The 55,672-nt window shown below is 64.8% G+C and carries 55 protein-coding genes (2 of these 55 running past the window's edge); 41 read left to right on the top strand and 14 right to left on the bottom strand.

Annotation, left to right across the window (positions count from 1 at the left end):
- On the bottom strand, window positions 1-330 hold the 5' portion of the coding sequence (olsB, locus tag GGI48_RS07940) for an L-ornithine N(alpha)-acyltransferase (RefSeq protein ID WP_016965047.1). Its footprint begins 426 nt before the window's first position; 330 of the gene's 756 nt are visible here — the first part of the coding sequence; the start codon lies at window positions 328-330; its stop codon lies beyond the left edge, outside the window.
- Between the two features lie 140 nt (window positions 331-470).
- On the opposite strand from olsB, the gene GGI48_RS07935 reads away from it, so the two are divergent.
- From GGI48_RS07935 to GGI48_RS07895, 9 genes are all read left to right on the top strand, one after another.
- Entirely contained in the window at window positions 471-1,370 is a 900-nt protein-coding gene (locus tag GGI48_RS07935; protein WP_047302266.1) for an acyl-CoA dehydrogenase, read from the top strand.
- Between the two features lie 136 nt (window positions 1,371-1,506).
- On the top strand, window positions 1,507-2,604 hold the full coding sequence (locus tag GGI48_RS07930) for a serine hydrolase domain-containing protein (RefSeq protein WP_179597779.1): 1,098 nt from the start codon (window positions 1,507-1,509) through the stop codon (window positions 2,602-2,604).
- On the top strand, window positions 2,601-2,930 hold the full coding sequence (locus GGI48_RS07925; RefSeq protein ID WP_016965046.1) for a hypothetical protein: 330 nt from the start codon (window positions 2,601-2,603) through the stop codon (window positions 2,928-2,930). Before GGI48_RS07930 ends, GGI48_RS07925 begins: the two co-directional genes overlap by 4 nt.
- Window positions 2,931-3,101: 171 nt before the next feature.
- On the top strand, window positions 3,102-4,277 hold the full coding sequence (locus tag GGI48_RS07920) for a M20 aminoacylase family protein (protein WP_016965045.1): 1,176 nt from the start codon (window positions 3,102-3,104) through the stop codon (window positions 4,275-4,277).
- Window positions 4,278-4,376: 99 nt separating this feature from the next.
- A complete protein-coding gene (locus GGI48_RS07915; protein WP_103739589.1) occupies window positions 4,377-5,687 on the top strand; it encodes an MFS transporter in 1,311 nt (436 codons plus the stop codon).
- Window positions 5,684-7,147: an amidase gene (locus tag GGI48_RS07910; RefSeq protein WP_181956949.1), complete on the top strand. Its 1,464-nt coding sequence runs from the start codon at window positions 5,684-5,686 to the stop codon at window positions 7,145-7,147. The genes GGI48_RS07915 and GGI48_RS07910 overlap by 4 nt, the downstream gene beginning before the upstream one ends.
- A gap of 90 nt (window positions 7,148-7,237) precedes the next feature.
- Window positions 7,238-8,008: an IclR family transcriptional regulator gene (locus GGI48_RS07905; RefSeq protein ID WP_047302277.1), complete on the top strand. Its 771-nt coding sequence runs from the start codon at window positions 7,238-7,240 to the stop codon at window positions 8,006-8,008.
- 139 nt (window positions 8,009-8,147) lie between these two features.
- Window positions 8,148-8,729: a YceI family protein gene (locus GGI48_RS07900; protein WP_016965467.1), complete on the top strand. Its 582-nt coding sequence runs from the start codon at window positions 8,148-8,150 to the stop codon at window positions 8,727-8,729.
- Between the two features lies 1 nt (window position 8,730).
- Window positions 8,731-9,888 carry a phospholipase D-like domain-containing protein gene (locus GGI48_RS07895; RefSeq protein ID WP_179597777.1) on the top strand — a complete coding sequence of 386 codons (1,158 nt, stop codon included), beginning with the start codon at window positions 8,731-8,733 and terminating at the stop codon, window positions 9,886-9,888.
- Between the two features lie 216 nt (window positions 9,889-10,104).
- On the opposite strand, the gene bglX is transcribed toward GGI48_RS07895, so the two are convergent.
- Window positions 10,105-12,396 (bottom strand): beta-glucosidase BglX, encoded by a 2,292-nt coding sequence (gene bglX / locus GGI48_RS07890; protein WP_047302283.1) that lies wholly within the window; start codon window positions 12,394-12,396, stop codon window positions 10,105-10,107.
- A 383-nt stretch (window positions 12,397-12,779) separates the two neighbouring features.
- Here bglX and GGI48_RS07885 point away from each other — a divergent pair, with 383 nt between their 5' ends.
- From GGI48_RS07885 to GGI48_RS07855, 7 genes are all read left to right on the top strand, one after another.
- Complete coding sequence (locus GGI48_RS07885; RefSeq protein ID WP_179597776.1) at window positions 12,780-13,388, top strand: LemA family protein; 609 nt, start codon at window positions 12,780-12,782, stop codon at window positions 13,386-13,388.
- Complete coding sequence (locus GGI48_RS31325) at window positions 13,388-14,308, top strand: TPM domain-containing protein (RefSeq protein WP_179597774.1); 921 nt, start codon at window positions 13,388-13,390, stop codon at window positions 14,306-14,308. Before GGI48_RS07885 ends, GGI48_RS31325 begins: the two co-directional genes overlap by 1 nt.
- 33 nt (window positions 14,309-14,341) lie before the next feature.
- The gene (locus tag GGI48_RS31320) at window positions 14,342-15,106 is read left to right on the top strand and encodes a TPM domain-containing protein (protein ID WP_016965471.1); all 765 of its coding nucleotides are present in this window, start codon (window positions 14,342-14,344) and stop codon (window positions 15,104-15,106) included.
- A gap of 29 nt (window positions 15,107-15,135) precedes the next feature.
- Window positions 15,136-15,753: a TPM domain-containing protein gene (locus GGI48_RS07870; protein ID WP_179597772.1), complete on the top strand. Its 618-nt coding sequence runs from the start codon at window positions 15,136-15,138 to the stop codon at window positions 15,751-15,753.
- Window positions 15,754-16,016: 263 nt separating this feature from the next.
- Window positions 16,017-17,231, top strand: coding sequence for a class I SAM-dependent methyltransferase (locus GGI48_RS07865; protein ID WP_103739592.1), 1,215 nt, complete (start codon window positions 16,017-16,019; stop codon window positions 17,229-17,231).
- Between the two features lie 169 nt (window positions 17,232-17,400).
- On the top strand, window positions 17,401-17,982 hold the full coding sequence (locus GGI48_RS07860; RefSeq protein ID WP_179597770.1) for a DJ-1/PfpI family protein: 582 nt from the start codon (window positions 17,401-17,403) through the stop codon (window positions 17,980-17,982).
- A gap of 14 nt (window positions 17,983-17,996) precedes the next feature.
- On the top strand, window positions 17,997-18,302 hold the full coding sequence (locus GGI48_RS07855) for a ribbon-helix-helix domain-containing protein (RefSeq protein WP_060837911.1): 306 nt from the start codon (window positions 17,997-17,999) through the stop codon (window positions 18,300-18,302).
- A 165-nt stretch (window positions 18,303-18,467) separates the two neighbouring features.
- On the opposite strand, the gene GGI48_RS07850 is transcribed toward GGI48_RS07855, so the two are convergent.
- From GGI48_RS07850 to GGI48_RS07820, 7 genes are all read right to left on the bottom strand, one after another.
- Entirely contained in the window at window positions 18,468-19,088 is a 621-nt protein-coding gene (locus tag GGI48_RS07850) for a hypothetical protein (protein ID WP_179597768.1), read from the bottom strand.
- Window positions 19,089-19,097: 9 nt separating this feature from the next.
- On the bottom strand, window positions 19,098-19,388 hold the full coding sequence (locus GGI48_RS07845) for a hypothetical protein (RefSeq protein ID WP_256596378.1): 291 nt from the start codon (window positions 19,386-19,388) through the stop codon (window positions 19,098-19,100).
- 210 nt (window positions 19,389-19,598) lie between these two features.
- The gene (locus tag GGI48_RS07840) at window positions 19,599-22,160 is read right to left on the bottom strand and encodes a TonB-dependent receptor (protein WP_103739602.1); all 2,562 of its coding nucleotides are present in this window, start codon (window positions 22,158-22,160) and stop codon (window positions 19,599-19,601) included.
- A 119-nt stretch (window positions 22,161-22,279) separates the two neighbouring features.
- Entirely contained in the window at window positions 22,280-23,242 is a 963-nt protein-coding gene (locus GGI48_RS07835; RefSeq protein WP_179597764.1) for a FecR family protein, read from the bottom strand.
- Window positions 23,239-23,787, bottom strand: a complete 549-nt coding sequence (locus GGI48_RS07830) for an RNA polymerase sigma factor (protein WP_016964586.1) — start codon at window positions 23,785-23,787, stop codon at window positions 23,239-23,241. Before GGI48_RS07830 ends, GGI48_RS07835 begins: the two co-directional genes overlap by 4 nt.
- Before the next feature lie 315 nt (window positions 23,788-24,102).
- Window positions 24,103-25,686, bottom strand: coding sequence for a rhodanese-related sulfurtransferase (locus GGI48_RS07825; protein ID WP_179597762.1), 1,584 nt, complete (start codon window positions 25,684-25,686; stop codon window positions 24,103-24,105).
- The gene (locus GGI48_RS07820) at window positions 25,683-26,312 is read right to left on the bottom strand and encodes a cysteine dioxygenase (protein WP_179597760.1); all 630 of its coding nucleotides are present in this window, start codon (window positions 26,310-26,312) and stop codon (window positions 25,683-25,685) included. Before GGI48_RS07820 ends, GGI48_RS07825 begins: the two co-directional genes overlap by 4 nt.
- Before the next feature lie 106 nt (window positions 26,313-26,418).
- On the opposite strand from GGI48_RS07820, the gene GGI48_RS07815 reads away from it, so the two are divergent.
- The 8 genes from GGI48_RS07815 (at window position 26,419) to GGI48_RS07780 (ending at window position 34,488) form a co-directional block, all read left to right on the top strand.
- Window positions 26,419-27,306 (top strand): LysR family transcriptional regulator, encoded by an 888-nt coding sequence (locus tag GGI48_RS07815; protein WP_016964584.1) that lies wholly within the window; start codon window positions 26,419-26,421, stop codon window positions 27,304-27,306.
- Between the two features lie 167 nt (window positions 27,307-27,473).
- Window positions 27,474-28,295, top strand: coding sequence for an ABC transporter permease (locus GGI48_RS07810; protein ID WP_179597758.1), 822 nt, complete (start codon window positions 27,474-27,476; stop codon window positions 28,293-28,295).
- 2 nt (window positions 28,296-28,297) lie between these two features.
- Entirely contained in the window at window positions 28,298-29,077 is a 780-nt protein-coding gene (locus GGI48_RS07805; RefSeq protein ID WP_179597756.1) for an ABC transporter ATP-binding protein, read from the top strand.
- Window positions 29,074-30,279, top strand: coding sequence for an acyl-CoA dehydrogenase family protein (locus tag GGI48_RS07800; protein ID WP_179597754.1), 1,206 nt, complete (start codon window positions 29,074-29,076; stop codon window positions 30,277-30,279). The genes GGI48_RS07805 and GGI48_RS07800 overlap by 4 nt, the downstream gene beginning before the upstream one ends.
- On the top strand, window positions 30,279-31,214 hold the full coding sequence (locus tag GGI48_RS07795; RefSeq protein WP_179597752.1) for a D-isomer specific 2-hydroxyacid dehydrogenase family protein: 936 nt from the start codon (window positions 30,279-30,281) through the stop codon (window positions 31,212-31,214). The genes GGI48_RS07800 and GGI48_RS07795 overlap by 1 nt, the downstream gene beginning before the upstream one ends.
- Window positions 31,215-31,381: 167 nt before the next feature.
- Complete coding sequence (locus tag GGI48_RS07790) at window positions 31,382-32,191, top strand: class II aldolase/adducin family protein (protein WP_016964580.1); 810 nt, start codon at window positions 31,382-31,384, stop codon at window positions 32,189-32,191.
- Between the two features lie 12 nt (window positions 32,192-32,203).
- On the top strand, window positions 32,204-33,166 hold the full coding sequence (locus GGI48_RS07785; RefSeq protein ID WP_179597750.1) for an ABC transporter substrate-binding protein: 963 nt from the start codon (window positions 32,204-32,206) through the stop codon (window positions 33,164-33,166).
- Between the two features lie 128 nt (window positions 33,167-33,294).
- Window positions 33,295-34,488: a dipeptidase gene (locus GGI48_RS07780; RefSeq protein WP_179597748.1), complete on the top strand. Its 1,194-nt coding sequence runs from the start codon at window positions 33,295-33,297 to the stop codon at window positions 34,486-34,488.
- Window positions 34,489-34,501: 13 nt separating this feature from the next.
- On the opposite strand, the gene GGI48_RS07775 is transcribed toward GGI48_RS07780, so the two are convergent.
- Together GGI48_RS07775 and GGI48_RS07770 are read right to left on the bottom strand one after the other, a co-directional pair.
- Entirely contained in the window at window positions 34,502-35,254 is a 753-nt protein-coding gene (locus GGI48_RS07775) for a hypothetical protein (protein WP_047302324.1), read from the bottom strand.
- On the bottom strand, window positions 35,248-36,267 hold the full coding sequence (locus GGI48_RS07770) for a hypothetical protein (protein WP_179597746.1): 1,020 nt from the start codon (window positions 36,265-36,267) through the stop codon (window positions 35,248-35,250). The genes GGI48_RS07775 and GGI48_RS07770 overlap by 7 nt, the downstream gene beginning before the upstream one ends.
- A 323-nt stretch (window positions 36,268-36,590) precedes the next feature.
- Here GGI48_RS07770 and GGI48_RS07765 point away from each other — a divergent pair, with 323 nt between their 5' ends.
- From GGI48_RS07765 to GGI48_RS07710, 12 genes are all read left to right on the top strand, one after another.
- Window positions 36,591-38,168 carry a flavin monoamine oxidase family protein gene (locus GGI48_RS07765; protein ID WP_103742264.1) on the top strand — a complete coding sequence of 526 codons (1,578 nt, stop codon included), beginning with the start codon at window positions 36,591-36,593 and terminating at the stop codon, window positions 38,166-38,168.
- An 88-nt stretch (window positions 38,169-38,256) separates the two neighbouring features.
- Window positions 38,257-38,754, top strand: coding sequence for a RidA family protein (locus GGI48_RS07760; RefSeq protein ID WP_016965350.1), 498 nt, complete (start codon window positions 38,257-38,259; stop codon window positions 38,752-38,754).
- 25 nt (window positions 38,755-38,779) lie between these two features.
- Window positions 38,780-41,248, top strand: coding sequence for a TonB-dependent siderophore receptor (locus GGI48_RS07755; RefSeq protein WP_179597744.1), 2,469 nt, complete (start codon window positions 38,780-38,782; stop codon window positions 41,246-41,248).
- A 3-nt stretch (window positions 41,249-41,251) separates the two neighbouring features.
- A complete protein-coding gene (locus GGI48_RS07750; RefSeq protein WP_260620633.1) occupies window positions 41,252-42,238 on the top strand; it encodes an aliphatic sulfonate ABC transporter substrate-binding protein in 987 nt (328 codons plus the stop codon).
- 292 nt (window positions 42,239-42,530) lie between these two features.
- Window positions 42,531-43,307, top strand: a complete 777-nt coding sequence (locus GGI48_RS07745; RefSeq protein WP_179597742.1) for a 2OG-Fe(II) oxygenase — start codon at window positions 42,531-42,533, stop codon at window positions 43,305-43,307.
- A 4-nt stretch (window positions 43,308-43,311) separates the two neighbouring features.
- Complete coding sequence (locus GGI48_RS07740) at window positions 43,312-43,725, top strand: hypothetical protein (RefSeq protein WP_179597740.1); 414 nt, start codon at window positions 43,312-43,314, stop codon at window positions 43,723-43,725.
- Window positions 43,726-43,746: 21 nt separating this feature from the next.
- Complete coding sequence (locus GGI48_RS07735; RefSeq protein WP_179597738.1) at window positions 43,747-44,061, top strand: hypothetical protein; 315 nt, start codon at window positions 43,747-43,749, stop codon at window positions 44,059-44,061.
- Between the two features lie 128 nt (window positions 44,062-44,189).
- On the top strand, window positions 44,190-45,617 hold the full coding sequence (locus tag GGI48_RS07730; protein WP_179597736.1) for an MFS transporter: 1,428 nt from the start codon (window positions 44,190-44,192) through the stop codon (window positions 45,615-45,617).
- Between the two features lie 13 nt (window positions 45,618-45,630).
- On the top strand, window positions 45,631-46,962 hold the full coding sequence (locus GGI48_RS07725) for an LLM class flavin-dependent oxidoreductase (RefSeq protein WP_179601946.1): 1,332 nt from the start codon (window positions 45,631-45,633) through the stop codon (window positions 46,960-46,962).
- A gap of 63 nt (window positions 46,963-47,025) precedes the next feature.
- A complete protein-coding gene (locus GGI48_RS07720) occupies window positions 47,026-47,364 on the top strand; it encodes a YegP family protein (protein WP_047302335.1) in 339 nt (112 codons plus the stop codon).
- A 252-nt stretch (window positions 47,365-47,616) separates the two neighbouring features.
- On the top strand, window positions 47,617-48,261 hold the full coding sequence (locus GGI48_RS07715) for a hypothetical protein (RefSeq protein WP_047302337.1): 645 nt from the start codon (window positions 47,617-47,619) through the stop codon (window positions 48,259-48,261).
- Window positions 48,261-48,794: a hypothetical protein gene (locus GGI48_RS07710; protein WP_047302339.1), complete on the top strand. Its 534-nt coding sequence runs from the start codon at window positions 48,261-48,263 to the stop codon at window positions 48,792-48,794. The genes GGI48_RS07715 and GGI48_RS07710 overlap by 1 nt, the downstream gene beginning before the upstream one ends.
- Before the next feature lie 69 nt (window positions 48,795-48,863).
- On the opposite strand, the gene GGI48_RS07705 is transcribed toward GGI48_RS07710, so the two are convergent.
- Together GGI48_RS07705 and GGI48_RS07700 are read right to left on the bottom strand one after the other, a co-directional pair.
- A complete protein-coding gene (locus GGI48_RS07705) occupies window positions 48,864-49,751 on the bottom strand; it encodes a dihydrodipicolinate synthase family protein (protein ID WP_179597734.1) in 888 nt (295 codons plus the stop codon).
- Window positions 49,752-49,782: 31 nt separating this feature from the next.
- Window positions 49,783-50,565 carry an aldolase gene (locus GGI48_RS07700; RefSeq protein ID WP_103742257.1) on the bottom strand — a complete coding sequence of 261 codons (783 nt, stop codon included), beginning with the start codon at window positions 50,563-50,565 and terminating at the stop codon, window positions 49,783-49,785.
- A gap of 161 nt (window positions 50,566-50,726) precedes the next feature.
- Here GGI48_RS07700 and GGI48_RS07695 point away from each other — a divergent pair, with 161 nt between their 5' ends.
- Window positions 50,727-51,269, top strand: a complete 543-nt coding sequence (locus tag GGI48_RS07695; RefSeq protein ID WP_179597732.1) for a helix-turn-helix domain-containing protein — start codon at window positions 50,727-50,729, stop codon at window positions 51,267-51,269.
- A gap of 77 nt (window positions 51,270-51,346) precedes the next feature.
- Here the strand turns inward: GGI48_RS07695 and GGI48_RS07690 are convergent, their stop codons facing one another.
- Complete coding sequence (locus GGI48_RS07690) at window positions 51,347-52,366, bottom strand: DUF4917 family protein (protein ID WP_179601944.1); 1,020 nt, start codon at window positions 52,364-52,366, stop codon at window positions 51,347-51,349.
- Window positions 52,367-52,523: 157 nt separating this feature from the next.
- Between GGI48_RS07690 and yiaY the strand changes: the two genes are divergently transcribed.
- From yiaY to fos, 4 genes are all read left to right on the top strand, one after another.
- Window positions 52,524-53,672, top strand: coding sequence for an L-threonine dehydrogenase (gene yiaY / locus GGI48_RS07685; RefSeq protein ID WP_047302347.1), 1,149 nt, complete (start codon window positions 52,524-52,526; stop codon window positions 53,670-53,672).
- Window positions 53,673-53,910: 238 nt separating this feature from the next.
- Window positions 53,911-54,648, top strand: coding sequence for a hypothetical protein (locus tag GGI48_RS07680; RefSeq protein ID WP_179597730.1), 738 nt, complete (start codon window positions 53,911-53,913; stop codon window positions 54,646-54,648).
- A gap of 10 nt (window positions 54,649-54,658) precedes the next feature.
- Window positions 54,659-55,390 (top strand): hypothetical protein, encoded by a 732-nt coding sequence (locus GGI48_RS07675; RefSeq protein ID WP_179597728.1) that lies wholly within the window; start codon window positions 54,659-54,661, stop codon window positions 55,388-55,390.
- 3 nt (window positions 55,391-55,393) lie between these two features.
- Window positions 55,394-55,672: the 5' portion of a fosfomycin resistance glutathione transferase gene (gene fos, locus GGI48_RS07670; protein WP_179597726.1), read on the top strand. Its footprint extends 138 nt past the window's final position; only the first 279 of its 417 coding nucleotides appear in the window; the start codon lies at window positions 55,394-55,396; its stop codon lies off the right edge, out of view.

The following is a 55,672-nucleotide window of genomic DNA, read 5'->3' as shown; positions in this document are numbered from 1 at the left end:
CGGGCCCTTGAGCTGCGTCAGGCCGTGCAGGCTGAATTCCTCTTCGCTGTAGAAACGCCCCAGGCTGCTGGCGGCCTGGTGGTCCAGCAGGCGGGTGGTGGCCACCAGGCGACCGGTGTTCAGGTCGCGCACACCGATGTGGCTGCAGTGAACGTCATAGTCATCCATGTCCAGACCCCATTCCGCGCCCTTGAGCTTGGCGTTGAACTCGCCGCTGAAGACGTTGAAGCGCAAGGCCTGGGCTTCCTGCAGGGCTTGGGCGCCGATCAGGCGTTCGGCCTGCAGGCGGCGTTCAATGCCGGTGTCGCTGATGCGGGCGATCTGAGTCATCGTGAATCTCCGTGCGGGCCACTGACCCGCCTTGGGTTGCAGCCAATCGACTTTGTTGTGCAAAGTCAGGCTATGTAGCCCCGGTGTCATCACCATGAAGCTTTGGTGATGCTTGTATGACAGCCCCTGAGGACCTTCGAATGCCCTGGCAAGCCCTGCTCGAGAGCCATGAACGACTGCCCGCCAACCCTGATCTGGCCGAGGGTTACGGGGCTTTGCTGACCCATCTGGGCGCGGTCACGCCCTTTGAGCTGGCGGTGCGCGGCGGGCGTCTGATGAGCGCCCCCGGGCTGGCCTTTCTGGTGGGTTACCAGGCGGCATTGCGCATGTTGTGGCCCAGCGCGCCGCTCAGCCTGGGGGCTTTGTGCGCGACCGAAGGTCACAGCCTGCGCCCGGCCGACATGCAGACCCGGCTTGAGGATTTGCGTCTGTGCGGACGCAAGGATTTTGTCACCGCCGGCGATGCGGCGGATTGGCTGCTGGTGGCGGCCCGCAGCGAGGCGCCGGGGGAGCGGGCGGCCTTGCGCCTGACCGTGGTCTACGCCGGGGAGCCTGGGGTCAAGGTCCAGACCCTGCCGGCCATCGGCCTGATGCCGGAGATCAGTCATGGCTGCCTGCTGCTGGACAACGCCGCTTGCGAACTGCTCGCCGGCGACGGCTGGGATGCCTATGTCAAACCCTTCCGCACCCTGGAAGACATCTATGTCCTGAGTGCCATGCTCGCCTGGCTGTATGGCGTGGGGCAGGACAGTGATTGGCCGCAGTCTTTGCAACTGCAGCTCCTGGCGCTGCTGGCAGGGTGTGCCGAAGCCAGTCGGCAAAACCCTTGCTTGAGCAGCGGGCACATTCTGTTGGGTGGTGTGTTCGCCCAGTTCCAGGCATTGCGGCCTGAGATCGACGCCGCATTCGCCAATGGCCCCGAGGGTTGGCGCAGCCAATGGTCCCGGGACCAGGCGCTGTTGGACCTGGCCGCCGGCGCCCGGGCACAACGCCTGGCCAAAGCCCTGGCCTCGTTTCAGCAACAACGCCCCCTTGCGTAGGAGCCGGCTCGCCGGCGAAAGGGCCCGAGAGTGTTGCACAGGGCTCGAAGCCAGCTTGAACAAACGAAGGCACTTGCAGTGAAACTGTCATCCGCCTGGACTAGGCTCGGCCACTGACGTCATTCGAGTGTCATCCATGGTCAAAGGTCCGATCCTGCTGGCGTTGCTGGTATGCCTGAACTGGCCGGCCCGGGCCGAGGAGTGGCCGGGGGCGCAATGGAGCCGGGGCCCGAGCGTCGCAGGTCCGGCGCTCCAGGCGCTGGAGGACTACGCCTTCGAGCCCAGGGACGATTCGTCCCGACAAGGTATTCGCACCGACGCCTTGCTGGTGATCCGCGATGGCCAGCTGCTTTACGAGCGCTATGCCGGCGCCACCGGACCGCAGACGCCCCATCTCATCTGGTCTGCCAGCAAGAGTCTGCTGGCGGTGGTGTTGGGCGTCGCCTTCGCTGAAGGTCGCTTTCAGCTGCAGGACCCTGCCGCGCAGTATTACCCGGCGCTGCAGCGGCATCCGCGCATTACCCTGGCCGACTTGCTGCACTGGGGCTCGGGCCTGGATTGGCAGGAAGACTACGAATACGCACCGCTCCACTCCTCGGTGGTGGCCATGCTCTACACCCGGGGCCATCGGGACATGGCCGCATTCGCCGCGCAGCAGGCGGCCGCCGCGCCGGCGGGGCAGGTGTTTCGCTACTCCAGTGGCGACAGCAACCTGCTGGCGGCCAGTCTGCGGGGGATGGTGGGGGCCGAGCAGTATGCGGACTACCCCTGGCACGCGCTGTTAGACCCCCTGGGAATCACCCAGGCGGTGTGGGAGCGCGACGCGGCCGGCACCTTCGTCGCTTCGTCCTACCTGTACCTGACCGCTCGGGATCTGGCGCGGGTCGGCCTGTTGATGCAGCGCGATGGCCGCTGGCGTGACCGGCAATTGTTGCCCCGGGCCTGGGTCGAGTTCTGCCGCACTCCCTTTGCCGGTTACCGGGCCAACCAGGACGTGGCCGTGGCGGGCGGGCACTGGTGGCTCAATCGCGCGGTGGACGGTGCGCCCCGGCCCTGGCCGGATGCACCGGCGGACACGTATGCGGCGCTGGGACACTGGGGCCAGGCGCTGTACATCCTGCCCGCCGAGCGCCTGGTGATCGTGCGCTATGGCGACGATCGCGATGGCAGCTATCGGCACAACGAGCTGCTCAAGCGGGTCCTGGCGGCTTTTCCCGAGTCGAGTCCGCCATGAAGCGCCAGACCTGGATGCGACGTCATCCGCTGCTCAGCCTGTTGCTGCTGGCGCTGCTCCTGCTGCTGGGCTGGGGCTGGCAGCAGCGGGTGGCCTTGCAGGCCTTTCCCGACATCCTCGGAGCCTACACCGCCAAGGAATACTGCTCCTGCCGTTACGTGATGCAACAACCTGCCGAAGACTGCCGCGCCTACGTGCGCCAGTACCTGCCCATCAGCGGCTTCAACGATGAGCCCCAGGCCCGGCGAGTCACCGCCAGCGCCCTGGGGCGGACCCACAGCGCTTCCTGGCTGGGGCCCCGCGAAGGCTGCCGCCTCGATCCCTGATCCTCGATCAAGCCGCACCGCCGATGATGTGTTCCATGCAGTGGAACCACATTTGATTGTCCTGTGCCGCGCCGCGCGGTTATCTGACGCAGCGCTTCGAGCAGGTCCGGCCCCTCGTGCAGCGCTCCGACAACAAGAACGGGAAGCCACCCGGCCCAGAGGAGATACGCCATGACCCGACACCAGCACATCCTTGCCTGGCTCAACGACATTGCCAGCGACCTGCGGGCCATCCGCCATGACATTCATGCCCACCCGGAACTGGGTTTCGAAGAACAGCGCACCTCGGCGCTGGTGGCGCGCTGCTTGGAAGAGTGGGGCTATGAAGTGCATACCGGTGTTGGCCGAACCGGTGTCGTGGGCGTCCTGCGCAACGGCACGGGCACGCGCACCCTGGGCCTGCGGGCCGACATGGACGCCTTGCCGATCATCGAGAACACCGGGGTTCCCTACAGCAGTCGCCATGGCGGTTGCATGCACGCCTGCGGGCATGACGGCCACACCACCATCCTGCTGGGGGCGGCGCGCTACCTGGCGGCGACCCGAGCGTTCGACGGCACCCTGAACCTGATCTTCCAACCCGCCGAAGAGGGCCAGGGCGGCGCCGAGGCGATGCTCGCCGATGGCCTGCTGGAGCGCTTCCCCTGCGATGCGCTGTTTGGCCTGCACAACATGCCGGGACTGCCGGCCGGGCACCTGGGCTTTCGCGAAGGGCCGATGATGGCCTCCCAGGATCTGCTTGAGGTGATAGTCGAAGGCGTCGGCGGCCATGGCTCCATGCCGCACCTGGCGGTGGACCCGCTGGTGGCGGCGGCGAGCATGGTGATGGCCTTGCAGACCGTGGTGGCGCGCAATATCGACGCTCAGGAAGCCGCGGTGGTGACCGTCGGTGCCCTGCAGGCCGGCGAGGCGGCCAACGTGATTCCTCAGCAGGCGCTGTTGCGCCTGAGCCTGCGGGCCCTCAACGCACCGGTGCGCGAGCAGATGCTGGAGCGGGTCAAGGCGATCATCCGCACCCAGGCCGAAAGCTTTGGCTGCCGCGCCAGCATCGAGCATCGCCCGGCCTATCCGGTGCTGGTCAACAGCCCGGAAGAAACCGAGTTCGCCCGGCGGGTCGGGGTCGAGCTGGTGGGGGCCGATGCGGTCGACGGCAACACCCCCAAGCTGATGGGCAGCGAGGACTTCGGCTGGATGCTGCAACGCTGTCCCGGCAGCTACCTGTTCATCGGCAACGGTGTGGCGCAGCCGATGGTGCATAACCCGGGTTACGACTTCAACGACGACATCCTGCTCACCGGCGCGGCCTATTGGGGCGCCCTGGCGGAAAGCTGGCTCAAGCCCTCCTGACCCCGGCTGCTCCTGTGTTTCCGAGCGCCGCGGGCGTCCTAGACGCCCGGCACTTTCCCGAGCCCGGCCCAAGGCTCAAAAGTATCCAAGGAACGTCCCATGAGCACTTCGAGCCCCGCTGCTTCCAAGACCCGGCAGGTGGTTGCCGCCGTCGTCGGCAACGCCCTGGAATGGTACGACTTCATCGTCTATGGCTTTCTCGCCAGCTTCGTCGCCCGCCAGTTCTTTCCGGCGCAGGATGAGTACACCTCGCTGTTGATGGCCCTGGCCACCTTCGGCGTGGGCTTTTTCATGCGTCCGGTGGGCGGTGTGCTGCTGGGGATCTATTCCGATCGCAAGGGCCGCAAGGCCGCGATGATGGTGATCATCCAACTGATGACCCTGGCCATCGCGATGATCGTCTTTGCTCCCAGCTACGCCGCCATCGGGCTGGGTGCGCCCTTGCTGATCGTGGTGGCGCGCATGCTCCAGGGGTTCGCCACCGGTGGCGAGTACGCCAGCGCCACGGCCTATCTGGTGGAGAGCGCGCCGCCCCACAAGAAGGGCCTGTACGGTTCCTGGCAACTGGTCGGGCAGTGCCTGGCGGTGTTCAGCGGGGCGGCGATGGTAGCGGCGGTGACCCACTTCTTCTCGCCCCAGACCCTGGATCTGTGGGGCTGGCGCCTGCCGTTCGTGATCGGCTTGCTGATCGGTCCGGTGGGCCTGTGGATCCGCAAGTACATGGAAGAGCCGGAGGCCTTCATCGAGGCGCGCAAGCAGGTACGGGGCAATGGGCCGGGGCTGTGGCAGGTGGTGTCGAGCCAGCGCCGGGCGATTCTGGTGTCCATGGGCCTGTGCAGCGGCAGCACCGTGTCCTTCTACGTGGTCCTGGTGAACATGCCGACCTTTGCCCACGCCAACCTCGGCCTGCCCCTGGATCAGGTGCTGCTGGTGCAGATGTTCGCCGTGGCCCTGATGACCCTGGTGATCCCCTTTGCCGGGGCGTTGTCGGACCGTGTCGGCCGGCGTCCGGTGCTGGCGGCCTTCACCCTGGCGTTTTTCGTCATGGTCTATCCCTTGTATGTGTGGGTCGCCGCCGCGCCGTCCATCGAGCGCCTGCTGGTGATGCAGATCCTGCTGTGTGGCGCCATTGGCGGTTTCTTCGGCCCTGCTCCCACCGCCCTGGCCGAGCAGTTTCCCATCGAGGTGCGTTCCACCGGCGTCTCCGTGGCGTATAACCTGGCGGTGATGCTGTTCGGCGGTTTCGCGCCCTTGATCGTGACCTGGCTGAGCCGGGTCATGGCCACGCCGGTGGCGCCGTCCTTCTATGTCCTGGCGACTTCGATCTTCAGTCTGCTGGGCATCTATTGCATGTACGACGCGGTCCGGGACACCAAGCCCGATGCCCTGACCCTGGGAGGCGAATCTTGATTCAGCACAGCGATGCCGTGGCCGGCGAGGCCATCGTCGAACTGGATGCCCTGGCGCTGTCCAGGGCGATCCATGCGCGCGAGCTGTCCTGCCGCGAGGTGATGCAGGCCTACCTGCAACAGATCGAGCGCTACAACCCGCATTTCAATGCCCTGGTGTCCCTGGTCGATCCGGGCGAGTTGCTGGCCCAGGCCGATGAGCGCGACCGGCAACTGGACCGGGGGCTGTCCATGGGCTGGATGCATGGCATGCCCCAAGCGATCAAGGATCTGGCAGCCACCGCGGGGCTGACCACCAGCCTGGGTTCGCCGCTGTTCGCCGAACAGGTGCCCCAGGAGGACGCCATCAGCGTGGCCCGGGTGCGGGCCAGTGGCGCGATCATCGTCGGCAAGAGCAACGTGCCGGAGTTCGGCCTGGGCTCGCATACCTACAACCAGCTGTTCGGCACCACCGGCAACGCCTACGACAGCAGCCTGAGCGCCGGCGGCAGCAGTGGCGGGGCCGCGGTGGCCCTGGCCCTGCGCATGCTGCCGGTGGCCGATGGCAGCGACATGATGGGCTCGTTGCGTAATCCGGCGGCCTTCAACAACCTGTTCGGCATGCGTCCTTCCCAGGGGCGGGTGCCATTCGGCCCGACTCCCGAGCTGTTCGTGCAGCAACTGGCCACCGAGGGGCCGATGGGCCGCACGGTGGCCGATGTGGCGCGGCTGTTGAGCACTCAGGCCGGTTACGATCCGCGGGTGCCCTTGTCCCTCAAGGAGGATCCGGCGCTGTTGCAGGCGCCTCTGCAACGGGAGGTGCGGGGCCTGCGCCTGGGCTGGTTGGGGGACTACAACGGCTATCTGGCCATGGAGCAGGGGGTACTGAGCCTGTGCGAAAAGGCCCTGGCCGACTTCACAACCCTGGGCTGTGATGTGGAGAACTGCCAGCCGGATTTTTCCCTGGCGCAGTTGTGGGACTGCTGGCTGGTGCACCGGCACTGGCTGGTCCAGGGTTCCCTGGGGCTGTTGCACGGCGATCCGGACAAACGCCGCTGGCTCAAGCCCGAGGCCCGTTGGGAAGTGGAGGGTGCGGCCAACCTGAGCGCCGCGGATGTGTACCGCGCCTCCCAGAGTCGCAGTGATTGGTATCGCGCCTTGCAACGCCTGTTCGAGCGTTACGATTTTCTGCTGTTGCCCACGGCCCAGGTGTTCCCTTTCGATGCACGGCAGGCCTGGCCACGGCAGATCGATGGGCAGGATATGGACACCTATCATCGCTGGATGGAAGTGGTGATCGGTCCGACCCTGGCCGGCCTGCCCAGCATCAGCATTCCGGTGGGATTCAATCTCGCGGGCCTGCCCATGGGCATGCAGATCATCGGTCCGGCCCAGGCCGATCACGCCGTGCTGCAGTTGGCGTACGCCCATGAACAACTGACGCAATGGGTGCGCCAGCACCCCCCGGGTCATTTGCTGTAACCAGACAAGCGTCGCTGATAGGCTCCTGAGGCCCGCATCTTGCTGGGTAACGGCTTTACCCATTCTCAAGTCAGTCAGGGAGTTCGGACCATGGCCAGCAAGGTCGAAAGCGGCAGTGTGCGTTCCGTGGAACGGGCCCTGGCCATTGTCGAGTTACTCGGTCAGCACCAGGCCCTGGGGCTGGAGGAGTTGCACTACCTGACCGGGCTGCCCAAGGCGACGGTGTCACGCATGTTGCTGACCTTGCAGGAGCAGGGCTGGATCTACCGGGGCTTGAGTGACCGGCGCTATCGCTTGAGCGCGCGCAGTCTGTTTGGCGACAGCCGACAACGGTTCAAGCGCCGCCTGGTGGAGCAGGCGGCGCCCTGGCTGCTGGAATTGAGTGCACGCACCGGGCTGGTCAGCGACTTGTCGAGTTTCGACGGCGAGCACCTGGAAGTCCTGGAAAGCGCAGTGCCCCAGGTGCTGCGCAAGCGCTACCCGAGCAACAGCCGGATTGTCGGCCAGCATGCCAGCCTGTTTCATTCGGCCATGGGCAAGGCCTGCCTCGGGGCCCTGGCCAGCGCTGAAGTCCAGCGGCTGGCCGAGCGGGAGCGAGTGCCGGCCGAAGACCAGCAACAGGCCTGTGCCCAGTCCCAGCACCTGGGGTTTGGCCAGCGCACCGAAGGCCATTGGGAATATCCGGTGCGCCTGCCTTTTCTGATCCGCGCCGTGGCCTTGCCGTTGCAGGCCGAAGGCCGGGTGATCGGCAGCATCGCCCTGCATTGGCCGATGGACCTGGCCTGTGTCGAGCAGGTGCGCAGTCGTCATTTGCGATTGCTGGCCGAAACCGTCGAACAGCTGCAGAAAACCCTCGTCTGAGCCACTCCCGAGCGCCGCAGGTTTGTTCCTGAACTAAAGCCGCGGCTTGCCACTCTATCGCAGGGCGCCGCCCGAGCACGGCGTTTGCCAGCCTTACGGCAGCCGGTTAAGGTGGCGCCTTCTGTTCAAGGGAGCTTGCATGCGTACGCCGATCCGCCTACTTCTCAGCCTGCTCGGGGTACTGGCGCTGCCGGTCCAGGCCAACTGGTACCTGGACAACGAGTCATCCCGGGTGTCCTTCGTCACCACCAAGAACGCCAATATTTCCGAAGTCCAGCGCTTCCTGGTGCTGCACGGCAAGGTCGATGGCAAGGGCCAGGCGCAGGTGCAGATCGAGCTGGACTCGGTCAGCAGCGGCATTCCTCTGCGCGATGAACGCATGCGCCAGGAACTGTTCCAGGTGCAGCAGTTCCCCGAGGCGCAGATCACTGCGCAAATCAATCTGCGTCCGATCAACGACCTGGCTCCCGGTGCGCAGATCGAGCTGTTGCTGCCGGTCACCGTGAACCTGCACGGCCAGGAACACACCTACAACGCCGAGCTGCTGGCCACCCGCCTGGATGACCGGCGCTTTCAGGTGGTGACCCTGGAACCCCTGGTGCTCAACGCCGAAGACTTCAACCTGGCCCCGGGCCTGGACAGCCTGCGCAAGCTCGCGGGGCTTTCGGCCATCAGTTTCTCGGTGCCGGTGGGTGCGGTACTGATCTTCACGGCGCGCTGAAATGCGTGGAGCGGTGTTCCCCTGGCGCGAAGGCAACCGCTTCGAGTTGCTGATCGATGGTCCCGAGTTCTTTCCGCGCATGCTGCTGGCCATCGCCCGCGCCCAAGAGCAGGTGGCGCTGGAGCTGTACCTGGTGGAGGCCGGTGCCTGCGCCGAGGCCATGGTCCAGGCCCTGGTGCAGGCCGCCGAGCGCGGGGTGCAGGTGCGTTGCCTGTTCGACGACTACGGCAGTCTGGCCTTCACCCAGCCCCTGCGCCAGCGTCTGACGAACGCCGGTGTCGAGCTGCGCTTCTACAACCGCCTGAAATGGCGCCAGGGCCTGCTCAACCTGTACCGCGACCATCGCAAACTGCTGTTGGTGGACCAGTCCCTGGCGATGGTGGGCGGCACCGGGGTCACCGATGACTTCTGGCAGCCCAGGGACAACAGCTGCGACTGGCATGAAGTGATGGTGGAGATCGCCGGCCCTGCGGTGCGTGACTGGCAGAGTCTGTTTGACCGGCAATGGAGCGCCAACCTGCACCGCGGCGCCTGGAAGCCCAGTGTCGATTTCGGCCTGCCCCATCTGCCCCGCGTACCTGACTCGGGGGAGGGCATGGGCCGGGTGGCCTATGCCGACTCTCGCCAGCATCGCGACATCCTGCATTCGCTGATCCGCGCCCTGCACAGCGGCCAGCGGCGCATCTGGCTGGCGACGCCGTACTTCTTGCCCACCTGGTCGGTGCGGCGCTCGTTGCGCAAGGCCGCGGCCCGGGGGATCGACGTGCGCCTGCTGCTGACCGGGCCGAACACCGACCACCCGGCGGTGCGCTATGCCGGGCACCGTTACTACCCGCGCCTGCTCAAGGCCGGCGTGCGCATCTTCGAATACCAGCCGCGCTTTCTGCATTTGAAGATGGCCCTGGTGGACGACTGGGTCAGTGTGGGTTCGTGCAACTTCGATCACTGGAACCTGCGTTTCAACCTGGAAGCCAACCTCGAAGCCCTGGATCCGTCACTGACCCGCGCGGTGGCGGCGAGTTTCGAGGCGGATTTCGCCCAGAGCGAAGAGATCAACCTGGCGCAGTGGCGCAACCGGCCATTGTGGCGGCGGATCAAGCAGCGGATCTGGGGCTGGGTCGACCGTCTGGTGGTCAACCTGCTGGACCGGCGCGGCTGACCGTCACGGCTGACATGGCTGGCTGTAGCCGCTGCCGCAGGCTGCGAACGAGCGCGAAGCGGTCGCGGCGGTCGTGAGTCCGATGGAGGTTTGGCGGGAGATCGTCGCAGCCTCGCAGGCTCGGCAGCGGCTAAAGATATTGCAGCGATTCTGGGGATTGCGGGGATTGCAGAAGGAGTCGGCCGGCGCAGGTCATGCGCCGGCCGGTGTCGGAGCTCAGAGCAGTTCGAAGCTCTGTTGCTTGACGTCCTGGGAGTCCAGGCCGATCTGCACATTGAAGTCGCCCGGTTCGGCGGCGTACTTGAGCTGAGTGTTGTAGAACTTCAGGTCGTCCTCGGTGATGGTGAAGTGGATGGACTTCTCTTCACCGGCCTTGAGCATGACTTTCTGGAAGTTCTTCAACTCCTTGATCGGGCGGATCATCGAGCCGGCCACGTCCTGGATATACAGCTGCACCACGGTTTCGCCGTCACGCTTGCCGGTGTTCTTCACGGTCACGCTGGCGTCGAGCTTGCCGCTCTTGTTCAGGGTGGTGGAAGACAGGGCCATGTCCGACAGGCTGAACGTGGTGTAGCTCAGGCCGTAGCCGAACGGAAACAGCGGGCCGGTGGTGTCGTCGAAGTACTGCGAGGTGTAGTTGCCCGGCTTGCCCGGGGTGAACGGCCGGCCAATGGTCAGGTGGTTGTAGTAGGTGGGGATCTGCCCCACGGTGCGGGGGAAGGTGATCGGCAACTTGCCCGACGGGTTGTAGTCGCCGAACAGGACGTCGGCGATGGCGTTGCCGCCTTCGGTGCCACTGAACCAGGTTTCCAGGATCGCGTCGGCCTGCTGGTTTTCTTCCAGCAGCGACAATGGCCGGCCATTCATCAGCACCAGCACCAGCGGCTTGCCGGTGGCCTTGAGGGCCTTGATCAGCTCGCGTTGGCTGGCGGGAATCAGCAGGTCGGTGCGGCTCGAGGATTCGTGGGACATGCCCCGGGACTCGCCCACGGCCGCGACGATCACGTCCGCCTGTTTGGCTGCCTGGACCGCTTCGTCGATCATCTGCTGCGCCGGACGCGGGTCGTCCACCACTTCCGGGGCGTCGAAGTTGAGGAAGTTCAGGTAGTCCACCACCTTCTTGTCGGCAGTGATGTTCGAGCCCCGGGCGTACACCAGTTGGGCCTTGTCGCCCAGGACATTGCGCATGCCGTCGTACAAGGTCACCGACTGCGCCGGCACGCCGGCGGCGGCCCAGCTGCCCATCATGTCGATCGGTGCCTTGGCCAGCGGGCCGACCAGGGCGATCTTCGCGGTTTTCTTCAGCGGCAGGGTGTCGTTGTGGTTCTTCAGCAGCACCAGGCTGCGCCGCGCGATGTCCCGGGCGTCGCTGCGGTGCAGGCGGCTTTCGGCGTTGGTGTCGGCCGGATCGTCCTCGGCCTTGCCGATGCGCACGTAAGGGTCCTTGAACAGGCCCATGTCGTACTTGGCCGCCAGCACTTCACGCACCGCGTTGTCGATGTCCTTCTGCTCGATCTCGCCGGACTTGAGTAGCCCCGGCAGCTCCTTGCCGTACAGCGAGTCGTTCATGCTCATGTCGATGCCGGCCTTGATCGCCAGCTTGGCCGCTTCGCGACCGTCCTTGGCCACGCCGTGGCGGATCAGCTCGATGATCGCCCCGTGGTCGCTCACCGCCAGGCCCTTGAAGCCCCATTCCTTGCGCAACAGGTCGTTCATCAGCCAGGTGTTGGAGGTGGCCGGCACGCCGTTGATCGAGTTCAGGGCCACCATCACCCCGCCGGCACCGGCGTCAATGGCTGCGCGATAGGGCGGCAGGTAGTCCTGGTACATCTTCACCGGGCTCATGTCGACGATGTTGTAGTCGCGACCGCCTTCCACCGCGCCATACAGGGCGAAGTGCTTGACGCTGGCCATGATGCTGTCCGGCAGGGCCGGGCTCTGGCCCTGGTAGGCCTTGACCATGACCTTGGCAATGCGCGACACCAGGTAGGTGTCTTCGCCAAAGCCTTCGGAGGTGCGGCCCCAGCGCGGATCGCGGGAGATATCCACCATCGGCGCGAAGGTGATGTCCAGGCTGTCGGCGCTGGCTTCCTTGGCGGCGATGCGCCCGGAGCGGCCGATGGCGTCCATGTCCCAACTGGAGGCCAGGGCCAGGCTGATGGGGAAGATGGTCCGGTGGCCGTGGATCACGTCATAGGCGAAGAACATCGGGATCTTCAGCCGGCTGCGCATGGCCGCGTCCTGCATCGGCCGATTTTCCGGGCGGGTGATGGAGTTGAAAGTGCCGCCGATATTGCCCGCGGCGATTTCCTTGCGGATCAGCTCGCGGGGCATTTCCGGGCCGATGCTGATCAGGCGCAGCTGGCCGATCTTCTCTTCCAGGGTCATGCGCTTGAGCAGATCGTTGATAAAGGCTTCTTTGTTTTCCAGAGGGACCGGGGCCACGTCGGCCAACACCGGGTGACTGGCCAGGCTGACCAGCAGCCCCAGCAAACACAGCTTATTCATGAATATTGTTCTCAAGGGCTCGAGACAGATGCTTTTGGGGACGCATCCGACAGCCAAAATTTAAGGGGCGGCTATTGTTGTTCAGATAATTCCCGCACACTTCAGGCCGTGTGAAAACTGCTGCGTTCGGCAATACGGCGTTAAAAACAGGCTCGGAATGCTCATGTAGGCCCCTACACTCCGCTTCCTCGCCTGTTTTTGCCTTGTCTTGCCTTCACTCGCGACGTTTTCACACCGCCTTATTTCTGAACTCTTTTTCGCGCTGGGCATCTTTTAGCCCATCAGCCCGATGCATTCCAGTGGCGCAGGCAGATTTTGCCCACAGGATGTGTGAAACCGGGCAAAAGCTTCATTTCAATCAGGTTGTGCAAGGAGCCCCACCCATGAACATCACTCAAAGCCTGCGTTCGAGCTGGCCCGTCGCTGCCTTGTTGCTGCTTGCCAGCCTGCTCAGCGGCTGCGGCATCAACAACATTCCGACCCTGGACGAGCAGGTCAAGGCCGACTGGGGCCAGGTGCAGAACCAGTACCAGCGCCGCGCCGACCTGATCCCCAATCTGGTGGAAACCGTCAAGGGCTACGCCAAGCACGAGGAAGAAACCCTGACCGCGGTGATCGAGGCGCGGGCCAAGGCCACCTCGATCCAGGTGGATGCCAAGACCCTGGACAACCCGGAAAAACTCAAGCAGTTCCAGCAGGCCCAGGACCAGTTGAGCGGTGCCCTGAGCCGTCTGATGGTGGTCTCCGAGCGCTACCCGGACCTGAAGGCCAACCAGAACTTCCTGGCCCTGCAATCCCAGCTTGAAGGCACCGAGAACCGCATCGCCGTGGCCCGTCGCGACTTCATCCTGGCGGTGCAGAAGTACAACACCGAGATCCGCACCTTCCCCGGCCGCCTGTGGCACAGCCTGATGTACAGCGACCTGCCGGTGCGTGAATCCTTCGAGGCCACCAGCCCCGACGCCGACAAAGCCCCGCAAGTGAAATTCTGATGAGCCACGGGCGGCGCGTGCTGCAAGGCGCGCTGCTGTGGCTATGGCTGGTGAGTGGCGCCGTGTTGGCGCAACAACCCGGGCCCACACCCACGGATGGGGTGCCGTTGCGTTCGTCGCAACCCGCTGTCCAGGTCGAGCCCGCACCGACCACTGCGACAGCGGCACCGATCGAACGGCTGTTTCCCAAGCTGACCGGGCGGGTGGTGGACACCGCGCAGTTGCTCACGCCGTCGGCGCAGGTCTACCTGGCGCAGATGCTGGAACGGCTCGAGCAGACCACCACCGACCAGGTGGTGGTGGCCACGGTGCCGAGCCTGGGTGGCCACAGCATCGAGGAGTTCGGCCTGCAGCTGGGCCGGCACTGGGGGATTGGCCAGAAGGACAAGAACAACGGCGTCCTGCTGCTGGTGGCCAAGGACGATCGCAAGGTGCGGATCGAGGTCGGTTACGGCCTGGAGGGGCGGCTCAACGACATAGTGGCCCACTTCATCATCGATGGTTCGATCATTCCGTATTTCAAGGACGACCTGTATTCCTCGGGGATCATCGCCGGGGCCACGTCCATCGTGAACGTGCTGTCGTCCACCGACCCGCCGAGGCTGGTGTACCGCTCGGTGGAGAAAAGCTGGTACCAGGACATCGAGTGGATGTGGTGGTTCGAGAGGTTGTTCTACCTGGTGTTCGTCGGTGTACCGTTGTTCGGGTTCCTGACCCAATGGCGCAGCGGCAATGATTCGCCGGTTGTTGCCAGCGACGATTCGGCCAGGCGCGAAACCAGGGCCGAGCGCGACGCAGGTTCGAGCAGCAGTTCGTTCGACTGGTTCGACTCCAGCAGCTCCAGCTCCAGTTCAAGCTCGGACAGCTTCAGCGGGGGTGGCGGCAGTTTTGGCGGTGGCGGGGCGTCCGGCAGTTGGTAGCACACGCGGACAAACATTAAGGATGAGGTGCTGATGCGACTTTATAAAATCGGCCTGGTGCTGTTGCTCTGGGTCTTTGCGGTCACGGCCCAGGCCGAGCTGAGGTTTCCGGCCCTGAGCGGGCGGGTGGTGGACGACGCGCAGATGATCGAGCCGACCATCAGCGCCCTGCTGACTCGGCAACTGCAAGCCCACGAACAGGCCACCGGCGAACAGTTGGTGGTGGTGACCCTGCCGAACCTGCAAGGCGTCAGCATCGAGGAGTTCGGCTACCAGTTGGGGCGCCACTGGGGCATCGGCCAGAAGGACAAGAACAACGGCGCGCTGCTGATCGTCGCCCGGGACGAGCGCAAGCTGCGCATCGAAGTGGGCTACGGCCTGGAGGAGCGCCTGACCGACGCCCAGGCCTCGGTGATCATCAACCAGGTGATCACCCCGGCGTTCAAGACCGGGCAGTTCAGCAAGGGCATCAGCGACGGGGTTTCGGCCATGTTCCTGGTGCTCGGCGGCACGCCGCTGGACCAACCGGACCCGGTGTATGACAGCGTCGAGAGCAGCGACCAGGACGATTTTGTCCAGCGTCACCCGTGGCTGTTCATCTTCATGGTGCTGCTGTTCATCCTGGTGGTGATAGTGGCGCAGGCGCTCGGGTTCATCACCACCACCAGCGGGCGCGGCGGTGACGGAGGCGGTGGCTTCGGTGGTTTTGGTGGTTTTGGTGGTGGGTCCGGCGGCGGTGGCGGCTTCAGCGGTGGCGGTGGCAGCTTTGGCGGCGGCGGTTCCTCCGGCGGCTGGTAACTCAAAATAAGAAGCGGAAATCCAACGACATGGCATTACTCAGTGAATACGAACAACGGCAAGTGGCCGAAGCCATTGCCCGGGTGGAACAGCAGACCGACGCTGAACTGGTGACGGTGCTGGCGGCCCGGGCCGACGACTACGCCTATATCCCGCTGCTCTGGGCCAGCCTGCTGGCGCTGGTGGTGCCGGGGCTGGTGCACTACGCCACCGGCTGGCTGAACATGCACCTGTTGCTGCTGGCGCAGTGGACGACCTTTATCGTCTTGTGCCTGGTGTTCCGCCTGCCGCGGATCACCACCCGGCTGATCCCGCGCTCGGTGCGCCACTGGCGCGCCTCCAACCTGGCCCGGCGCCAGTTCCTCGAACAGAACCTGCACCACACCGTGGGCGGCACCGGGGTGCTGATCTTTGTCAGCGAAGCCGAGCGTTACGTGGAAATCCTCGTGGACGAGGGCATTTCCAGGCGTCTGGATAACAAGCAGTGGAACGGCATCGTGCGCAACTTTACCCAGCAAGTCCGCCAGGGCCAGACCTTGCAGGGCTTCCTCGACTGCATCGAAGCCAGCGGCGAGCTGCTCAAGGCCCATGTGCCCCTGACCCAGGTACGCAACGAATTGCCCAACCGCCTGGTGGTGCTCAACTGAGCCCGCCGCCGGCGAACAGGCCCCGAGTCTTGCACCGCCCTTGAGGGCGCCTTCGCTGGCAAGCCAGCTCCTACGGCGGTGCGATACCGGTGTTGTTCATGCAGGAGCCGGCTGGCCGGCGAATGGCCCCTGAGCCTGGCACCGCCCTCGGGCGAGGATTTTTTACCGTCGGGTGAATAACTTCGTGCCCCGACGCGGCTTGCTCCCTAAAATACCCGCCACTCCCTGATTCACACCCCGCATCGCCCGAGGCACCTGCCCCCATGTCTGTGACCGCACCTTCCGCCCGCCCCGCGCCGGATCATCACGCCCAGTTCCTGCAATTGCTCGACACCAGCCTTGCGCAAAACGCCTTTATCAAGCTGGTACTGGCCAAGCACGTGGGCCCGGAGGCGGAGTTGCAACGCCTGATCATCAAGCAGCTGACGGTCAAGGAGCAGCCGTGCCTGTCCTTCGTCTATCGCTACAAGACCCGTGATATCACCAAGAACTTCCCCCTGGACGAGGGCATCGCCGCCATCGCCGAGTTGCTGCCGGCTGCGTTCAAGAACGCCCACCTGCTGACCCTGACCGACGAAGTGCAGCTCGAATACAGCAAGAAGGGCAAGAGTTCGCTGTTCAAGGGCAAGCCGCAAACCCAGCGCGATGTGCCGTCGGCCGAGCACAACCGGGAGAAGAACCGTTTCCTCGACCTCAGCCGGCCGTTTCTCGCCGACCTGGGGGTGACCAACCAGCAGCACGAACTGATTCCGGCGATGTCGCGCAAGTGGAAGCAGATCAACAAGTTCATCGAGGTCTTCAGCCACGCCCTGGGCAGCTCGCCGATTAAGCTCGACCAGCCAGTGCGAGTGGCGGACTTCGGTTCCGGCAAGGGCTACCTGACCTTTGCCATCCATGACTACCTGCGCAACACCCTCAAGGCTGAGGGCGAAGTCACCGGCGTCGAGTTGCGCGAGGACATGGTGACCCTGTGCAACGCCGCCGCGCAGCGCCTGGAACACCCGGGCCTGGTGTTCAAGTGCGGTGACGTGCGCAGCGTGGCCCCCAGCCAGCTGGAGGTGATGATCGCCCTGCATGCCTGCGACATCGCCACCGACTACGCGATCCACACCGGCATCCGCTCCGGCGCGGCGATCATCATGTGCTCGCCGTGCTGCCACAAGCAGATCCGCCAGCAGATCCAGAGCCCGGCGCTGCTCAAGCCGATGCTGCAGTACGGCCTGCACCTGGGGCAGCAGGCGGAAATGGTCACCGACAGCCTGCGAGCGCTGTTCCTCGAAGCCTGCGGCTATGAAACCAAGGTCTTCGAATTCATCTCCCTGGAGCACACCAACAAGAACAAGATGATCCTCGCGGTCAAGCGCGCCGAACCGGTAGACCCGACCCAACTGCTGGCCAGGATCGAAGAACTCAAGGCCTTCTACCAGATCAGCGAGCACTGCCTGGAAACCCTGCTCAAGGCAGACCAGCAGCTGTAAGCGACATGCGGCCAGCCGCAAGCGAGAAACCTGCATCCAGCCACTTGCAGCTATCCACTTGCCGCTTGCCGCTTGCCGCTGTAGTAAGCGGCTATTACCCGGACTGGCGCAATGGGACTACCTTGAGTACTTCTTCCGCCCACGTCTTGCCCTGATAGGAGTCCACTCCATGGCCGCGAAAAAGATCCTCATGCTGGTTGGCGATTACGTCGAAGACTACGAAGTGATGGTGCCGTTCCAGGCGCTGCTGATGGTCGGCCACACGGTGCACGCCGTGTGCCCCGACAAGCGCGCCGGGCAGACCGTGCGCACGGCGATCCACGACTTCGAGGGCGACCAGACCTACAGCGAGAAACCGGGGCACCTGTTTGCCCTCAACTTCGACTTCGCCCAGGTCAGCTGCGCTGATTACGACGCGCTGCTGATCCCCGGCGGACGTGCTCCGGAATACCTGCGGCTGAACGCCAAGGTGCTGCAACTGGTCAAGGAATTCGACCAGGCCGGCAAGCCGATCGCCGCGGTGTGCCATGGCGCGCAACTGCTGGCCGCGGCCGGCATCCTCGAAGGCCGCGAGTGCAGCGCCTACCCGGCCTGTGCCCCGGAAGTGCGGCTGGCCGGCGGCACCTACATCGATATCCCGGTGACCGAAGGCCACGTCCAGGGCAACCTGGCCACCGCCCCGGCCTGGCCGGCGCACCCTAGCTGGCTTGCCGGTTTCCTGGGCCTGCTGGGCACCCAGATCACCCTGTAAGCGAGGACCACGCCATGTGCGAGCTGTACGTCAAGGCCGACCCGATTCTCTACGAGTCCCGTTCCCGCTCGCTGCGCATCTGTGGCGTGGTCACCACCTTGCGCCTGGAAAACCAGTTCTGGGACATCCTCAGCGAGATCGCCGAAGCTGACGGCATGACCACCAACCAGCTGATTGCCAAGCTGTATGAAGAGGTCATGGATTACCGCGGCGAAGTGGTGAATTTCGCCTCCTTCCTGCGGGTCAGCTGCACCCGCTACCTGAGCCAGCGCCGCACCGCCGCCCCTGACCTCAGCCTGGTACGGCGCAACGCTTTATAGGGCCTCGCGTCATGTCTCGCGCGTGGCGGCGCCTTCGCTGGCAAGCCATCTCCTGCGAGGTTTACAGCATTACACCTGGTAGGAGCCGGCTTGCCGGCGAAGAGGCAGGCCATTGTTGCGTGCCTTCACCGGCGCCGGAGGAGTTGCCGCAGGCGGGCTGAGCGGCTAAAGGCCCAGGCGCGCCATCTCGCGCAGGTCGGCGATTGCCGCCGGGTTGCCGCCTTCGAGCACATCCAGGCGCATCTGCGCGATCAGCGATTTGAGCAGTTCGGTCTGGGTCATCCGGGTCGCCTGCAGCAGGCGCGCGAGATCCTCGGCCACATAATGGTTGACCTTCAGCGACAGGCGTTTCATTGAATGGACCGCCGGCAACTGGCGGGCTTCGGCCTGTTCGGCCAGGTAGGCGGTGAAAGCGCTATGCGCCCGCTCCAGGCACGGGGCGACCCGGGCGTTGAAGTAGTAGCTGAGGAATAGTTTGCGCATCTGCACCCCGGCATCCTCGATCACCGAATGCATGGCGGCGTCCAGAACGTCGAGATAGACCGCGGGCAGCCGCGCCTCGATGGAGGTCAGCGGTTGCTGGCGCGCTTCCTTGATCGCTGGTGTCGACTGAGGCGGAATGGCCACGGTGGTGGCGCACTGGTCGCAGACTCCCACCAGGATGTCCCGGGCCAGGCCATGGCCGTCGCTGAAAGGGACGTCGCGCCGCAGGTAGGTAATGCCGACGACCTGTTGGCAATGCTCGCAGAGCGCCTTGCCCCGGTCGCCTTGCAGAAAGAGTTTCATGGGTTGCCCTCATCGGTGAACGCTGATGAACCACACATCTGGCTCGATAAAGTAGAACTTGATGTACCAGCCGGCCTTTTTCAGCACGTGGACCGCGATGCCCGGCACGCTGTGGTGGGCGCTGCAACTGTGGTCCTGGCCCTTGCAGGCGCCGATGACCTCGATCAGGTGGCCAGCCGAGACTTCGCCGGTGGCTAGCAGGTTCTTGACCTCGATCGAGCCGCGCGCGGCATGCAGATAGTTGCCGTCCTGTAGTGCATTGATCAGGTCCCGCCTGACCTTCCTGAAGCCTCTGTCCATGATGTCTTCTCGGTTGTACGACAACCGTCGTACATAATCAATGGGAAGTTGACTGAAAGCGCCCAAAGGCATTTCAGCGGTTTTCAGGGGGGCGTCGATCTTAGCCCGGCAGGTGCGGGCGGCAGGGCCGGGCTAACGGCTTGCAATACATCCGTGATGGCCAACGGCTGGCCTGCTGCGGTGCGTTCGCTGCACCGCAGCCCTTTATCGTCAGAAGAAGCGGGTCACGCTGATCTTGGCGTTGCGCCCCAGGCTGGAGGCGTTCTCGCCGCTCAGCGGTGGGCGATAGTCACGGTTGAACATGTTGTCCAGGGTGAAGTTGACTTCGGTGCCCTTGAGGTAAGGCTGCTGGGGTTTCCAGTTGGCGAACAGGCCGTGCACGTTGTAGCGGTCGTTCTTGTACTGGTCCCAATAGGAGTCGCCCAGGGCGCTGCCCGGACCGCCGGCATAGATGTCGCTGGGCACCCGGTCAGTCTGGCGTACCCACTGGCCCTGCCAGCCCACTTGCGCATCCCACTGTGGAATCTTCACCCCCAGGCTGGCCACCCACTTGCGTGGCGGAATGTCCCGGGCCCAGACGTTCGGGCCCCAGGGATTGGTGTAGGCCCCTTCATGCTTGCCGGTGATCCACGAGTAGGACAGCGAGCCGAACAGGTAGGTCGAGTCGTAGAAGCTTTCCACCTCGAAGCCCTTGATGGTCAGGTCGCCGATGTTGCGATAGACCCCGATGGTCGGCTGGTTGCACACCTGGCTGATGCTCTTGCCGCTGCTGAGTTGCTCGGGGCAGCCGATCCCGAGGTTCTTCATGATTTCGTCTTTGATGGTGTTGTGGAACAGCGTGGTGCGCACCTGTACGCGGTCGGCCTGGGTGAACACGTCGGCGAAGCTGGTGATGTTACCGGCGCGCAACGCGGTGATGCGTTCCGGGTCGAGGTCGCGGCTGGTGGCGGAACGGGTGGAGGCGGCCGACTGGACCTCGTACTGCTCGTCGATCACCGGCGCGCGCCAGGTCTTGCTGTAGTCGGCGAACAGTGCGAATTGCGGAGTCACCGTCCAGAACGCCGACAGCCGAGGCGACCAGCCGGTGTAGGTCTTGTCGCTGTAATCGTGGCCCGCCACCGGGTCGGGGCTGTTGTAGATCGGTGCGTCGTTCTTCTGGCCGCGGTTGCGCACATGGTCGTAGCGCAGGGACGGGGTCAGGGTGAAGTCCCCCAGGGTGATGGCGTCCTGGATGTAGAAGGCATTGTTGTCGACCTTGCCGTGGGGCATGAAGCCCGGCTGGTAGTGGCCGTAGTTGTACTTGGGCACTTCATAGGTCTTGCCCGGCATCCACATGTCGACTTCGCGGGTGTGCTTGCGGATCTGGATGCCATTGGTCAGCGCGTGCTCCAGCGGGCCTGTGCTGAAGCGGCTGGTGTTTTTCAGGGCCAGGATCTTGTCGTCATAGCCCACGGTGATCTTGCGGCCACCGGAGGCCGGCTGGAAGAAGGCGTTCGGCCCGCGTTCGTCGGTCTGGTCGGTGGTGGAATCGGAGTACTTGGCCTCGAAGTCGATCCAGGGATTGTCCACGGGGGTGTACTGGTACTTGGCGATCCAGGTGGTGTCGATGGTATTGCGCTGGGCCAGGAAGCGCCGGGTGGCGCCGTCATAACCGTACTTGTTGATGTCGCTCTGGCTCGGCGGCGTCGGGTAGCTCTTGGCCGAGAAGGGCGCCCAGATGTCGCTGTTGGAGCGCATGTAGCTCAAGCCCAGGCGATGCTCGTCAGTCAGTTGCATGTTCAGCTTGAACAGCTCGCCTTGCATGTCCTGGGCGGTGTTGGGCAGGCGCTTGGGGTTGATCGGGTAGGCGTTCTTCGGGTCGGGCTGGGCGCTGGCGATCTTCATGTCGTCGCCGTCGCGCTTGGTCCAGTAGGCCAGGGCATCGAAGCGCTGATCATCGGTGCGGCCGTACACCGCGCCGGTGTAGGCCTGTTCATGGCTGTTGCTGCTGTAGCCGTACTTGACCATGGCGCCGCTGTTGCGCCCGTCTTGCAGCAGGTCCGGGGCATCCTTGGTCTCCATGTGCACGGTGCCGCCGAAACCGCCGTTGCCGGTCTCGGGGGAGTGCGGGCCTTTTTCCACTTCGATGCGCTTGATCAGTTCCGGCTCGATGAACACCGAACCCTGCTGGTAGCGTTCGAAGCCGCTCTTGGTGGCGCCATCGACGCTCATCGGCACGTCTTCGGCATCCCCCAGGCCCCAGATGTTGATGGTCTGGCCGCCGGGTTTGAGCGAGCCGCCCAGGCTCACGCCGGGCAGGGTGTCGATCAGGCTGACCACGTTGGTGGCCTGGTGGCGATCGATTTCCGCCTGGTTCAGGGTCGAGCGGCCAACACTGGCGGCGTCCACCTCGGTGCCGTTGCCGATCACGCTCACGGCCCCCAGTTGCAAGGCCGAACCGCTGCTCAGGTTGGTCTCGGCAGGGCGCACGATGTAGGTGTTGTCGACTTTCATCAGGTTGAACCGGCCGTCCTGCAGCAGGGTGCGGATCGCCTCTTCCGGGCTGTAATCGCCCTGCAGGGCCGGGGCCTTGGCGTTGCGCAGCAGTTGCTCATCGAACAGCAGCTGGATCTTCGCCTGCTGGGCGATCTGGCTCAGGGACGCGGCCAGAGGCTGCGCCGGCAGCTGGAAATGCAGCGGCCCGGCATAGGCTTGCAGGCTGAATGCCAGGCAAGCGGCGAGCAGGGTCGGGCGGGTACGGACTAACGGAACAGGCAAGAACGCGCGAAACATGACTTCCCCCAGAGCGGCTTAAAGGCCAGAAAGGCGCTGCGCACAGAGCGCAGACAGGAGGAAGACGCGGCAGTGAAAAAATACCTCATATGCGAATGCAAAATATTCTCATATGTCGTTCAGCGGGCTTCGATCCTCAACTGACCGTTGGCCTGAACCCGGGTTTTCACCGGAATCAGGGCAGGCAGGGCCTTGACCAGGGCATCCGGGTCGTTGACGTCGAGGTTGCCGGACACCTTGTAGGCGCCGATGGAGCCCTCGGCCAATTGCACCGGCTGCCGCCGGTAGAGGTTCAGCTCGTCCACCAGGCTGGCCAGGTCGCGGTTGCGAAAGGCCAGGCGCCCGCTGCGCCAATCGGCCACTGCATCGCTGTCCAGGGTCTGCTGGCGCAGGGTGCCTTTTTGCAGGTCGTAAGTGGCTTGCTGGCGAGCGCCGAGCAGGGTCAGCTCGCCGGGCCGGCCATCCGGACTGAAGGCCACCTGGCCGTGGGCCACGCTGACCACCAGTTGGCGCTGACCACGGCGCACATCGAACGCGGTGCCCACCACCCGTACCTTGGCCGTGCCGCTGTGCACCCACAGCGGCCGCTCCTGATCGGCGGCGACCTCCAGGTACAGCTGGCCCTGCTGCAGGTAGATATCCCGTTGCCGGGCGCTGAAATCCACCTTCACCTGAGTATTGGCATTGACGTAGAGGGTGCTGCCGTCCGGCAGCTTGAAGGTTCGCGCGCCCTGTTCCTGTGCCGCGATCTGCTGCCGGTACGGCGCCAGGGGCGTCCCCAGGTTGAGCGCCAGCACCGCGCACACTACGGCAGCTGCCACTGCCAGGGCCGGCCGCCAGGGGGAGGCCTTGCGTTGGGGGAGCGGCATTGGGCGGCTCAGTTGCTGCAACTGCGCCAGATCGACCCACAACTGTTCGAATTCGGCATAGGCCCGGGCGTGGGCCGGCTCACTGACCCAGTTGTCGAACGCCTTGCGCGTGGCCCGATCCGGATCATTGCGGTTACGGGCGAACCAGCTGGCGGCCTGGGCATCGATCTGCTCGCTGTCGAGGTCGTCCTGTGGGCCGGAAAAGCGGGTCATTCAGGCTGCTCCTTGCCATTTTCTCGTTGTAGGTGTTGCTTGCAATGCAGCAGGGCAAAGGCGATGTGCTTCTCCACCATGCTCACGGAAATCCCCATGCGCTCGGCGATCTGCGTCTGGCTCAGCCCCTCGAAGCGGTGCAGCATAAGGGCTTCGCGACGCCGCGGCGAGAGCTGGGCGAGGACTTCCTTCAATTGTTCCAGGCGTTGCAGGCGCTGGGCGGCGGGCAGTGGTTCGTGCTGTTCGTCGGCCAGGGGCTCAGTGTCCAAGGCGGATTCGGCATGGGCCGGGTGATGCACCCTGGAGCGCACCTGCTGGCGCCGCCAGTGATCGCGCAGCAGGTTGCGTGCCATCTGGAACAGGAAGGCCCGGGGCTGTTCGACCTGATCCCGGTCCCGGTAATCGAGCCATTGGGTGAACACGTCCTGGGTCATGTCCGCCGCGTCGCTGGCGTTGTCCGTGCGTTTACGCAGGAAATGCAGGATATCCGCATAGAACCCGCGGACGGAGTCCGCCAGTGCAGAGTCGGGCTTGGAGCGAGACATGGATATCCTTCTTGACGACGCGTTGAGCACAAGGTCGCAAATGATATCGAGAATTATTGCTATTTGTCACTTGAGCCGATTGAGCATCAGCCTTGGCCGTCGGCGCTCCTGAGGGCAGGGCACGATTGGATGGCCAGTTCGCCGGCAAGCCGGCTCCTACGGAGACGGCAACCAGCCCGGGTTGTAGGAGCTGGCTTGCCAGCGAAGGCGTCCCTGAGGGCAAGGCACGACTGGAGGGCCAGTTCGCCGGCAAGCCGGCTCCTACGGAGGTGGCAACCAACCCGGGAGTGTAGGAGCTGGCTTGCCAGCGAAGGCTCAGATCACGAAGAAACCGTGGGTGCCGTCGCGACGCAGTTGTTCCACCAGGCCGAATTCCCAGTCCAGGTAGCCCTGCATGGCCTCCCGGGGGTTGTCGGTGCCCTCGTAGGGCCGGCGGTAGCGGTCGATCCGCGGCGAGGCCAGTTGCTGGCGGCTTTCCTCGACGGGCAGGCCGGCGTCGATCCAGGCCGTGGTGCCGCCGCTGAGCAGGAACACCGGGCGCTGGGTCAGGGCCTGCAACTGGGGCACCACAAAACGCGCCAGCAGGCTGCTGCCGCAGGTCAGCACATAGCGTTCGGGCTGGGGCAACCGGGCCAGGGATTCCTGCAACTGGCTGGGCAGCACCCACCAGGCCCCGGGGATGTGGCGTTGCACGTAGTTGGCGCTGGCGGTGACATCCAGCACCAGGGTGCCGGGTTGCTCCAGCCAGGCGGCCAGGGTCCTGGGGCTGATTTCTTCGGCCGGCGCGGTGTCCGACAGCGGTGCCTGCCAGGGGCCGCGCACGCTGAAGTCGCTGGCGCGCAGGCCGTCGAGCACCGCCACTTGCCAGCCCATCTGGGTCAGCCAGGAGGCGCTCATGTTGGCCCGCACACCGTCGTCGTCCACCAGCACCAGGCGTGCGCCGCGCACGCTGGCGAAGTGATCGGTTTCCTGCACCAGTTGCCCGCCGGGCGTGGAGCGGGCACCGGGCAGGTGGCCGGCGGCGAATTCTTCCGGAGTGCGCACATCGAACAGGTAGTGGGTGCGCTTGGCATCGGCTTGCCAGCGCCGCCACTGGGCCAGGTCGATGCGCGCCACGTCGGCCCGGTCCGCGACCGCCCGCGCCGCCTTTTGCGCTTCGGCCCGCTGCTCCTCGTCGACCGGGCGGAAGCGCCGGTTCTGGCCGTGCTCGAGTTTCTGTCCGGCCAGGGTCCAGCCGATGGTGCCGTTGCGCAGGGCCGCCACCGGATTGGGGATGCCGGCGTTGACCAGGGACTGGGTGCCAATGATGCTGCGGGTGCGTCCGGCACAGTTGACCACCACCCGGGTGCGCGGATCGGGAGCCAGCTCGCGCACCCGCAGCACCAGTTCGGCGCCGGGCACGCTGGTGCTGCCGGGGATGCTCATGGTCTGGTATTCGTCGAAGCGCCGGGCATCCAGTACCACCAGGTCGGCCTGCTGGTCGAGCAGCGCCTGGAGTTCCTCGGCGGCCAGGGACGGAGTGTGGCGCTCGGCTTCCACCAGTTCGCCAAAGGCCTTGCTCGGTACGTTGACGTCCTTGAACAGCTCGCCGCCGGCGGCGCGCCAGCCCTCCAGGCCGCCTTCGAGCAGGGCGATATCGCGGTAGCCCAGTTGCCCCAGGCGGGTCGCGGCGCGCTGGGCCAGCCCTTCGCCCTGGTCATAGAGGGTGATCGGGGTGTCGCGCCGGGGGATGCGCGCATAGACCTCCAGCTCCAGTTTCGACAGTGGGATATTGGCCGCGAACAGCGGGTGGGCTTCGGCGAAGGGCGCCTCTTCGCGGACATCGATCAGCGCCAGCTCCTGGCGCTCGAGCAGGGCCTGACGAATCTGCGCCGGGCTGCGGGTAGGGAAATCGGTCATTGCAGGGGCTCCTTCGACAAGTCCCAGAGGTTAGGCAGCAAGCGGTTGGAATAACCGGAGACAAAGGGCTTCTCGTGACCGTCCGGAGCGTATACGGCACGGCGTACCGCACCGATATTGGCGCCGTACACATGGATGCTGATGGACACCCGGTCGGCGTAGGCGTTGGTCACCTGATGGATGTCGCCAATACGCGGCGACACCGCTTCCACTTGCCCCGGCACCAGGCGAATCGGAGCCCCCGCAGGTTGCAGGCGGCCGTCCGCCAGGCGTTCGAAACCCTGGGAGTCTTCGGCGCCGCGGAGCATGCCGATCAGGCCCCAGACCCGGTGATCGTGGATCGGCGTGCGCTGCCCCGGACCCCAGACAAAGCTGACGATGGAAAAGCGCTGGCGCGAGTCGGCATGCAGCAGGAATTGCTGGTAGCGCTGCGGGTCGGGCTGGGCGAAATCATCGGGCAGCCAGTCGTCCTGGCTCACCAGGCACTGCAGCAGATCGGCGCCGTGCTCCAGTATCCGGGCCTCGTCGGGATGGCTCTCCAGCAGCTCGGCCAGGGCGGCGATAAAGTCCCGCAGGCGGGCCAAGTTGGGTGTATCGATAGCGACTGTTGCGGCGTTGTGGGGCATGGGCTCCCTCCGTGGACACAAGGCAAATGACGCGAACTACACGGGCGAGCTAAAAGGTATTATTCTTCTCGAACATTTTTCCAGTCATTTATTATGCGAAAAAAGAATGAAGATAGATGATCTGAACGCGTTCGTGGCGGTGATCCGCTGCCAGACCATCAGCCAGGCGGCCGATGCCCTGCAATTGACCCAGCCGGCCATCACCCGCCGGGTGCAGAATTTCGAGGAAGCCCTGGGGGTGGAGTTGCTGGACCGCAACACCAAGCCGCTCAAGCCCACCAGCATGGGCTTGCGGGTTTACGGCCAGTGCCTGGAAGTGCTGCGCAGCATCGATGCCCTGAACGAGCTGGTGGCCAATGACGGCGCCCCCAGCGGCGCCTTGCGCATCGGCGTGCCGCAGACCATTGGCGACGTGGTGCTGCTGGATGCCCTGAGCCAGCTGAAGAACCTCTATCCGCAGTTGCAGACCTCGGTGGCTACCGGCTGGGGCAGCCACCTGCTGAGCAAGGTCGAGAACGGTGAGCTGGACGTGGTGGCGGCGCTGTTTCCCGCCGGCAAGGTGTTCCCCGAAGGGGTGGTGGGGCGCTCCCTGGGCAGCATGAACCTGGTGGTGGTGGCGGCCAAGGGCGAGGTGCGCAAGCGCTCCTGCAAGCTGGCCGACTGTTACCAGCGCGGCTGGGTGCTGAACCCCGATGGCTGCGGTTTCCGGGCCGGCCTGCAACGGGCCTTGAGTGCCCAGGGCCTGACCTTGCAGATCAACCTGGAAACCTTCGGCACCGAGCTGCAACTGGGGCTGATCGCCAATGGCCTGGGCTACGGCCTGGTGCCGCTGCCGCTGCTGGAAAACAGCAGCCACCGGGACAAGCTGGAGATAGTGCCGGTCAGCGACTTCAAGCCGGTGATCGACCTGTGGCTGGTGCACCCGCGCTTCCTTGGCAACCTGCAGGAGCCGGTGAGCCTGTTTGGCGAAATGGTCGCTGCTCGCGTCGGCTAGCCGCGGGTGCGGGGCAAATCGGCGCCTGCGGGTTTATCCTTTGTTTGCATATATATCTATTTGCTGAATGCATTTTTTGTATATTAAGTTAGAACCAAAACGAATTTCACGGACGTTTTTTATGTAGTTAGCATGGGGCTCGAACGCGCTGAAATAAGGATGTTGCAATGCCTGCGCAAGCCCCGCTTTCCTTGTATTCCCGCTGGACCGAGCGCCCCGGAGTGAAGTTCCTGGGCAATCTGTCGCTGCGCCTGATCAGCCCGCTGTTGTTGCTGCTGCTCTGGGAGCTGGCCTCCCGCAGCGGGCTGTTGCCGGCGCGGATCATCGCCGCGCCCAGCACCATCGGCGACACCCTGTGGCAGATGCTCGGCAGTGGTGAGTTGGGCGGGCACCTGTGGGTGTCCCTCAAGCGCGCCCTCAGCGGCCTGGCCATCGGTGTCAGCCTGGGCACGCTTCTGGCCCTGCTGGCGGGGTTGTCGCGGCGCGGCGAGATCGCCATCGATTCGCCGATGCAGATGCTGCGTACCCTGCCGTTCCTGGCCATCGTGCCGCTGTTCATTCTCTGGTTCGGCGTGGGCGAGACGCCGAAGATCGCGCTGATCGCCCTGGGCACCACCTTTCCCATCTACCTCACGCTGTTTTCCGGCATCCGCAGCCTGGATCCCAAGCTGCTGGAGGCGGCGACCCTGCTCGGCCTCAAGCGCTGGGAACTGGTTGTCCACGTGATCCTGCCCGGGGCCCTGCCGGCGTTCTTCGTCGGCCTGCGCTACGCCTTCGGCATCAGCTGGCTGGGGCTGGTGGTGGTGGAGCAGATCAACGCCAGCGCCGGTATCGGCTACCTGGTCAACGACGCCCGGGATTTCATGCGGACCGACGTGATCGTCATCTGCCTCTTGGTCTACAGCGTGCTCGGCCTGGGCATCGACGGGCTGGTACGCGGCCTCGAACGTTGCGCCCTGGCCTGGCGCCCGACCTTTATCAGGAACTGACCATGACAGTGTCATTGCCCCAGCCGCGCCTCGTGCGCGCCGCCGTCGAATGCCGCGGAGTGACCCGACGTTTTGCCGGGCAGGCGGTGCTCGACGGCCTGGACCTGGACATTGCCCCGGGGGAGTTCGTCGCCCTGCTGGGCAGCAGCGGTTCGGGCAAGACCACCTTGCTCCGGGCCCTGGCCGGGCTGGAGCCCATCGATGTGGGCCGCTTGCAGGTGCCCGCGGCCATGGCCGCGGTGTTCCAGGAGCCACGGCTGATGCCCTGGAAGCGCGTATGGCGCAACGTTGCCCTGGGCGTGCGCGGGGCTGGAGTTCGCGAGCGGGCCGAGGCGGCGCTGGGCGAGGTCGGGCTGGCCCATCGGTTGGGCGCCTGGCCCGGCACCCTGTCCGGCGGCGAAGCCCAGCGCGTGGCCCTGGCCCGCGCCCTGGTGCGCGAACCGCAGCTGTTGCTGCTGGATGAACCCTTCGCCGCCCTCGACGCCCTGACCCGGATTCGCATGCATCAACTGATCATCCGCCTGTGGCGGGCGCACACCCCGGCGGTGCTGCTGGTGACCCACGACGTCGACGAGGCGCTGCTGCTGGCCGACCGGGTGCTGGTGCTGGCCAACGGGCAAATCGCCGAGCAACTGCCGATCCGCCTGCCGCGTCCGCGTCAGGCCGCCACTCCGGGCTTCCAGCCACTGCGCGCGCGGCTGCTGCACCTGCTCGGAGTCGAAACCGAGGCCGAGCCGGCCGTTGACCTTTCCCACCCCTTGAGCAGGACTGCCAGCCGATGAGCCTTTCCAGTGTGCAACCGTCTCCGTCCGTGTCCCGTCCCCTGCCTGATCCGGATTCCAGCGAGTTCGCCGACCTGCTGCAGCGGTTGAGCGAGGAGTTCGCCGCCACCGCGGCCCATTACGATCGCCACAGCGAGTTTCCCCACGCCAACCTGCAACGCCTGCACCAGCATGGCCTGCTGGCCTTGACCGTGCCCCGGGCCCTGGGCGGCAGCGAGGCGACCCTGGCCCAGGCGCGACGGGTGATCGGCGCCGTGGCCCAGGGCGAGCCCTCCACCGCGCTGGTGCTGGTGATGCAGTACCTGCAGCACACGCGTCTGCAACAGAACACGGCCTGGCCCCTGCACCTGCGCCAGCGCGTGGCCCGCGAGGCGGTGCACGAGGGCGCGCTGATCAATGCCCTGCGGGTCGAACCGGACCTCGGCACCCCGGCCCGGGGCGGCTTGCCGGCGACCCAGGCACGACGGGTCGAGGGTGGCTGGTTGCTCAGTGGGCGCAAGATCTACTCCACCGGCATTCCCGGGCTGACCTGGTTGGCGGTCTGGGCCCGCAGCGATGAGGCCGAGCCGCAGGTGGGCACCTGGCTGGTGCACCGCGACAGCCCCGGCATTCGCGTCGAGGAAACCTGGGACCATCTGGGCATGCGCGCCACCGGCAGCCACGACGTGATCTTCGACGAGGTGTTCGTGCCCCTGGAGCAGGCGGTGGACATCCAGCCGGCCAATGTTCCGCGCCCCTCGGAGCTGGACAGCAAGGGCGTGCTCTGGCTGGCGGTGCTGCTGTCGGCGATCTACGACGGCGTGGCCTGCGCGGCTCGCGACTGGTTGCTGGGCTGGTTGGCCCAGCGCGCTCCGGCCAACCTCGGCGCGCCGTTGTCGAGCCTGCCGCGCTTTCAGGAACTGATCGGCCGCATCGACGCCTTGTTGCTGAACAACCGGGTGCTGCTGGATGCCGCCGCCGAAGGGCGGATCGCCCCGGGCGAGGCGACCCAGATCAAGTACCTGGTGACCAGCAACGCCATCAGCGCCGTGGAGCTGGGCATCGAGGCCATCGGCAATCCCGGGCTGGCCCGGGGCAACCCCATCGAGCGGCATTACCGTGATGTGCTGTGCAGCCGCATCCACACCCCGCAGAACGACGCGATCCTCGGCGCCGTCGGGCGTGCCGCCTTTGCCTTGCCCAGCCGGGGAGCCCAGGTGTGATGCGCATTGCCAGCCAGTTGGATGAAGCCTTCAACCAGCAACTGCGCCAGTGGCTGCCGGGTGTCGAGGTACTGAGCCTGCCCCGGGGTCTGCCCCGTGCGCTGCCGGGAGATGTGCAGGTGCTGCTGGCCGCGCCCCACGCTGATTTTCGTGATGCGCCAGAGCCGCCCGCGGGCTGGCCCTTCGGTTTGGGCTTCGTGCAATTGGTGACCTCGGGCCTGGATTATTTTCCCCGGTGGCTGTTCCAGGATCTGCCGGTGGCCAGCGCCCGGGGTAGCACCGCCGAGAGCATTGCCGAGTTTGCCCTGGCGGCGATCTTCGCCGCCGCCAAGCAACTGCCCCAGGTGTGGATCGAGCACGCCGAACACTGGCAGCAACGGCCGCTGGCCTCGGTGGCCGGCAGCACCCTGGGGCTGTTCGGCTTTGGCAGCATTGCCCGCGAACTGGCGCCCAAGGCCCTGGCCCTGGGCATGCAGGTGCTGGCCCTGCGCCGTTCGGCGCAGCCGTTTGAGGTGCCCGGGGTTCAACCGGTGGCCGACCTGCATCAACTGTTTGCCCGCGCCGATCACCTGCTGCTGGCGGTGCCTCTGACCGAGCACACCCGGCGGATCATCGACACCGATGTCCTGGCGGCGGCCAAGCCCGGGCTGCACCTGATCAATATCGCCCGTGGCGCGCTGATCGATCAGCCGGCGCTGTTGCAGGCCCTGGATAGGGGGCGCATCGGCCTGGCCAGCCTGGACGTGGCCGACCCCGAACCGCTGCCCGCGGGCCACGCGTTCTATCGCCATCCACGGATTCGCCTGTCGCCCCACACCTCGGCCAACTCGCCACGGGTCTACCTGAATATCGCCCGCTTGCTGGGGCGCAATCTGCAGCGCTGGAGCGATGGCTTGCCCCTGGAAAACCCGGTGGAGATCCAGCGTGGCTACTGACACATGGCTCCAGCCTTGGCCTGCAGCGCTTCGTGTAGCCGCTGCCGCAGGCTGCGCAGGAGACGCAGGGGGCTTGAGGTCGCTAAAGGTTCGGCGGGAGATCGCCAAGCAAGGCCCAGCAGGCCTTTTCGCACAGGGTGTTGATGACAACTTCAAGGAGAGCGGACATGACCGCACATTTTCGTCCCGCGGTGTATGACTTGCCCCGCGATGGCCATACGGTGTTTCGCTGGGAGCACCCGCCCCAGCAGGCGACGGTCGAGCTGGAGCGTCGGCAGCGCAAGCAAAGCCTGGCCGCGGCTTTCCGGGTGTTCGCCCGGCTGGGCTTCGACATGGGCGGTGCCGGGCATATCACCGTGCGCGACCCCGGGCGCCCGGACCATTTCTGGGTCAACCCGGTGGGGGTGTATTTCGGCCATGTGCGAGTGTCGGACCTGCTGCTGGTCAATCCCCAAGGGGCGGTGATCGAAGGCGAGGGCGCGCTGAACCTCGCCGCGTTCGCCATTCACGCGGCGTTGCACGAGGCCCATCCCGAGGTGGTGGCCGCGGCCCATGCCCATTCGCTGCATGGCAAGGCCTGGTCGAGCCTGGGCCGTCTGCTGGATCCGCTGACCCAGGACGCCTGCGCTTTCTATGAAAGGCACGGGCTGTTCGACAACTTCTCCGGGGTGGTGCTGGAGGCCAGCGAAGGCGCGCGGATCGCCGCCGCGTTGCAGGGGCACAAGGCGCTGATCCTGCAGAACCACGGCCTGCTGACCGTGGGCGAAACCGTCGAAGCGGCGGTGTGGCGCTTCATCGCCATGGACAACGCCGCCCAGACCCAACTGCTGGCGGAAGCCGCCGGCACCCCGCGACTGATTCCCCACGAGGTGGCGCGCCACACCGCGCGCCAGGTCGGCAGCGAGTTCGGTGGCTGGTTCAGTTTCCAGCCTTACCGCGAGCGGATCGTGCGCGAAGAAGCGGATTTTCTCGATTAAGGATCCTGGCCCATGCAGCGTCGTCACTTTCTCCAACTCTCGGCCCTGGCCGGTCTGGCCGCCGCCTTGCCGCGCCTGGGCCTGGGGGCCGCCGTGGATCTGTCCGGGGTCACCCTGAACGTCGCCACCTACAAGGGCGCGGCGCCGAGCTTCTTTGCCGAGGCGGGCATCGAGCCGCCGCCCTACAAGGTCAGGTACGCCGAGTTCACCGGCGGCAACCTGAGCTTCGAGGCCCTGGTCAGCGGCACCCTGGACATCTCGCCGATGAGCGAGATCCCGCCGATCTTCGGCATCAAGAACCAGGCCCCGGTGAAGCTGATCGCGGTGCTCACCGGCGACGTCAACAACCAGGCCTTCATCGTGCCCAAGGGCTCAGCGGTGCAGTCGGTGGCCGAGCTCAAGGGCAAGCGCATCGGCTATATCCGCTCCACCAGCTCGCACTACTTTCTGCTCAAGGCGCTGAAGGAACAGGGCCTGGGCTTTGCCGACATCGTGCCCATGGCGCTGACCCCGCAAGACGGTTTCGCCGCCTTCCAGAACGGCGCCCTGGATGCCTGGGTCAGCTTCGGCTACTTCATCCAGCTGGCGGAACTGCGGGCCGGGGCCCGGGTGCTGAAGACCGGCCAGGGCTACCTGTCCGGCAACTACGTGATCGCCGCCAACCAGAACAGCATTGCCAACCCGCTCAAGCACGCGGCGATCACCGACTACATCCTGCGCGAGTACCGCGCCTGGCAATGGATCGCCAGCCACCCCGAGGAATGGGCGACCAAGAGCGCGCAGATCCTCGGCATGCCGCGCGAAGTGTTCCTCGCCCAGTACCGCGCCCAAAGCGGCCCGCGATTGCTGCAACCGGTGGACGACGCGGCGGTGAAATCCCAGCAGGACGTTGCCGACCTGTTCTTCGAAGCCGGCGTCCTGCCCCAGCAACTGGATGTTTCCGGCCTGTGGGACCGCAGCTTCCACTGGTCCTGACCCCTTGTAGGAACTGGCTTGCCGGCGAATAGGCCCTTGAGCCTTGCATCGATCTCGGGGCCGCCTTCGCTGGCAAGCCAGCTCCTACGGTCAGGTGGGGCGATTTCTTTGATTGGCCAGGAGGCCCGATGTTTTCTCGAACCTTGCTCTGCCTGGCGCTGGTCAGCCCCTGGGCGCTGGCCGCCAGCCCGGCGCAATCGTTGCACCAGCGCCTGACGGTGCTCGACAGCCACCTCGATACCCCGATGCAACTGGCCCGCCCCGGTTGGGACATCACCCAGCGCCACGACTACCGGGACGATCTGTCCCAGGTCGATCTGCCACGGATGAAAGAGGGCGGCCTGGACGGCGGCTTCTGGGCCATCTTCACCCCCCAGGGGCCGCTCAACGCCGAGGGCCGGACCCTGGCCAGCGAACATGGGCTGGCGGTGCTGGCGCGGATCCGCGACCTGATCGCCGCCCACCCCGATGACTTCGCCCTGGCCCTCAAGGCCAGCGATGTAACGGCCATCGTCGCCCGTGGCCAGCGGGTGGTGTTCATCAGCATGGAAAACGCCGAGCCCCTGGCCGCCGACCCGGCCCGCTTGCACACCTATTACCGCCAGGGCCTGCGCATGCTCGGCCTGGTGCACTCGGCCAACAACGATTTCGCCGACTCGGCCACCGCCCTGCCGCAGTGGCACGGCCTGAGCCCGGCGGGGCGCGAGTTGGTGGCCGAGGCCAATCGCCTGGGCATCCTGCTGGATGTGTCCCATGCCTCGGATCAGGTATTCGACCAGGTCCTGGCGCTGTCCAGGGCGCCGATCATTGCCTCGCACTCCAGCAGCCGGGCGATCACCGCCCATCCGCGCAACCTGGATGACCAGCGCCTGCGCCAGCTGGCGGCCAGGGGCGGAGTGGTGCAGGTCAACAGCTTCCCCAGCGACCTGATCGAGCGCGTGCCCAACCCCGAGCGCGACAAGGCCCTGGGACCGCTGTACCGCGAGTTCCGCCTGGCGGCGAGCCTGAGCCCCGCGCAGGTGGCGGACCTGGCCGAGCGGATTCGTCAGGTCGAGGCGCGTTACCCGCAGCCCAGGGCCAGCCTGGACGACTACATGCGCCACCTGCTGCACATCCTTGACGTGGTGGGGCCGGACCATGTGGGCATCGGTGCCGACTGGGATGGCGGCGGCGGGGTGCAGGGGCTGGAGGATGTGACGCAGCTACCGCAAATCACCGAACGCCTGCTGGCGGCGGGTTACAGCGAAGCGGATCTGGCGAAGATCTGGGGTGGGAATCTGCTGCGGGTGCTGGCTGCGGCGCAGGCCGCTAGCGCTGGTTAGGAGGCTGACTGTTTCAGGCCAGATGAAAGGCTTGTCTGATTCGCCAAATCGTCTGTTGCAGGCTTTCTGTCAGCCCTATGGCGGCAGGATCCACGTCTTGTTCGGCCAGTTGCAGCAGGAACTGCTGCAGATCTTCAGCTATCGGGCCGGGCAGCTGGGTTGAGTGGGGAGCAAGCAGGACCGAGAGGCTCAAGATATCGTTACGGTGTTTGCGAATGTTCTTGCTGTCGATCCGCTCCCCTTTGCCCAGACGCTCGGTCAGGTTCAGCCAGGCATGGGCCTTGAGGGGAATCAGCCGATCCGCCCCGATGTGGGTGATAGCGTCGATCTGCTGCATGCCGGCGAGTAAAAATTCGTAGTACTGGTCGTTGAGCAAGATGGCCGACAGGCTTGAGACGGCTTCGTCGACAGGAATAGGGCTCAAGGTCGCGTCCTCTGCCAGATCGATGCCTTGCGGGCTGCGCGAGAACAGTTCGATCTGTACAGGGAAGCGGGTATCGGCCGGCGCCATGAAACGATAGAAAATCGGCCTTTGGTCATTGCGTTGCTTGATCTGATAACCGCCGGCTCGTATGAACTCCCAGAACCGAGCGACAAACGAAGGGTCCAGCGCTTCGATGATCAGGACGATGTCCAGGTCTCGGGTGGCTCTGAACGCCTGGCCGGCTTCTTCCATGCTCAGGTAGGCGGCCACGCCGCCGATCATCACGTAGCGGTCTGTGTAGTCGGTGAAGTACTCACGGAAGCGATCCAGCCCCCTTACCATTTCAAGCCTCCTTCCACTTGGCTCAAGCCGATCTGGATCCGTTCATCCTTGCTGTCCTGCAAGCTCAGGAGCAGCGAGAAAGGATCGACACAGCCATCCTTTGTCCGAGCATAGACGGTGGGTTCGTAGGACCAGATCTGCAACGCGCAGACAGCGTCCTCGGGGGCAACTTCGTTCAGTGCCGGGGAGTCCTTCAGGAGCGTGGTCAGGGTTTCACTGGAGCAGGCGTAAACCGGCAGCCGGGGTTCCATCAGCAGGCTGTGCTCGTGCAGCGCCGACTCGCCTGCCAACAGCAGTGGCGTGTGATTCAAGTGCGGGATCTGGTTCAGCCACAGGGTCTTTTTCAAGGGGGAGCGCATGTGCTTCCTGGCGTCTTCCCAGAGTTGATGCGACGAAATCTGGATCTCGATATGGGCTTGCCGGTCGTTGTGGACCACGATCAAACCCAGGTCTTTCAGCTCTTTGACGGCGCGGGAAACGGTCATCTTGGAGTACTTGAACGGGTAGCCCAGCGTCGATTGGGACAACTGCAACGAGGGCGGCGAGGGGTTCATCAACAGGTTGATCAGCATGGCCTGGGTGGCCGGACTCATGAGCGTGATTTTTTCCTGCCGGGCGCGGAAGTACTCCCTCAGATCAAGCCCCAGTTCGGGGATGAACAGCTGGTTGCCGGGGACGATGAACTGCACGCCTTTGTCAATCAGGCGCTTGCGCTCATAGGAGGCCAGAGCCTCGGCCACGAAGATCAGGGGGGCCTGGGTCAGTTTGCGCAGCGTATCCATGTGCTTTTTCACCTCCGGCAAGCTGGCCGATTGCTGCGGGTTCTCCAGCAAGACCACGCAGGTTTGTCCGAGCAGGGTCATGTGCAGAAGGTAATAGTGGCTGGTGAGGTAGTAGGGAAGACTGGGGGCCTGATCCCAGGGACTGAAGCTTGGGGTATCGCCGAGCACGGTCTCGATGTAGGAAGCAAGCGCAGGCAGTTGGGGGGCCGCGTGCTGGAGTTCGGAGTTCATGGGTGGTGTCCTTTTTAACATGATTTTTGAACGGTATCATTTGCAGTGTTACCGTTCAATAAATATGTTACGGACGGCTTTTTCCTGTACAGGTTCTCCGACCAAGGTGGATGGTCCTGCGACTGGCTAGTCACTGTCGTTCATGCGTCTTGTGCAATATCTACGCGGCTGAATATGAAACAAAGTAATATTTGCATATGCTTAAAATGTATTTCTCTTATTAAATGAGCGCCCCTAGGATGGCTTCCCATAGACCCAAGTGACTGCATAAGTCCGCGGGCTATAACCGAACGCACTATCCATCCGCAGCAGGGAGCGCTGGCATGCCACTGACCAGAAGACAATTGATCGCCCGTATCGCCGCTGTCGGCGGGGTCCAGGCGGCGAGTGCGGTCATGGGCCTGTTCGGCGGTTCGGGCAAGGCCGAGGCCTTCGAGGAAAACTATGCGTCGCTGCCCGCAGCCGCCGTGGGCAAGGGCGCTTCGGTGGTGGTGATCGGCGCCGGGATCGGTGGCCTGGTCAGTGCCTATGAACTGAACAAGGCCGGGTTCAAGGTCACGCTGCTGGAAGCCCGGGACCGGGTCGGCGGGCGCAACTGGACGGTGCGCGGCGGCGATCGGGTGGAGTACAGCGACGGCAGTGTGCAGGTCGCGGAGTTCGATGACGGCTTCTACCTCAATGCCGGGGCCGGCCGTCTGCCCAGCCACCACCAGTTGATGCTCGGCTACTGCCGCGAACTGGGGGTGGAGCTGGAAGTGCTGGTCAACACCAGTCGCAATGCCCTGGTGCGCCCGGACCTGAACCAGCCGGCGTTGCAGATCCGTCAGGCGGTCAACGACAGCCGCGGGCACTTTTCCGAGTTGCTGGCCAAGGCGGTCAACCGGCATGCCCTGGATCAGGAACTGACGGCGGCCGATCGCAGCAACTTGCTGAGCTTCCTGAAAACCTGGGGCGATCTCTCGGACAAGCTGGAATACCTGGGCTCGGCCCGCTCCGGCTACAAGGTCTGGCCCGGTGCCGGCGACCAGCTGGCGCAGAAGAACGACCCGCTGCCGTTGCAGACCCTGCTCAACCCGGCGCTGACCACGGCGCTGATGATCGATGAATACCCGGAATTCTCGCCCACCATGTTCCAGCCGGTGGGCGGCATGGACCGCATCCCCCAGGCCTTTGCCCGGCGTCTGCAGGGGCAGTTGCGGCTGCACAGCGAGGTGCGTTCGATCACCAATCACAGCGACAGCGTCGAAGTGGTCTACCTGGACCGGCGCAGCGGCCGCACCCAGAGCCTCAAGGCCGACTACGTGATCAGTTCCTTGCCCCTGCCGCTGCTGGCCAAGGTCGAGAACAACTTCAGCGCTCCGGTGCGCCAGGCCATCGGCGCGGTGCAGTTCGGCTACGCCAACAAGGTGGCCTGGCAGTCGCGGCGCTTCTGGGAAAGCCAGTACCAGATCTATGGCGGGCTGTCGTTCATCAACCAGGAAGCCTCCGGGCTGTGGTACCCCAGCGGCGGGTTCAACCAGGCCGAGGGGGTGCTGGTGGCGGCCTACAACAACGGTGAAACCGCGCGCCGCTTCGGGGAGAAAACCCTGGCCCAGCAGATCGAGATTTCCCGTCAGGCGGTGGAGCTGCTGCACCCCGGCCACAGCCATGAACTGCGCAAGCCGCTGGTGATTGCCTGGGGCAAGATCCCCTACAACTTCGGCCCGTGGATCAGCCATGAAGTGGCCGAGCCGGACTACAGCCTGCTCAACCAGCCCCAGGGCCGGGTCTACCTGACCAGCGACGGCTTGGCCCACAGCGGCGTGGGCATCTGGCAGGAAGCCGCCGCCGGCGCCGCGCGGCGGGTGGTGCGGCACCTTTTTCAACGGGCGCAAGGCTCGTCGCTACAGCAAACGGCCTGAAAAAGCCGAGCACTCATAAAACAGCAGTCACCCATTGCCGGGTAGCGGACCTCCGAGGCTGGCAAACACAACCTTGGAGCGTCTTTGCATGTCTTTGAAAAACACCGTCGTAGGGCTGGGGCTGTTGTGCGCCGCCAGCAGCAGTTGGGCCGCGGGCATCCAGCGCGTGCCGTCCAGCTATCCCCATTCGCCGATCCTGCAATCGGTGACCTTGCCCGCCAACAGCGAGGTGACCTACCTCTCCGGCCTGCTGCCGGATCCGCTGGACCCCAAGGCGCCCAAGGAGCAGATCCACGCCGTGGGCAACACCGAGAGCCAGGCCCGCGAGGTGCTGCGCAAGGTGCAAACGATCCTCGCCAGCCAGGGTTTGACCCTGGGGGATGTGGTGCAACTGCGGATCTACCTGGTGGGCGACCCGGCCCTGGGCGGCAAGCTGGATTTCGACGGCCTGCAAGTGGCCTTTCGCGAGTTCTTCGGCACCGAGAAACAGCCGCTCAAACCCGCCCGGACCACGGTGCAAGTGGCGGGGCTGGTACTGCCCGGTGCCCTGATCGAAGTCGAAACCGTCGCCGCCCGAGCGCGCTGAGGCGCCAGTCAAAGGATCTGAAGTCATGAGTATGTCCTTGCATAAAATCGTCCTCGGCGCCGCGCCCCTGAGCCTTGGCCTGCTGAGCCTGGCAACCCCGGTGGAGTTGCTGGCCGCCGATGAAACCCTCGGCACCGTGGTGGTCACCGGCGTGCGCGGCAGCCAGCAGCGCACCGTCACCAACAGCCCGGCGCCGATCGATGTGATCGACAGCGAACAGCTGCGCAGCATCGGTCAGAACGGCCTGAAAGAAATGCTCGGGCGCCTGCTGCCGTCGTTCAACGTCCCCACCATCAACGGCGGCGGCACGGCGTTCCTGGTGCGCGGGGTGAGCATGCGCGGCCTGGGCGGCGATCAGGTGCTGGTGTTGATCAACGGCAAGCGCCGGCACAACTCGGCGCTGATCAACAACGGTGCGCGGGTCGGCAACGCCTCGGTGCCGGTGGACCTGGACCTGATTCCCACCGCCGCCATCGAGCGCATCGAAGTGCTGCGCGACGGCGCCGCCGCGCAGTACGGCTCCGACGCCATCGCCGGGGTGATCAACATCATCCTCAAGCGCAACGCCGAGGGCCTGACCTCGGACACCACCCTTGGCCAGTACTACGACGGTGACGGCACCACCGGCCACGAGGCCTTCAACTGGGGCAACAAGCTGGGGGAGGACGGCGGCTTCTTCAACCTGTCCTGGGACGCCAAGCTCCAGGAACCCTACGAGCGCTCCAGCGCCGCCAGCGGCCAGCTGTACTTCAAACAGGCCGACGGCTCGCCGGACCCGCGAGAAAGCAATCGCCAGGGCTGGGGCACCGAATACGGCCTGGGCCGCGACCGCACCACCAGCCTGGCCTACAACGCCGAGCTGCCCCTGGCCGACGACCTCAAGCTGTATTCGTTTTCGACCCTGAGCTACCGCAACAGCAACAAGAACCTGGGCCACCGCAAGCCCACCGACATCACCAGCCTGGCGGGGGTGCCCAATGCGCCGTACCCCAACGGCGGCCAGGCGCGGCGCGAGATCCGCGAGACCGACTTCCAGGTCGCCGGTGGCGCCAAGGGCCTGGCGGGCGGCTGGGATTGGGACCTGTCGAGCACCTATGGCAAGGACCGCGGGGTGCTGGACACCGCCAACAACCTGAACATTTCCAACGGCCCCTACACTCAGCACGACTTCCACCTGGGCAATCTGGTGTTCGACCAGTGGACCAACAACCTGGACTTCTCCCGGGCCCTGGACATCGGCTGGAGCAGCCCGCTGGAGACTTCGTTCGGGGTCGAATACCGCTGGGAGAAATACGCGCTGGAGGAGGGCGAACCCAACTCCTACAACCAGGGCAGCTACGTCCCGGCCACCGGCCCCTTCGCCGGCGTGGTGCCGGACCCGGGACTGTTCTCGGTCAACGGCACCACCCCGGAAGACGCCTACAGCCTCAAGCGTCACAGCGAAGCCGCCTATGTGGATTTCGGCCTGAACATCACCCCCAACTGGTACGTCGGCGCGGCGGCGCGCTATGAGAAGTACAACCTCGGGGTGGGCGATACCACCAGCGGCAAGCTGACCACGCGCTACGAGTTCCTCCCCGGCTACGCGGTGCGCGCGGCGGTGAGCAACGGCTTCCGCGCGCCGTCCCTGGCCCAGAGCGTGTTCTCCACCACCAGCACCGTGACCCAGTTCGGCGCGGGCGGCACCACCAGCTCGGTGCGCACCAAACAGATGCGCCCCAACTCGCCGGAAGCCATTGCCCTGGGGGCCAAGGACCTGGAGCCGGAAACCTCGCGCAACTACAGCCTGGGCTTCACCGCCGAACCCACCGAGCGCCTGCGTCTGACCGCCGACTTCTACCTGATCGACATCGACAAGCGCATCCTCCAGACCGGCATCCTCAAGGGCCCGGCGGTGTCGCAGATCCTGGTGGAGAACGGCCTGTCGCCGAACCTCGCCGGGCAGTACTACACCAACGCCGCCGATACCCGGACCAAGGGCGTCGACCTGGTGGCCGATTACAGCCAGTCGTTCGGCGAGTACGGCACGGCCAAATGGAGCGTCGCCTACAACCACAACAAGACCAGCATCCGCGACCTGGCGGACACCCCGGCGGCCCTGTCGCGCCTGGGGGCCGGTTATGTGCTGTTCGACCGTCAGCAGCAGATCGACCTGACTAAATCCACGCCCAAGGACAAGTGGATCCTCTCCACTAACTACAAGGTCGGCGACTGGACCACCAACCTGCAGCTGACCCGCTTTGGCGAGTACACCGAAGGCTCGAACATCCCGGCCAACGACCGTACCTACAGCGCCAAGTGGATCACCGACCTGGACGTGGCCTACGACGTGACCCAGAACCTCACCGTGGCCGTGGGCGCCAACAACCTGTTCGACGTGTACCCGGACAAGATCGGCCTCAAGGCCTGGGCGGGGACCTATGAATACGGGATGTTCTCGCCTTATGGACTGGGCGGCGGCTACTACTACAGCCGCGTCAGCCTGGCGTTCTGAACGATGATCAAGCAGGCGAGCGAGCACCCTGTAGCCGCTGCCGCAGGCTGCGATCGGCTGCGCAGCAGACGGCGGCTGGCGATCCTGGCGCTGCTTCTGTTCGGCAGCCATGCCCTGGCGCAGCCGGCGCTGCGGGTGTCCAGCCAGAAGCAGTCGCTGAAGATCCTGCTCGAAGCCGCTGGCGAATTGGAGCAGGTGCCGTACCCCATCGAGTTCGCGTCCTTTGCCGCCGCCGCGCCCACCGCCGAGGCCCTGGCCGCCGGGGCGGTGGATATCGGCAGCCTGGGGGACGCGCCCTTTGTGTTCGCCGCCGCCGCCGGGGCGCCGATCAAGACCGTGGGGGTGATCAAGCTCAAGGTCACGCCCACCGCGGTGGCCATGCTGGTCAAGGACGACTCGCCGCTACGGGGCGCCGCCGACCTCAAGGGCCGGCGCATCACCACCACGCGCGGCTCCATCGGCCATTTCCTGGCCCTGGCCGCCCTGCGTTCGGTGGGCCTGCACGGCGCGGATGCGCAGTTCATCTTTCTCCAGCCGGCCGAGTCCCGCAGTGTGCTGAGCAACGGCCAGGCCGATGCCTGGTCGACCTGGGACCCCTACACCAGCATGGTGCAGATGGAAGGTGGCACCCGGGTGCTGGTCAGTGGCGAGGGGCTGTTCGCCGGGCACATGCTGCTGGTGGCCAATGACCAGGCGATCCGTGACAAACCGGCACAGATCGCCGATTTCCTCCGGCGCCTGGACCGTGCCTATGCCTGGGCCAACCAGCACCAGCGCGAGTTTTCAAAGATCCAGGCCGGTTACAGCGGCCTGCCGTTGGCGGTGCATGAACGCTCCAATCGCTACTCGCTGCCCCGGCGCATCGCCGTGGGCCCGGCCGTGGTCGAGGACGTGCAGCACACCGCTGATCTGTACCGTGAAGAAGGCATCATCCACCAGTCGTTCGATGCGGCGGCTTACATGGATGCTTCATTCAATGAAGTTGAATGAAGTGATGGCGATTTTATTAATTAAGCTCGGGAGGTGTTGAATAAAAAAGAGCAATGATGTGCTTCTTTTAAGTTAACTATCAGCGAATTTAATAATCCTCTGTCGGTACTTGCGAAAGTGTCGGTAATGGCCGCTATTTGCCTGTTTTTCGATACGTTTTTAAGTTTGGAGATTAGAGATAAAGGATATTTCACAAGGCTTTCGCAACTGCCTAAGGTGGCTTTGAAACAAATTATTACCTTCTGCAAAACCGCAACTTCGTCGCTACTTCCAGGGAATTAAGGGAGCTTGCATGTTCACAGTCACTACCGCCGACAAACTTGAAGCGCGGCATATCCTCGATGTCGTGGAAAAACGTTCTTATGGTGTCCAGCTCAAAGGCTTCTGCCCGCCGGACACCTTGCAGGTGGCGCGGGATCATCTGTACCGGCAGGAGCTGCGCAGCGCTTTCAGCCAGCAGCAGGAGTTCGTCCGGGTCGGCAAGGCCTATATCGAGATCCAGGACGAGCAGAGCCGGGCCGAATACCACGCCCTGGCCCTGCCCAACATCCGCAAGATCCGCAACCTGTTCCGGCCCCTGGCCTCGCCCATCGACGAGCTGCGCCTGTTGCTCGACGAGGTCTGGCCCCAGGGCGCGCACCTGCTGCAGATGGACGGGCAGAAGTGCTTTGTCGGCATCGCCCGCTTCCAGGGCTCGGGGGTCGATCTCACGCCCCACACCGACAAGCTCGAACGCAATGCCCCCGAGGGCCACAGCCCGCAGTTGCTGACGCAGCTGTCGACCAACATCTACCTGGAGATTCCCGAGGACGGCGGTGAACTGGAGATCTGGGGCATCGAGCCCGACGAGCAGGAGTACAACCGCCTCAAGGGTGAACGGGCCTACGGCATCGAGCGCCACCTGCTGCCGCCGCCGGACTTCGTGGTCAAGCCCGAGCCCGGCGACCTGATCCTGCTCAACCCGCGGCTGATCCACGCGGTCCGCCCCTCGGCCAGCAGCACCCGGGTCACCCTCGGGGTCTTTATCGGTTACTACGGCGAACACCAGCCTTTGGCCTACTGGAGCTGAACTCATGAGCAAGGTGCAGGAAATCAACCTCAAGGCCTACTTCAACAAGGGCGGCGAGGAGCACGAATTCGACGGCAAGCGCGTGGTCCTGGCGGTCAGCGTCGGCCAGGAATACCACGAGGACCAGAAGCTGCGGTCCACCATCCACCTGATCAACCAGTCCGGCTTCAGCCACGTCAAGGTGGTGGTGGCCGACACCCTGCAACGCCACAACAAGCACGGCAAATCCCCCGGCGAGGCGTTGTCGGCGTCGATCCGCGACGGCGATGCCTGGCTGGCGCGCAACCAGAGCATCCTCGACGGCCTGCGGGTGCCTTACCACATCACCCGCTGGAACCAGGAGCTGGCCAGTGACCGCTATGCCGAACTGCGCCAGCAACTGGACCAGATCTATCAGCAGCGCGAGGAATTGCGCTAGGCCATCGACAGCACCATCAGCGTGTTCACCGAGCGCCTGCGCCTGCGGGATGAGCAGGCGGACATCGAACGGGCGGCGGCCCAGTGCCGGGAATACATCCTGGAAGAGATCCCGATCATCCTGCCGCTGTGGGCCGACGAGGGTTACCACTACGTGCTCTATCCGCAGCAGATGACCACCGCCATGGCCACCAGCCGCGAGCTGCTGATCGAACCCCACAGCCCGGACCGGGTGCGCTGGCTGCCGCTGAAGTTCAAGAAGCGCGGGATTCCGATTCCGTTCACCTTGCCTGGCGCCATCCACCCCAACTGGACCAGCGGCGCCATCGCCATCTGACCCACCGCGCTCAATGTAGGAGCTGGCTTGCCAGCGAAAGCGCCCTGGCCGGCGATGCAGGACTCAAGGGCCTGTTCGCTGGCAAGCGGGCGCCTACAGAGCGGTTTTTTGACTGACAAGGAGTTTCCATGAGCGTTTTTGCGCAACAGCAACGCAAGTGGTGGGCATTGCTCGGTGTGAGCATCGCCAGTTTTCTCGGCTGTGTGGATTTCACCATCGTCAACACCGCGCTCCCGGCGCTACAGGCCGATCTCGGGGCCTCGGTGGACAGCCTGCAGTGGGTGATCAACGGCTTCATCCTGACGCTGTCGAGTTTCATGGTGCTGGTGGGACGCCTGGCCGACCTGCATGGACGCAAGCGGGTGCTGTTCATCGGCCTGAGCGTGTTCGGCCTGGCGTCCCTGGCGGCCGGACTGGCGACGCAGATCGACGCCCTGATCGGCGCGCGGGTGATCCAGGGGCTGGCCTGCGCGGTGCTCTACACCGCCTCCGGGGCGATTGTCTCCAGCACCTTCGACAGCGCCGAACAGGGCAAGGCCTTCGGCGTGCTGTTCGGAGTCAACGGCGTGGGGCTGGCCGTCGGGCCGGTGCTGGGCGGGCTGATCACCAGTGGTTTTGGCTGGCAGTGGATCTTCCTGATCAACGTGCCTTTCGTGCTGCTGAGCCTGGGCATCTGCAGTTTCAGCGTGCAGGAATCGCACTCGGCCGAGGCCGGTGCGCGGCTGGATGGCTGGGGCGCCTTGCTGTTGCTGATCGGCTTGCCGAGCCTGGTGCTGGTGATCGTCCAGGGCGGGGCCTGGGGCTGGGGTTCACGCCTGACCCTGAGCCTGATCGCCCTGGCGCTGCTGGCCCTGGTGGCGTTCCTGGCGGTGGAGCGACGGGTCGCGGCGCCGATCATCGACCTCAAGCTGTTCGCCAACCGGCGCTTTGTCGCCGGGGTCGCGGCCAGTTTCGGCCTGGCGCTGTTCTACTGCGTGGCGTTCTTCGTCATGCCGCTGTACCTGGCGCAGATCCGTGGGGAAACGGTGCAGGCCAGCGGCCTGCTGTTGTTGCCCACCACCTTGGGGGTGGCGTTGCTGTCGCCGCTGGTGGGGCGGTTGGTGGATCGCAAGGGCCCGGCGCTCTTGATCAAGACCGGGTTGCTGCTGTTCGTGCTCTCGGCGCTGTTGCAGGCCGGTTTCGATCGCCAGACTTCACTGCCTTATCTGCTGGGGGCCTTCGTCATCATGGGCCTGGGCTGGGCCAGTATTCTCGGGCCGTCGACGGTGCTGGGGATTTCCTCGGTGCCTCAGGAAGTGGGCTCGGTGGCCATGGGCTCGCTGATGACCCTGCACAACGTTGGCGGTGGCGTCGGGTTGGCGCTGGGGGTGGGCTTGTTCCACCACTTTTCCGCGACGCCGCTGGACGATGCCCAGGGCGCCTTTCTCAACGGTTATCGCGGGGTGATGCTGTTCTTGGCGCTGGCGACGCTGCTGGTGTGGACGGCGGTGAGCCTGTTGCTGCGCGCCGCGCCGCTGCCGGTGGCGGCGGCCGAGGAGGGCGCCAGCCGTGGCTGAGCGCGGCGGGCAGATGGGGCTGGGGGCCTTTCTCTCCGGCTCCGGGGCCCACGGCGGCAGTTGGCGCCATCCCCGGGCGGATGCCGATGCCTCGTTGAATTTCCAGCGCTACCGGCACTACGCGCAAACCCTGGAGCGGGGCTGTTTCGACGCGCTGTTTCTCAACGACAACGTGGCGGTGGGGGACCTTGATCCGCGGGTGCTGGCCCGCAGTTCCCACAGTTTGCGCTGGGACCCGCTGACCCTGCTGCCGGCCCTGGCGGTGGTGACCCGGCACATCGGCCTGATCGCCACCGCCAGCACCACCTACAACGAGCCCTACAATCTGGCGCGCAAGTTCGCCTCGCTGGATCATTTGAGCGAGGGCCGAGCCGGCTGGAACCTGGTGACGGGGCTGATCGGCGGCGAGAACTTCAATCAACCCGAGCCCATGAGCCACGCCCAGCGTTATGCCCGCGCCGAGGAATTCTTCGACGTGGTCAGCGGCCTGTGGGACAGCTGGGCCGATGACGCCTTCCCCCGGGACCAGGCCAGCGGCCAGTGGCTGCGCCCGGAGCGGATGCACTTGTTGCAGCACCGCGGGCGGCACTTTCAGGTGCAGGGGCCATTGAACGCACCCCGGCCGGTGCAGGGCTGGCCGGTGATCGCCCAGGCCGGTTCCTCGGGCCCCGGCACTGAACTGGCGGCGCGCTGCGCCGAGCTGGTGTTCACCGCCCAGGTCGAGCTGGAGCAGGCCAAGGCGTTCTATCGCAAACTCAAGGAACGACTTCCCGCTTACGGGCGGCATGCCGGGCAGTTGAAAATCTTCCCCGGCATCGCCCCCACGGTGGGCCGCACCCTCAACGAAGCCGAGGAAAAGTATCAGCAGTTGCAGGAGTTGCAGGACCCCCAGGCCCAGCTCAAGGCGCTGTCCTACCTGCTGGACCTGGGCATCGACCTGTCGCGCCTGCCGCTGGACGCCCGGGTGCCGCTGTTGGCGGATGCGGCGTCCACCGAACGGCACAAGAGCCGTCGGCAACTGGTGGTGGAGCTGGTCCGCCGCGAGCGACCAACGCTGGCGCAGTTGCTGCGCAGCCTGTCCGCCAGCGGGCACAAGGTGCTGGTGGGCACGCCGGGGCAGATCGTCGACGAGATGGCCAGCTGGTACGAGGAATACGCCGCCGATGGCTTCAATGTGCTGTTCACCCACCTGCCGGGGGCCATCGAGGATTTTGTGCAATGGATCACCCCCGAGCTGCAACGCCGGGGCCTGTTTCGCCAGCGCTACACGGGGCGCAGCCTGCGTGAACACCTGGGGCTGGCACGGGTGGAAAACCGATTTTTCAGCCACCGGGGCAATGGCTGAATCACCGAAAGAGGCTTTACTCCCCAGGCGCAATGCCCATCGAAAACCCCAAGGAGCAACAGCATGTCCGGATGGTATGAGTTGAAGAAAAGCAGCAGCGGCCAGTTTCGTTTCGTGCTCAAGGCGGCCAACGCCGAGATCATTCTCACCAGCGAGCTGTACACTACGCGCGGGGCCGCCGAGAACGGCATTGCCTCGGTGCAGGCCAACAGCCCGCTGGAGGAGCGTTACGAGCGCAAGAGCGCCAAGGACGGCAAGCCCTATTTCAACCTCAAGGCGGCCAATCACCAGATCATCGGCAGCAGTGAAACCTATTCATCGGAGGCGGCCCGGGACAAGGGCATCGCCAGCGTCAAGGCCAACGGCCCGAGCCATAACATCAAGGACCTGACGGGCGTGTAAAACCGGTTCGACAAAGCCTGAGCCGCTCGGCCCGGTCAGGGGCCAGGCGGCGCCGTTATCTGCCCCGCGACAGCGGGACGTGCGCAATGGTGGCGAGCCCAGGTGCGAGTCTCTGGCGCGCCAGCCGATTGGCGACTGAAATATGGCGAAGTGACATTACTTGCTTTATCCTCCGCGCCCGTCACCGGGCGCTCGGCATGCCTGGCACCTTGGGTGACGTTATCGATCATTGTCCAAGGGATCTGCGACCTCATGATTCGCCCTTTCGTTTTACTCGCCGCGCTGCTGGCGCTGAGCGGTTGCTACAGTCTGTCACCCACGAAAATTGCCAAGAACATGAACCCCGACCCGCAGTCGGGGGTGGCTTATGTGGTGGGGGTGGTCGGGATCTGGCCGAAGGCGGTGCACACCGCCAACGAACAGATGCTGCTGATTCGTCCACGAGGCGGTGACGGGTTCGCCTCGGCGCGCTTGTACAACGAGATCTACGGCCGCACGCCACGGGATGTGCGCGAGAGCTGGCACGGCATCGGCAGCCTGTTCGTCATGCCGCTCAAGCCTGGGCGCTACGAGATCTACAACCTGCATTTCGATCGCGGCAACGCCAAGTCCTGGAGCCGCGAGGACTTCTCCATCCCCTTGGAGCTGGAAGCCGGCAAGGCCTATTACGTCGGCGATTTCCGCGCGGCCTGCCTGTCGGCGCTGGGGGCCAAATGCGTGTTTTTGCACAGTGACCATATGGAGCGCGACGCCGCTCTGGTGCGTGCCAAGTACCCGCACGTGCCCAGCCTGCAACGGGTCGACCTGGAGAAGATGGAACAAGCGACGCCGTTGATCGTCAAGGAGCAAGGGCCCAAGGCCTCGATGCTCAAGGCCATGCTCTCGGGAGAATTGTGATGCGGACGCGGTTGTGGGTGTTGCTGGTGTTGATGCTGGGGCTGGGAGGTTGTCAGACCAGCCATAGTCTCAAGCCGGCCGAGGTGGATTATCAGCAGGCGTTGCCGGCGATCAGCGTCAGCGTCATGGGCGCCATTCCCGGGGGCCTGATCCGTGATGAACTGCGCCGCCGCGGCACCTTCGAACAGGTGCAGTCGGGGTTCACTGCCGATGGCTACAACGTGATCGTGATGGCCGACAGTGATTACTTCGGCTGGCAGAACATTCCCATGGGGCTACTCAGTGCGATGACCTTTTTTATCGTGCCGGGCCGTGTCACCTGGGACAGCCAGGTGATGTTCCACGTCAGCCGTGGCGACCAGCCTCTGGCCAAGTACCGGGTCAGCAACCACACCCGTTCCTGGCGCGGTTGGGCCAATCTCGATGGCGGCCAATACCAGCATGTGCAGCGCATCACCGACGAGTTCATTGTGCAGATGCTGCAGGACCCGCAGTTCAAGGCCCAGGCCCCGGTGGCGCTGAACAGCCACTGAGCCACGCGTGAACGCGGCCCATGCCAAAGCCCGGACGGTGTCAGCCGCCCGGGCTTTTTTGTCAGGGCTTCAACCCAGGGTCTGCAGCAGCGTGTGCAACTGTTGGCGACCGCCCTCGTTCAGGGCAAACACTGGCCGGCGCGGCTCGCCGGCGTTCAGCCCGGTCAGTTCCAGCCCGGCCTTGACCGTGGCCGGCAAGCCGCCCTGGAGGATGAAGTCCAGCAGCGGCAACTGGCGGTAGAACAGCGCCCGGGCCCGTTGCAGGTCTTGCTCGAGCACGGCCTGATACAGCTCGAGGTTGAGTTGCGGGATCAGGTTCGCCGCCGCCGTGCACCAGCCGCTGGCGCCGGCGGCGAAGGCTTCCAGGGCCAGTGGGTTGCAGCCGTTGTAGAACGGCACCTGGCCTTCACCCAGCAGGTGCAGCTTGTGCATGCGCTGGATGTCGCCGGTGCTTTCCTTGACCAGGGTGACGTTCTCCACGGCGTGGAAGATCTTCAGGATCAGTTCCACCGACATGTCGGTGCCGCTGGTGGCCGGGTTGTTGTAGAGCATGATCGGCACGCCGATGCTGGCGCCGATGGCCTGGTAGTGGGCGAGGATCTCGGCTTCGCTGAGTTTCCAGTAGGAGGTGGGCAGCACCATCACCACGTCGGCGCCCTGGGCTTCGGCAAAGCGCGCGCGGCGGATGGCCTTGGCGGTGGTCAGGTCGGAAACGCTGACGATGGTCGGCACGCGCTTGGCCACGTGGCGGATGCTGAACTCGGCGACCTGATCCCATTCCGCGTCGCCGAGGTAGGCGCCTTCGCCGGTGCTGCCCAGGGGCGCGATGGCGTGGACGCCGGCGTCGATCATGCGGTCGATGGCGCGCCCGAGGGCGTCCAGGTCCAGGCCTTCGCCGTTAGGGCCGAAGGGGGTGACGGTGTAGCCGATGATGCCGTGGATCTTGGGGGTAGGCATGGTGCAACTCCTGCAAGGCATAAGGGGTGGATCAGTTCAGGCAGTCGGCGTGCTTTTTCAGGTTTTGCCGAGCGTAATAGTTGAAGGCGGCGCTGTGGCGCTTGGGCCTGGAGATCCAGTCGTGGGCTTCGCGGCCCAGCTCCGGAAGGATCGGCTTGATGGTGCCGGCAGCCATGGCCAGCAGTTGCAGCCTGGCCGCGCGCTCGATCAATTGAGCGATCACGCAGGCTTCCTCGATGCTCGCGCCGGTGGACAGCTGGCCGTGGTGGGAAAGCAGGATCGCGCGCTTGTCGCCCAGGGCCGCGGCGATGATTTCGCCTTCTTCGTTGCCCACCGGCACCCCCGGCCAGGCTTCGAGAAAGGCGCAGTCCTCGTACAGCGGGCAGAGGTCCATGTGCGACACCTCCAGCGGCACTTCCAGCATCGACAGCGCGGCAACGTGGGTCGGGTGGGTGTGGATGATGCAGTTCACGTCCGGCCGGGCGCGGTACACCCAGCTGTGGAAGCGGTTGGCCGGGTTGGGCATGCCGTGGCCTTCGAGGACTTCCAGGTCTTCGTTGACCAGCAGCAGGTTGCCGGCGCTGATTTCATCGAAGCCCAGGCCCAGTTGCTGGGTGTAGTAGGTGCCCGGTTGCGGGCCGCGGGCGGTGATCTGCCCGGCCAGGCCCGAGTCGTGGCCGTTCTCGAACAGAATGCGGCAGGTCAAGGCCAGCTTTTGCCGGTCGGTCCACGTATTATCCGCCAGGGTGTTTTGCATCTGGGTCAGGGCTTGCTTGACCAGCTGGTCTTTGGGCAGTGCTAATGTCTTGGCCATGTCGAAGGTCCTTTGAGAAGTGCAATGGACGTCGGATCTGCGTTTCACCTGCTGCTTGCGAGGTCGTTGGGTGAGTCGCGATGACACTTAAAAGGCTATATGACACTTTGTGTCATTAGCAAGCGCCAATCGTTGTTTTCTAGATGGATTAACCGTTCCAGATGTCTATCCGTTTGAAATTATTGAGAAAAAAACTTGGCGTGACCCTGGAGGCGCTGGCCGAAAAATCCGGGATGACCAAGAGTTACCTGTCGAAAGTCGAGCGCGGGTTGAACACCCCGTCGATCGCCGCCGCCTTGAAGCTGGCCAAGGCGTTGAACGTCAAGGTCGAGGAGCTGTTCGCCGAGGACAGCATCAGCCTGGACAGCTACAGCCTGGTGCGCAGCGATGAGCGCCAGTCATTGGCAGCCAACGACCAGACGCCGGGCTATGCGGTGCTGGCCCATCAGGTCAGCGAGCGCAACCTGCTGCCGTTCATCATCTACCCGGCCAAAGAGTTCAGTGACAAGACCTTCAAGGAACACCTGGGGGAGGAGTTCCTGTTCGTCCATGAAGGCCAGGTGGAAGTGGACTTCATGAACGAGCGGGTGATTCTCAACCGTGGCGACGCGCTGCACTTCAACGCGCAGAAACCCCACCGCATTCGTTCCCTGGGGGACGAGCAGGCGCAGTTGCTGGTGGTGGTACACAGCAGCGAAGAATGAGCCCTGTAGCCGCTGCCGAAGGCTGCGAACGGGCCGCAGGCCCGCGGCGATCCCAAGGACGCCCGCGCCCGGCGCGGTCAGCGCTCCACAGGCACCGACAGGGCCGGGTTGCCCAGGGCGTGGGTCTTGGCATCGAAGAAGCGCAGGTTCAACTCCAACCCTTCGAACAGCTTGGCGTAGTGGCGCTTCTGGTGCTGGATGAACGCCGCGCTGCGCGGGTAGATGGAGATCGCCAGGGTCGTGACGGCCGACTGGCGGAGCGCCTGCACCAGGTGCTGGTCCTGGGGCCCGAGGTTGTGGCCGAAGAGGCACAGGGCGCCGCTGTGATCCAGCAGTTGCTGGTAGCAGAACGACAGGTAGTCCGAGCTGCGAATGGTCTTGAGCTTGTCCGCCAGCGGCCCTTCGCTGACGAACAGCGGCACGTCGTCCAGGGTCTTGAGGGTGTTGTTGATGGCGAAGCTGCCCAGCAGGGTGCCTTCGGTGGCCGTCAGTTTGCGTGCGCTGCCATCAAGGTTGCGCACCAGGTGCAGGCCACCGTGCAGGTAGAGGATGCGGGTCGCGGCACGGGGTGTGGTGCCCAGTTCGAAGGCCGGATCGGCGCCGTGGAACAGGTCGTCGATGCCTTGGCTGTCATGCTGCACGGCCCAGTAATTGAGCAGGTCGTAATTGCTGGTGAACACCGTGGGGTAGCGCCGCAGTTCCTGGTTGATGGCCGCCAGGCTTTGCGGCTGTACCAGGCGCCAGGGGATGTGCACCGCATGCACGGTATTGATCAGCGCTTCCTTGATCGCGTAGTAGCGGTTGCGCGGCGCCGCCGAGCTGACCGCCAGGGCCTTGTTCACCCGGCTGGTGGTTTTCAGGGCGCTGAGCACCTGTTCGAAGCTGCGGGTCTGCAGGGCTTCGAACACGCTGAGTTCGGATGGGCTCAGGGGCTTTTCTTCCACGGTGCGGGCGTTTTCGAACAGCGAGTCGTAGGCAAAGTCTTCCCACACGGCGCGGCTGGCGCCATTGCCGATCAGCAGGCCGTTGAAGGCCATGCTCGTGCCCAGGGCGTTCCAGTCTTCAAGTTCGGCGTCAAATTCCTGGAAATCCGTCATCGCGGTCATTGGTCTCAAGGCAGAAGGTGATCAGGGCGCCGACTTTATCACGACCGACCCTTGAGCCAGATCAAGATCGCCCGTGACCGATGAGTCGATCCTGTCGGGCATACACCGCATCGACACCCGCATTGGGCCTTCGCCCGGAGACTTCCTCATGAGCAGCACCTTCTTCATTCCCGCCGTCAACATCATGGGTATCAACTGCCTGGACGAAGCCATGGAGGCCATTCGCAACTATGGCTTTCGCAAGGCGCTGATCGTCACCGACGCCGGCCTGGCCAAGGCCGGGGTGGCCGGGATGATCGCCGAGAAGCTGGCCATGCAGGACATCGATTCGGTGATCTTCGATGGCGCCAAGCCCAATCCGAGCATCGCCAACGTCGAGCAGGGACTGGCGCAGTTGCAGCAATCGCAGTGCGATTTCGTCATCTCCCTGGGCGGCGGTTCGCCCCATGACTGCGCCAAGGGTATTGCCCTGTGTGCCACCAACGGCGGACAGATTGGCGACTACGAAGGGGTCGACCGCTCAAGCAAGCCGCAGTTGCCGCTGATCGCCATCAACACCACCGCCGGCACCGCCAGCGAAATGACTCGCTTCTGCATCATTACCGACGAGTCGCGCCACGTGAAAATGGCCATCGTCGACCGTAACGTCACGCCGTTGCTCTCGGTCAACGACCCGGCGCTGATGGTGGCCATGCCCAAGGGCCTGACCGCCGCCACCGGCATGGACGCCCTGACCCATGCCGTGGAGGCCTACGTGTCCACCGCCGCCAACCCGATCACCGACGCCTGCGCGCTCAAGGCCATTAGCATGATCAGCGCCAACCTGCGTCAGGCGGTGCACGACGGCAGCGATCTGCAGGCGCGGGAGAACATGGCCTATGCGCAGTTCCTCGCCGGCATGGCCTTCAACAATGCGTCCCTGGGCTTTGTGCACGCCATGGCCCACCAACTGGGCGGTTTCTACGACTTGCCGCACGGTGTGTGCAACGCCGTGCTGCTGCCCCATGTGCAGAGCTTCAATGCCTCGGTGTGTGCCCAGCGCCTGACCGATGTGGCCCATGCCCTGGGCGCGGACATCCGTGGCTTCAGCCCGGAAGAGGGCGCCCAGGCGGCGATCACGGCGATTCGCGCCTTGGCCCGGGATGTGGAGATTCCTGCCGGTCTGCGTGAGCTGGGGGCCAAGTTGCAGGACATTCCGCTGCTGGCGGCCAACGCCCTGAAAGACGCCTGCGGCCTGACCAACCCGCGTCCGGCGGATCAACGGCAGATCGAGGAGATTTTCCGTAGCGCGTTTTGAGCCAGGGGGAGTTTTGCTCGCGAGCCAGCGCCTACAGTCACAGGTCCTGTAGGAGCCGGCTTGCCGGCGAAGGTTCTACCCGCATGCCCGTCTGATGTGGAAAGCTCGCCGTATCAGCAGCCGCTCCCCCGGCACCTGCCACTCCCAAACGCCCGCTTCCAGCGTTGAAAGCGCCCGCGTGGCAGAGGATAGTGCGACCTGAAATCGCGCTGTATCCGCCTGTCACAAGGAGTCGTGAATGTTCCGTCGTTCTTCCCTGATCCCGCTGCTGGGCAGCCTGGCGTTGCTGGCCAGCGCCACCTCAGTGGCGGCGCAATGCCTGCCGCCACCGCGCAATGCCGAGGTCCCGGGCTTTTCCCTGTGCAAGGACTGGCCGGCGTTTGCCGACCAGAGCATCAGCCTTCTCTCGGAAATGGTTCCCGACCCCAGCGACACCGGCAACGGCGACGGCACCTACAACCTGCAACTGGCCGTGCTGCAGCGCAACAGCGGACAGGTCCTGGCTCGCTATGCGCAGCCTGCGGCCTTTGTTTCCGACGCGGTTCGCCTGGAGAGCGTCAAGCTCGACACCGGGCGCTTTCAATTGACGCCACAGGTGCGGGCGTTCGGGGTCCGGGCCGGGTTCGAGGGCTCGTCCCGGGTCAACCCCTTCAGCCAGGTCTGGCTCAGCCTGTATGTGCGCGAGGGCAGCACCCTGCGCCCGGTGCTGGAGAAGTTCCTGGCTCACTCCTACAACGGCGAATGGGATGGCCAGTGTGCCGGGGAGGGGACGAAAACCACCCGTACCCTGGAGATCGCCAAGACCCGCAGCCACGGTTATGCCGACCTGATCGTGCGTTCGGTCAGCGTCAGTACCCGCAGTGAGCAAGTCGGCGACCAGTGCCAGTCCAAGTCCGTGACCGCCAAGCCGGTGCTCGTCACTCTGCATTACGACGGCCAGCGTTACGTGCTGCCCAATGGCTACAGCGGTATCTGAGGGAGTTTTGATGAAGTGGCTTGAGTCATGCGCCCTGGGCCTGGCCCTTTGTGCCGGGTGGGGGGGCGTTACGGCGGCGCAGGCGGGGTGTGACAACACAACGGATGTCCCCGGAGAGTTCTATGTCTGCAAGCCCTGGCCCGCGGAGCCGGAACTGAGCATCAGTGCCCGGGCGACGCCCATGCCCGAGAGCCAGGCTGGCGACGTCAGCCGCTACAGCCTGGACGTGTCGCTGCAGGACATCGACTCCGGTTGGACCCTGGCCAGCAACTACAAGGATTCCGCTCTGTTCTCCGATGCCGTGGCCCTGCAGGGGCTGCAGATCGACACCGGGCGCTACCGTTTGAATAAAGAGCAGCGGGCCTTTGGCCTGCGGGTTCTCTATCACCACAGCTCCAGTGCCATGCCCTACGAGAAAAGCGTGCTGACCCTGTATCGACGTGAAGACAAGGAAGTCCTGCCGCTTTTGGAAGGATTGGTGATGGATGAGAGCAACGGCGAGTTTGGCTGGGGCGGTGAATGCGAGGGCCGCTCCCGGACCCTGCACCGGACCCTGGAAGTCGGCAGTGGCCAGCGCAACGGTTACGCCGATCTGATCGTGCGTACCCGTGAAGTCAGCACCAGGCATTTCAAGGGCCGTGATGGCTGTGAAAGCCGCGATCTGCCGCCCAGGAACACGCTGGCGACCCTGCATTATGACGGCCAGCGCTATGCACTGAGCAAAGCCCTGAAAGGGCAGTAAGCGATGCTCACCGGTCTCAATCACCTGACCCTGGCGGTCAGCGACTTGCCCCGCAGCCTGGCCTTCTATCACTCGCTGTTGCAACTGCGTCTGGAGGCCACCTGGGATGCAGGAGCCTACCTGTCACTGCCGGGACTGTGGCTGTGCCTGTCCCTGGACCCGCAACGGCAGGCACCGGCGGTTGCCGATTACACCCATTACGCCTTTGGTGTCGGTGCTGCGGATTTTCCATGGCTGGTCCAGCGCCTGCGAGAGGCCCGGGTGCAGGCGTGGCGCGGCAAC

Origin of the sequence: Pseudomonas protegens, assembly GCF_013407925.2 — a bacterium.
In the GTDB taxonomy this organism is placed as follows: Bacteria; Pseudomonadota; Gammaproteobacteria; order Pseudomonadales; family Pseudomonadaceae; genus Aquipseudomonas; species Aquipseudomonas fluorescens_AP.
This window is presented reverse-complemented; position numbering and strand designations above follow the sequence as displayed.

Coding starts and splice junctions, on each gene's coding strand:
- GGI48_RS07935 (WP_047302266.1), top strand. CDS start 471: ATGCCCTGGCAAGCCCTGCTCGAGAGCCATGAACGACTGCCCGCCAAC.
- GGI48_RS07930 (WP_179597779.1), top strand. CDS start 1,507: ATGGTCAAAGGTCCGATCCTGCTGGCGTTGCTGGTATGCCTGAACTGG.
- GGI48_RS07925 (WP_016965046.1), top strand. CDS start 2,601: ATGAAGCGCCAGACCTGGATGCGACGTCATCCGCTGCTCAGCCTGTTG.
- GGI48_RS07920 (WP_016965045.1), top strand. CDS start 3,102: ATGACCCGACACCAGCACATCCTTGCCTGGCTCAACGACATTGCCAGC.
- GGI48_RS07915 (WP_103739589.1), top strand. CDS start 4,377: ATGAGCACTTCGAGCCCCGCTGCTTCCAAGACCCGGCAGGTGGTTGCC.
- GGI48_RS07905 (WP_047302277.1), top strand. CDS start 7,238: ATGGCCAGCAAGGTCGAAAGCGGCAGTGTGCGTTCCGTGGAACGGGCC.
- GGI48_RS07900 (WP_016965467.1), top strand. CDS start 8,148: ATGCGTACGCCGATCCGCCTACTTCTCAGCCTGCTCGGGGTACTGGCG.
- GGI48_RS07895 (WP_179597777.1), top strand. CDS start 8,731: ATGCGTGGAGCGGTGTTCCCCTGGCGCGAAGGCAACCGCTTCGAGTTG.
- bglX (WP_047302283.1), bottom strand. CDS start 12,396: ATGAATAAGCTGTGTTTGCTGGGGCTGCTGGTCAGCCTGGCCAGTCAC.
- GGI48_RS07885 (WP_179597776.1), top strand. CDS start 12,780: ATGAACATCACTCAAAGCCTGCGTTCGAGCTGGCCCGTCGCTGCCTTG.
- GGI48_RS31325 (WP_179597774.1), top strand. CDS start 13,388: ATGAGCCACGGGCGGCGCGTGCTGCAAGGCGCGCTGCTGTGGCTATGG.
- GGI48_RS31320 (WP_016965471.1), top strand. CDS start 14,342: ATGCGACTTTATAAAATCGGCCTGGTGCTGTTGCTCTGGGTCTTTGCG.
- GGI48_RS07870 (WP_179597772.1), top strand. CDS start 15,136: ATGGCATTACTCAGTGAATACGAACAACGGCAAGTGGCCGAAGCCATT.
- GGI48_RS07865 (WP_103739592.1), top strand. CDS start 16,017: ATGTCTGTGACCGCACCTTCCGCCCGCCCCGCGCCGGATCATCACGCC.
- GGI48_RS07860 (WP_179597770.1), top strand. CDS start 17,401: ATGGCCGCGAAAAAGATCCTCATGCTGGTTGGCGATTACGTCGAAGAC.
- GGI48_RS07855 (WP_060837911.1), top strand. CDS start 17,997: ATGTGCGAGCTGTACGTCAAGGCCGACCCGATTCTCTACGAGTCCCGT.
- GGI48_RS07850 (WP_179597768.1), bottom strand. CDS start 19,088: ATGAAACTCTTTCTGCAAGGCGACCGGGGCAAGGCGCTCTGCGAGCAT.
- GGI48_RS07845 (WP_256596378.1), bottom strand. CDS start 19,388: ATGGACAGAGGCTTCAGGAAGGTCAGGCGGGACCTGATCAATGCACTA.
- GGI48_RS07840 (WP_103739602.1), bottom strand. CDS start 22,160: ATGTTTCGCGCGTTCTTGCCTGTTCCGTTAGTCCGTACCCGCCCGACC.
- GGI48_RS07835 (WP_179597764.1), bottom strand. CDS start 23,242: ATGACCCGCTTTTCCGGCCCACAGGACGACCTCGACAGCGAGCAGATC.
- GGI48_RS07830 (WP_016964586.1), bottom strand. CDS start 23,787: ATGTCTCGCTCCAAGCCCGACTCTGCACTGGCGGACTCCGTCCGCGGG.
- GGI48_RS07825 (WP_179597762.1), bottom strand. CDS start 25,686: ATGACCGATTTCCCTACCCGCAGCCCGGCGCAGATTCGTCAGGCCCTG.
- GGI48_RS07820 (WP_179597760.1), bottom strand. CDS start 26,312: ATGCCCCACAACGCCGCAACAGTCGCTATCGATACACCCAACTTGGCC.
- GGI48_RS07815 (WP_016964584.1), top strand. CDS start 26,419: ATGAAGATAGATGATCTGAACGCGTTCGTGGCGGTGATCCGCTGCCAG.
- GGI48_RS07810 (WP_179597758.1), top strand. CDS start 27,474: ATGCCTGCGCAAGCCCCGCTTTCCTTGTATTCCCGCTGGACCGAGCGC.
- GGI48_RS07805 (WP_179597756.1), top strand. CDS start 28,298: ATGACAGTGTCATTGCCCCAGCCGCGCCTCGTGCGCGCCGCCGTCGAA.
- GGI48_RS07800 (WP_179597754.1), top strand. CDS start 29,074: ATGAGCCTTTCCAGTGTGCAACCGTCTCCGTCCGTGTCCCGTCCCCTG.
- GGI48_RS07795 (WP_179597752.1), top strand. CDS start 30,279: ATGCGCATTGCCAGCCAGTTGGATGAAGCCTTCAACCAGCAACTGCGC.
- GGI48_RS07790 (WP_016964580.1), top strand. CDS start 31,382: ATGACCGCACATTTTCGTCCCGCGGTGTATGACTTGCCCCGCGATGGC.
- GGI48_RS07785 (WP_179597750.1), top strand. CDS start 32,204: ATGCAGCGTCGTCACTTTCTCCAACTCTCGGCCCTGGCCGGTCTGGCC.
- GGI48_RS07780 (WP_179597748.1), top strand. CDS start 33,295: ATGTTTTCTCGAACCTTGCTCTGCCTGGCGCTGGTCAGCCCCTGGGCG.
- GGI48_RS07775 (WP_047302324.1), bottom strand. CDS start 35,254: ATGGTAAGGGGGCTGGATCGCTTCCGTGAGTACTTCACCGACTACACA.
- GGI48_RS07770 (WP_179597746.1), bottom strand. CDS start 36,267: ATGAACTCCGAACTCCAGCACGCGGCCCCCCAACTGCCTGCGCTTGCT.
- GGI48_RS07765 (WP_103742264.1), top strand. CDS start 36,591: ATGCCACTGACCAGAAGACAATTGATCGCCCGTATCGCCGCTGTCGGC.
- GGI48_RS07760 (WP_016965350.1), top strand. CDS start 38,257: ATGTCTTTGAAAAACACCGTCGTAGGGCTGGGGCTGTTGTGCGCCGCC.
- GGI48_RS07755 (WP_179597744.1), top strand. CDS start 38,780: ATGAGTATGTCCTTGCATAAAATCGTCCTCGGCGCCGCGCCCCTGAGC.
- GGI48_RS07750 (WP_260620633.1), top strand. CDS start 41,252: ATGATCAAGCAGGCGAGCGAGCACCCTGTAGCCGCTGCCGCAGGCTGC.
- GGI48_RS07745 (WP_179597742.1), top strand. CDS start 42,531: ATGTTCACAGTCACTACCGCCGACAAACTTGAAGCGCGGCATATCCTC.
- GGI48_RS07740 (WP_179597740.1), top strand. CDS start 43,312: ATGAGCAAGGTGCAGGAAATCAACCTCAAGGCCTACTTCAACAAGGGC.
- GGI48_RS07730 (WP_179597736.1), top strand. CDS start 44,190: ATGAGCGTTTTTGCGCAACAGCAACGCAAGTGGTGGGCATTGCTCGGT.
- GGI48_RS07725 (WP_179601946.1), top strand. CDS start 45,631: ATGGGGCTGGGGGCCTTTCTCTCCGGCTCCGGGGCCCACGGCGGCAGT.
- GGI48_RS07720 (WP_047302335.1), top strand. CDS start 47,026: ATGTCCGGATGGTATGAGTTGAAGAAAAGCAGCAGCGGCCAGTTTCGT.
- GGI48_RS07715 (WP_047302337.1), top strand. CDS start 47,617: ATGATTCGCCCTTTCGTTTTACTCGCCGCGCTGCTGGCGCTGAGCGGT.
- GGI48_RS07710 (WP_047302339.1), top strand. CDS start 48,261: ATGCGGACGCGGTTGTGGGTGTTGCTGGTGTTGATGCTGGGGCTGGGA.
- GGI48_RS07705 (WP_179597734.1), bottom strand. CDS start 49,751: ATGCCTACCCCCAAGATCCACGGCATCATCGGCTACACCGTCACCCCC.
- GGI48_RS07700 (WP_103742257.1), bottom strand. CDS start 50,565: ATGGCCAAGACATTAGCACTGCCCAAAGACCAGCTGGTCAAGCAAGCC.
- GGI48_RS07695 (WP_179597732.1), top strand. CDS start 50,727: ATGTCTATCCGTTTGAAATTATTGAGAAAAAAACTTGGCGTGACCCTG.
- GGI48_RS07690 (WP_179601944.1), bottom strand. CDS start 52,366: ATGACGGATTTCCAGGAATTTGACGCCGAACTTGAAGACTGGAACGCC.
- yiaY (WP_047302347.1), top strand. CDS start 52,524: ATGAGCAGCACCTTCTTCATTCCCGCCGTCAACATCATGGGTATCAAC.
- GGI48_RS07680 (WP_179597730.1), top strand. CDS start 53,911: ATGTTCCGTCGTTCTTCCCTGATCCCGCTGCTGGGCAGCCTGGCGTTG.
- GGI48_RS07675 (WP_179597728.1), top strand. CDS start 54,659: ATGAAGTGGCTTGAGTCATGCGCCCTGGGCCTGGCCCTTTGTGCCGGG.